The sequence below is a fragment of the Porphyromonas sp. COT-290 OH860 genome, assembly GCF_000768935.1.
Classification (GTDB): domain Bacteria; phylum Bacteroidota; class Bacteroidia; order Bacteroidales; family Porphyromonadaceae; genus Porphyromonas.
In genome coordinates this window covers 1-45,422 of the sequence record NZ_JRAR01000024.1, presented here as the reverse complement: position 1 = coordinate 45,422, position 45,422 = coordinate 1, and the positions used below count along the sequence as shown (strand labels likewise).

Here is a 45,422-nt window from a genome sequence, read left to right as displayed (position 1 = left end):
CATGTCGATACAGTTAATTACATGTTAAATATATTAATAATCAGAGATATATACAACATTTCTAGCCGAAAGGCGGCTAAATGTCGTGCAACGGTCTCACCTTACCAAACCGCAAGTTAGTAACGAATAGAGGGCATGCGCCGAAGCTCTCGCCTCGACGCATGCCCTCTATTGCTGTGTGGAGTTTGCTCTCGCCTACTTGAGCATGTTTGGGGCAAGTGCTAGCACACGTGCCATATCAGGGTTGCTCAGATACTTGGCAAACTCAATGTTGTCGGCTACGCCAGAGAGCATAGATGGGTCTAGCTTAGCAACCATCTCCAGAGCTTCGGTGGCGAGCTTCACATCGCCAGAGCGTGCACCTACGATAGCCTTGATCAGGTGTGTCGTAGCATCGGGAGTAGCGACAGCAGAGAGGGTCTTGAGTGCCTTGGCATAGTTGCCGTTGAGCAGCTGTGCTACGGCAGCATTGTTGCTGAGCGTTTCGCCGAAAGCAGTCTCTGCCTTGGCATACTCACCTTGCTTGAGGTAGAGATAGCCGAGTGCCTGACCGAGCTCTGGCACATCTGTAGCAGAAGCGATGAGAGTCGTAGCCTTGTCCGACTCACCCTTGGCTAGAGAGATAAGGCCTTGGTTCATCTTCGTCACAGAGTTATCGGCTCTCTTGGCGGCTTGGTTGAACCAAAGCTCTGCCTGATCGAGCTTACCCTGAGCAAATAGCAGAGCACCGATGTTGTTGTAAGCCTTGTAGTCCTTGGGGAAAATCTTATTGACGACTTGATAGATACTCATCTTCTCCTCAGGAGTTTTGGCGAGTGTAGCAGCATAGAGTAGCTCCTCGATGGTCAGGTGACCCGGAGCCTTGGCTACCCAGTCTTGGATCTCGGCATCACTCTTACCAATAATCTTAACGTTGGCGAGCAGACGAGAGCGACGTAGCTTAGGTAGCACGTCATCGGCAAGCTGACTGAAGACAGCCGAGATATTGCGGATCTCACGCTCACGCTGCTCTGGGTCTGGATACATAGAGAGCACACGTAGCACAAGCTCCTTATCCTGCAGGTCGCTCTGCTCGACAAGTGTCTTGAAGCCCTCCCAGTCTTGAGCTGTGTAATGAGCGTCAATGGCTACACCTGAGAGCTTCTGCTTGCGGAACTGCTGCTTGAGCGAAGCCGTCGTGTTGCGCTCACGTGCCTCACTAAGGCGTTCGTTGAGCTTAGCACCGCCGTCGGGCGATGCGTAGGCCTGTACCTCTACAGATACTTCTTGATCTGGAGCCTCCTTGGCGTTCTGCACGATGTATGCCCACTCCTCTACGTCCTGCTTGTTGATCTCACTTGAACGCACGTTGGACTGCTGGATCTGGAACATGATGTTGGCATCGTAACTCTCCTTGATGATACGCTGGAAGCCATCGGGAGCGATAACAGGGTGTACGCCACGCAGTGTAGCTAATGCCTCAGTAGCGATGATGCCACTACCGATCTTCAAGTCGGGGAGCTTGACACTCTTGCTACCGATCTTGCCGTGGAAGGTCAGATACAACTCACTCTTGGCCATCTCGCTCTTGTAGGGAACGCTGAAGTGTAGCACTACGTTACCGCCCTCCTTGTAGGACACGACGACATCGTTGCCATAGACCTTCTCTCCCTGATAGGCGTGCGTCTGCCCCCACTTCTCACCACCCTTGTAGCGTAGTACGGGCGTGATCTTGAGTGTGGCCTTCTTGGGGAAGCTCTTGGCTGGGAAAGTAATATGCACCTTAGCTGGCACCTCGCCACCACGCACCTCTAGTGGTTGGGGCTCTGCCGTAACGTGCTTGGACGTCAGCGGGCGAAACTTAGCGCCACAGCTTGATAGGACGAACGCTGCCGCACCAACGAGGGCAAGCGAACGAAGAATCGATTTTTTCGTCATTTCTAATTTGAGTTTATGTTACTGATAATTATTGCTCTGTTGTAGCCCGACTTCTACGCCATAGAGGCAAGCCAATGGCGAGGATAGCTCCTAGGAGTAGGAGGAGCTGCGCCGTGATCGAGATCCACTCGGTGATGTGTATCGACTTGGGGTCGAAAGTCATCTCTAGGCGATGTGCACCAGCGGGCACTTTCGCGGCTCTAAGGGCATAGTTGGCCCTAACGATCTCGGCAGGCTCCCCGTCGATAGTTAGCGACCAGCCATGCGGATAGTAAATCTCGGAGAAAACCAACAAACGCTCACGGTCTGTGCTTACCTCATAGCTCGCCTTATTGGGCTGATAGCTGAGTAGACGCACGGAGCTCTGCCCTGCTTGCCCAGAGCTCAGCCCGAGGGCCTTAGCCTGTTCTTGCTCTAGAATAGCTGTCGTGGCAGGATCGAAGTCATCAAGGGCAGACATCTCTGCACTAGCACTCTCGACGATACGTAGCGAGTCTACGAACCAAGCCGGACCAAGTGCCTCGTGGTTGCGTGTATAGAAGAGCCCAGCCTTCTGATCGGCAGAGATGATGTAGCGTACGTCTAGCATATTGAGCACAGCACGATTGCCTTGGCTGATCTGATGCTCGATGAGGTCTTGGTAGCGACTGAGCTTGGCAGCATGATACCCCCCGACACTGCGGTGCATATAGCTCGTCGTAGCGTCTTGGAATGTACCGACACTCGTATTGAGCACTCGGTAGTGCGGATCAGTATCCTGCGCAATGGCTCTATCTACATCGGTTACGGGCCGGGCTTGTAGCTCCACTTGTTTGAGGTCGATGAACTTGCCGTCATTGAGATAACGCTTGTCTACCAACCACAGATCCACAAACGTAATCCCGATGATTAGCCCAAGCGTTGCAGCCTTACTCAACTTACCTATACTATATATGTAGCAGACACCAAGGCTGAGCACTATGACTAGCAGGCTGCGCCAAGCATCGGCGGAGGCAATGCTCGCACGTACATACTTGAGCTGGGTGAGGACCTCCGACACAGCTGGGTTGTCGAGCAGGGCTGCACGAAACATCTCATTCTCTTGAGCGCTCAAGAAACCGAAGAAGGCACTCGGAGCTAGAGCTACGACAAGGCAGATTCCAGCGGTTAGGCTAAGCGAAGTAATCAGGGCAACACGCTCGGCCAGTACGGCCTTCGGGCGACGTATAAACTCAACAAGCGCTAGCACGGCCAGAGTGGGGATCGTAAACTCTGCTACCACGAGGATCGAAGACACCGTGCGGAACTTATTGTACAGGGGGAAGTAGTCGATAAATAGATCCGTCAGCCACATCATATTGTGCCCCCACGAGAGGGCGACGGAGAGGACAGTTCCCGCCACGAGTGCCCACTTGAGAGGGGTACGAACGATAAAGAGCCCCAGAATGAATAGGAACATCACAAAAGCACCGACATAGACAGGCCCAGAGGTGAAGGGCTGATCACCCCAATACTGGTTCATCTGCCCTACATACTGCCTAAGAGGTAGTGGCACATCTTGCATGAGCTCGGGGTTGCTCCCGATGTAACCCGTAGCCCCACCATAGGTATTAGGGATAAGGAGCGTCAGTGTCTCGGCCTTGCCATAGCTCCACTGGGTGATATAGGCCTTGTCTAGACCTCCGACACTCTTATTGGCGGCTCCGCTAGCACTTGCATTAAGCGCCGAGCCTCCACGCATAGTCTCTTGCGTGTACTCGTAGGTATGGTAGAGGTTGGAGCTATTAGCTCCGATCGAGATAAGACCTGCGGCTGCTGTAACGGCCGTAGCGATGAGGAATCGCTTGACCTGCTTCTCTCGTAGTGCCTCGACGAGGAAGGCGATAAGGATAAAAACGATCAAGAAGGCGAAGTAATAGCTCATCTGAATGTGGTTGGACATCAGCTGTAGTGTGGCGAAAAACACCGTCACTACGCCGCCGAGCAAGTAGCGACCACGGTAAGTCCAGACAATCCCCGCAATCGTTGGGGGAATGAAAGCCAGCACAGTGAGCTTCCAGATATGCCCAGCATCAATGAGTATGATGAAATAGCTAGAGAAAGCCCACATGATCGCCCCGAGCATCGCCGTCCAACGCCCCAGAGAGAGCGAACGCATAAAGACGAAGAAGCCCACCAGCATCGCAAAAAGCAGCCAACTATAGCTAGGCAATAGCGACAGAGGCCACTGCAGTGTATAGAGATCTTGGGCATGCTTGAGCGTGGAGAGTGAGGGATAGCTCGGCGAGATCTGGTACATAGGCATACCACCAAACAGGCTATTGGTCCAGTATGAGGTCTCGCCAGTAGCATCGTAGTGGTCACGCACATCTTGGGCCGTACCGCTAGCCCCAGCGACATCTTGCTGGAAGAGCTCTCGTCCCTCAAAAACCGCAGGGGAGAAGTAGACGAGCGAGATCAGTGCAAAGAGTGCAACGATTACAATGGTCGGCAGGGCAGTGCGCAGTCTGCTCTGCCAGAGAGATGATATTTTTTGCTCCACGATAACGTCTTAATTGATCAAAATTCCCCCAAAAATAGCCTAAAAACCTTGTATCTACAAGTTTATCGTCTGTATGTTAGTTCCCAGCCGTAGAGATAACTCTGGCATGGTAGCCTAAGCACCAAGTGCAGTAATCCACTATCGTCCTCTACCCATGAAGTACACCTCGGAGAAGCGCACATTCTTTTACATTTAAGTATATCAATGACGTGCTTTTTGTTTGCTGATCGGACAAATGCGAAACCTCGTATTTGCCCTCTAGCAGGCCCTAGATTGCGTTCTAGACAATTTTGGCACTTGACCCTAGACACGAGGGAATAAGCGCCTAAAAACGCCAAAGCACAACCCGTTAAATCACAGCAATATAGGGAATCGGATTAAGAAATTTGGTATCCATACAGCTTTCTTTTGGGTTTTCTTCCCATCAATCCTCTTGGATTAGTGGACACATCTCGGAGGATTAACCCACCAATTGCCTGAGATTAGTCCTTCAATTCTCCCCAAACTCTCCGATGGTCTTGACGAACGCCTCCTCAATTGGGTCAAATTTGGGCATCATCCATTCACACATCTTAACAAAAAAGCAGACAATCGATCAAGACTATATTTTGTTTCTCGGAAATAGTTGTGTACATTTGGAGGATTTGATACGAAACCACATATACCGAGAAAGACTTTATGAGAGAGAGCACTCGATATACTATAATACTATACATCGCCATTGGCCTATACCTATTACTAGGCATACCCCTATCCGCCCAGAATTGGCAGGCTGACCTATCCAACAATGGCCAACCCTCTACCCTGACTTGGCGACACGACACCGAGGCTTTCGAGATAGCCAAGGGCTGGCTATCACTCGCTGCCCCACGTGCTAGAGGGCGCAAAATCATCACGACCAACATCACCCTCGGCAAACGCATGCGCTGGCAGGGCATCGTGCGCCTAGATCAGCCAACCTCAGCCCACAACCATGCCTACATACTACTCTGCTGCTACGAGCAGGACACACCAACCCAACAGTACGACTACCTCGCTCTGAGTATAGGCGGTGGCGAACGCCGCAGCGTAGCTCTAGTAAGCCTTCGCATTCACTGGCGCTCCCACCTACAAGGCGATCAACGGCTCAAGCTGATCAACGAACAGCCACTACTAGACACCAGCGAGCTCCCCGAAGCGCTTACTCAAGGGCTTCGATACGATGTCCGCTACAGTCCCGAGGGCGTACTAGCCCTTAGACTTCTGCGCGACCAAACCGGCAGAAAGCTCTATGCCGAACAGACCGAGTGGCACATGACACCGCCGAAGAGCAATAGCCTAGGCATCATCTGTGTCTATACTGCTACTCGTCATAGGGGTATGCACTTCTCAGGCCTACGCCTTGACGACACATGGCCCTCTCAAGAGGACGATACGAGAGAGGAAGCTACACCCTCTGGCACACCAGAGCAGGCACTGATGCTTAGTGAAGTCATGGCCAATCCGAGAGCAGGAGCGCCTGAGTATATAGAGCTGTACAACCCCAACGAGTCGTCAACCTCTCTCGAGAACTATCGGCTAGGAGTAGGTAAGAGCAGAGGGCAGCTCAAGTTAGTCAGCCTAGGCGATCTCGACGAGTTACCTGCCAAATCCTACACAGCTCTGAGTGTAGCCCCAGAAGATCTCTGCCGCCACTACCCCGATGCCCCGACAGAAAGAGTTAAGGGCATCGCACTACCACGACTAAGCAATACGGGTTGTCTGATTGCGCTCTACCGAGGCGAGGAGCTGGTAGATGAGCTACTCTACACGCCAGATCTACTAGAGCGTGGCCTCAAAAGCAAGAGAGGTATTGCCCTAGAGCGGGAGCTAGGGGGCTCCAGCACAGAGCCTCGCTGGCGGTCTGCCCGTGCTAGGGCTGGCTATGCGACACCAGCTGCTCCCAACTCTCTAGAAGCAGACAACGAGCTCGAGGACAAGAGGCAAGCAGATAAGCACAAGAACATAGAAGATCTGCTCCGACTTGCCGAGGAGCAATCCAAGTGGCTACTCAGCCTACACCTCTACACGCCTACGGGAGCCGAGCTGTGGGGAGTAAGTGGCTCCACTGCTCGGCAGTGGGTGAGGCGACTTGCTCACAATCTAGGACATTTGCACGACCTCCCCACTAGACTCCAAGGTCAGCTCATACTTGTGGCACGGCTAAGCGATACCTCCGGCCAGATTAGAGAACAGATGATCCAACGCATTATCCCGATCGCTCGCCCATGATGCACACGAGTCGCCACAGACTAAAGCTATTGCTCCTCTGTACGCTCCTCTACATATCCCCTACATTAGCCCAAACGAGTAGCCAAGAGCGTACCCGTAGCTATCTGGAACAACTGCTCCAAGGGCGACTGCAAGACGGACTCATCGATGAGGCTGCCTTATCTATAGCTCTAGAACACATTGACGCACTGCTGTTGCAGCCCCTGAACATTAACCAAGCCTCTGCCGAGGACCTGGCCGACCTCTACCTGCTCTCCCCCTATCAAATCTATCAACTAATACGCTACCGAACCGATCAGGGCGGGCAAATTGCCTCACTCTATGACCTCAAAACTCTCGATGGCTGGGACGAGGCCACGCTGCATCTGCTAGCTCCATTGCTTCGGTGCGATGATGTCAGCTCGGCACATCGAGCAGTGCAAACCAGAGAGGGGCATACTACACTAGCACTGAACACCCAACATCGTCTAGATGTACAAATCCCGAAGGACTATCTAGGCTCTGGCTCTGCCGTAGCACTACGTTGGAGCTACCGCCAAGGACAGCAATTCTCTGCCTTCGCAGGAGCAGAGCAAGACTCCTACGAGCCATGGCGCTACGGGCAGCATCAAGGCTTCGACAGCTATGCCGGGCATCTATATCTAGGTCAGTGGGGTTTAGTACGCCGTGCCATACTAGGGGACTATCGGGTACATTGGGGTGAGGGGCTAGTCATAGGTCAGGGCTTCCGCCTTAGGGCACCATACTGGCAGGGAAATCGGCGATCGGTAATTCGCCCCGTAAGCTCTCTAGCCGAGAGCAACAAGAGCAGAGGCCTCGCCGTAGAGCTAGGATCCGAGCGACTACAACTCTCTCTCATCTACTCCAAGCGGAGATTAGACGGACGCATCGATGACGAGGGGCTGATCCATGGGCTCAGCGAGCAGGGACTACACCGCACACAGCAGGAATGGGAGCGACGAAGACAAATCTCCCTATTCACTTGGGGAGCAAGGATAGGCTATGTAGAGCGGAGATGGCACATAGCCCTGCAAACTGTCGCGACTTCCTTCGGGGGCTATCGTCTAGCTAGAGCAACGGGAGCAACGCACATGGAGGCACTCGAGGGGATAGGCCTACATCGCACCGCCAGCCTAAGCTACCACTGGCAGACACAATCGGCACGGCTACGCCTCCGGGGAGAAGTCGCCCGTGCAGATAGGAAAGGCTGGGCATGGGTACAGATGCTACAGTATCACTCCGCTCGCTGGGGAGAGATACAAACTGGAGCTAGGTACATCAACCCAACCTACTGGACATACCAAGGTCAGAGCCATACACACAAGCTACACCCTAATGGAGAAGCAGGACTAAGCCTTAACTACCGCACCCGAGAGCTACTTCCTCATGCTCAGATCGAGCTAGCGGCAGACTGGTACCGAGATTTGCAGACAAGCAGAGCAAGAGAGGCAAGATATGGGCGCATACTAAGCGTCGCAGTAGAGAAGCAACTCGGGCAGCTCGGGCTTAGGCTGGCTCTAGCACACAAGAGCGAGCAGAACCACAAGGGGCGGTTTCGCCTAGCCCTACATACGGCCCATGCGTATAGGAGCTTGCAGACGCAAGTGGGTATATCGCTCAGTCGTGTAGGGCAGAGCTACGGACGTATGGGCTATAGCCGTGTACGCTACAGCCCCCAACCACATGTATCTCTCTGGGCTTCTTTGGCTTTTTTCGACACAGACCATTGGGCAGCTCGGCTCTACTTGGCAGAGCCACGCCTAAACTACGAATACGGACTCTTGATGCTCTCTGGGCGAGGAGCAAGACTTTCCTTGGGTGCTCAGCTCAAATTCTCTGGGCGCTGGGCAATCGGGCTCAGAGCTGTACACCAGTCGGGACACAATCCTCTACGCCTCTTCTCGACGCATCTATCATATCGGCTATGAAGCTGGGCATTTTGCTCCCTATTAGTCCTTTTTCTACCTTTGCAGGGCCAATGAATGGCTGTGCAGAGATGCTTTGCTTAGGACAGGTTCTAGGGGTAGTAAGTATGCAAAGCAGGCTATAGTAAATACCGGTTAAGTACTACTCTGCACGATCGGGAAGCGGCGCCGAGAGAGTTGTGTCGCTACTATCGGAGCATTGCCACAATCAGGACAAAACAATGGATATATCGAAACTCAAAGAATTGCCCCTATTCAAGGGGTTGGAGCTGGAGGAAATTAGAACGCTTATTCAAGAGTCGCCAAGTCGTGTATCGTCTTATCGCATGGGTGAGATCGTAGCACGCCAAGGAGAGCGTGTACGTGCTCTGATGATCCTCACGCAGGGGCGTGTGCGCGCCCAAATGATCGGAGAAGATCAGAAGCGCCTTACGATAGACCTACTCGAAGCACCCCAACTCCTTGCTCCAGCCTTCATATACAGCACCCAGAACACCTTCCCCGTTGGGGTCGAAACGATGACAGAGAGCGAGATCTTATTCCTCGATAGAGAGTACTTCCTCGATGTAATGAAGCGCTACCCGAGTGTAATGCGTGCCTTTATGCGTGAGATTTCCGATCGGAGTGCCTTTCTAAGCCAGAAGATCAGCTTATTGAGTCTACAGAACCTCAGGGAGCGGCTGATCGGACACCTGCGTGCACACGGGCAGATCGGCACCCAAGAGGAGATGGCGATGCTACTGGGTGTGGCTCGTCCGTCGCTCGGGCGTGTCCTATCGGAGCTAATCGATGAGGGCATCGTTACCAAACGATTTGGTAAATATCAGCTTGTAAACACGCTACTCAAAAGCTAATGTCAGCAACAAAGTCGAGTGGTGCTAGGCGATCGATGTATGCAGGCATCCTATCGCTCGCTATACCCAATATCATCTCCAACATCAGCGTTCCGCTACTGTCACTAGCCGATACGGCCATCGCTGGGCGTATGCCCACACTTGAGTCAATCGGAGCAGTAGCTCTAGCCACCATGGTCGCCACCTTCTCTTTTTGGCTATGGGGTTTCTTGCGTATGGCCACCACCGGCTTCACAGCGCAGGCCTACGGTAGGGGGGACGAGCGGCGGATCTGTCGGCAGATCTGCGTAGGGAGCTCAATAGCTCTATTGGGAGGCGTGCTTATCATGCTTATTAGCCCTCTACTCTGCCAGCTCGGCCTTGCGCTCAACGATGGCTCCACAAGCCTCAATGACGAGATACTCGCCTATCTGCAAGTCGCTTATCTAGGTGCACCCGCAGCCCTGCTCTTATACGTCCTGAACGGCTGGTTTGTGGGGATACAGAATACCATTGTACCGATGATCACGACGATCATCAGCAACATCCTCAACATCGCTTTCTCATTTGCCTTGGTCAGATACTGGGGGTTAGGCGTCGAGGGCATCGCTTGGGGAACGGTTATCGCTCAGTACACAGCGGTAGCGATAATGGTCGGTATCGCTGCGCTACGCTATCGCCACTACTTCCTACATCTAGAACTGAGGGATTTCTACTCTCTGGGCGAATTAACCTCCTATCTGCATATCGCCAAGTATCTGCTACTACGCACCATCATGCTCGGGTCGATCTCGCTCTACTTCATACACGCAGGTAGCTCCTATGGCTCTGTACCCCTAGGAGGGAATACCCTGCTGATGCAGTTCTTCACCATATTTGCCTATTTCATGGACGGCTTTGCCTACGCTGGCGAGGCTCTCACGGGCAAGTATATCGGTTCCAAACGCTGGGGGGACCTAAAGGGAATGCTGCGTGCGCTCTTCGCTATCGGCTGGGGGATCGCTCCGCTGATGTCTCTAGTATTCTATTTCTTCGCCGAACCTCTGCTATATCTACTTAGTGATAAGGCAGACGTCTTAGCCTATGCACTAGAGCACCGTCTGTGGGCAGTACTAGTACCTATTGCCTCATTTGGAGCTTTCCTCTGGGACGGCATCTTCGTTGGGGCTACGACGAGCAAGCCTATGAGCCAAGCCGTGCTAATCGCATGGATCGCATTCTTCGTCACGTATTGGCTACTACACTCTACACTAGGAGTAGATGCTCTCTGGCTCGCTTTCGTCCTCTACTTGGGGGTACGCTCCCTCCTCTCTGCCTATTGGGGACGCAGGCTAGTGGGACGGCTCATAGCCCAGTAGACTGCGAGAGGCGAAGTTAATGTGTCGATCATACTAGAGTTGTCACTGCCGTTTTTGTCCTTAACTTTGCCTACAACAAATCATATCAGGACTTAGAGATTGGTAGCACAACCCAAACAGAATATCCTCCGAGATAGCCTCAAGTTATTCTCCTCAGGAGCTCTAGGGCAGATTGTCGCTCTGCTCTTACTCGTCTTCATCGGACGCCAGTACAGTGAGGAGGCTATGGGGATACTCGGCTCCTTCCTCGCATGGAGTGGGCTATTCGCCATAGGCATCATGGGGCGCTATGAACAGGCAATCGTCGTCGTCCCAAACGATCGGGAGGCTTGGGGGCTATTTCGCAGCTCCATTGAGCTAGCGATAGTCGGCACAGTAAGCCTATTCATCTTCATCTACCTCGCTAACAAATTCGCTGCCTACAACCCTCTTGGCGGGTACACTTGGTGGATGCCTCTGTATGTACTACTCTTGGCCATCTTCAGTGCAAGCAGCATGCTTACACTACGCCTAAAACGCTACGGGCATCTAGCCATCTCACAGGGGGTACGCACGGTGAGCAACAACCTACTGAAAGTGCTCTTTGGCCTGCGTGACGCATCGGCAGCGATGCTTCTACTCTCCTCCGCCTTGGCTTCGCTACTGGGACTAATACCTATTATCCGTTTTGCGAAACGCATCTGGCACGAAGCCCCCCCCCGTAAGGCCCGACTAATCGCCCTGAAGCGACATATCAACTTCCTGCGCTACAGCACTCCTCAGACGCTGATTAATACAGCACTGGCCAGTCTACTCATTCTACTTATCCCTTTCGCCTACTCAATCAGCGAAGTGGGGATCTTAACGATGAGTACGATGCTCGCACGCCGACCTCTACTCGTACTGTCGGAGAGTATCGGGCAAGTCTACTTCGAGCGCATGAGCCGCACAGTATCCATGCGAGCATCGCTATGGGGGTTAATCCGCAGGCCTATTGGTCTGATCCTAACTATTGGTCTAGTCATAGCCATAAGCCTAGCCTTCTGTATCGAACCACTTGTAGTATTATTCGTTGGGGATCGCTGGCTTGCCTCTGCCGAGGTTATTTTGTGGATGCTACCAAGCCTTATCTTTACCTTCGCCAACTCGATATTCAACGTTCTTCCCGACATTTTAGGGCGTCAGAAATCCAATCTATACGCCCAAGTATTGATGCTCCTATTTGAGCTCGTTGTTATCGTGTCAGGCTTCTGGCTTTGGGACTTCGGGACATTCATTCCTTACTATTACAGCCTAGTTTTCGTGGAGCAAGTACTCTATTTCGCATTCCTCCTAAGCCTAGCTCGTCGCTATGAATTGAATATTCAGCTCTAGCCATCCGTCTGACATCTATCTAGGCAAGGGCTTCTCCACTGAAGCTATGCCCTAAGAAAGATATGGCCAAACCAGCAACAAAAGGCATTCAATAACCATTATACCTATATATAATCAAGCATCAATCAATGGATAAGCATAAGATTGTCGTAGCAGGCCTCGGCCCCGGTGGGGCAGAAGACATTACTCCTGCTGTACTCGAGGCTGTGCGTACAGCCGATGTAGTAGTAGGCTACAAGTATTATTTCCAATTCATCGAGGCCTATCTTCGCCCCGAAACGGTCTGCATAGATAGCGGTATGAAGAAAGAGCGACAGCGTGCCGAGGAAGCCTTCCGCTACGCTCTAGAGGGGAAAGATGTCTGTGTGATTAGCTCGGGAGATGCAGGCATCTACGGCATGGCACCACTCATCTATGAGATGAAGCGTGATAAAGGCGCAGAGCATATCGAAATCGAGGTACTGCCAGGCATTAGCGCTTTCCAGAAGGCCGCTTCTCTGCTCGGCTGCCCTATCGGCCACGACCTCTGCATCATCAGTCTCTCAGATCTGATGACCCCTTGGGCTCGCATCGAACAGCGCATCACTGCCGCAGCCTCCGCCGATTTCGTCACAGCTATCTACAACCCCAAGAGCCATGGTCGCTACTGGCAACTCTACCGTCTGCTCGAAATCTTCGGGCAATACCGTTCACCTGAAACACCTATTGGTTATGTGCGTCAGGCAGGACGAGCCGAGGAACAAGTAACCCTCACCACGCTCACCGAGTTCGACCCAGAGAAAATCGACATGTTTACCGTAATTCTTATCGGCAACTCACAGAGCTACACTTGGGAAAATCACTTCATTACCCCCAGAGGTTATTACCGTGAAGAAGAAACTGAGAACGTGAAACTAGGCCAAAGCATCATGATCGAGAGTTTCCGCACGATCGCAGGCGAGCTCAAATGCCCCAATATCCCTCTCGACCACAAATGGGCACTCCTGCATGCGATCCACACCACCGCTGATTTCGAGATGGAGGATATACTCTATACAGACCAAGATGCGGTACGGAGGCTACACGAGGCGGTTGTGTCAGGTAAACTCAAGACCGTAATCACAGATGTAACAATGGTAGTATCGGGTATCCGCAAAGGGGCTCTGGAGAGGTTAGGCGTAGAGGCTAAGTGCTACTTACACGACCCTCGTGTGCCAGAGCTAGCCCAAAGGTATGGTATCACTCGCACTCAAGCAGGTATTCGTCTAGCCGTGGAGGAGCATCCCGATGCGCTATTCGCCTTTGGGAACGCCCCTACAGCCCTCATAGAGCTCTGTGACCTGATACGCAAAGGCAAGGCTAAACCAAGTGGAATCATTGCCTCACCCGTGGGATTCGTCAATGTATGCGAGTCCAAACACATGGCTATGAGCTTCCGCCATACCCCTAAGATTGTCGTTCGTGGACGCAAGGGCGGTAGCAACCTTGCGGCTACACTGGTGAACTCTATACTAACGCTCGACGATGCCGAGCAACTAAGACCCGGGCGTGATGTCTAGACAGGGGCTGAGCTTCACGGTGGTTGGCATGAGCGACGAGGTTGGCTCCCGCTTTGCCGACGAAGTGAAGCAAACAATCAAGGAACATCGTGTATTTAGTGGGGGGAAACGTCACCGAGAGCTGGTAGGACACTTACTACCCGAGCAAGCCAAGTGGATTGATGTAACAGTGCCACTAGCGGAAGTCTTCGAGCAATACAGAGCAGTAAACGAACCAATCTTCGTCTTTGCCTCGGGAGATCCGCTCTTCTTTGGTTACACAACGACACTGATGCGAGAGTTCCCCAACTTAGTAAAACGGACTTTCCCATACTTCAATTCGCTCCAGCTACTAGCCCACGCATTAACGCTTCCCTATCATGATATGCGAGTGTGCTCGCTCACGGGGAGGCCCTGGCATGAGTTCGATCGTGCACTGATCGAGCGGACCAGTAAGCTAGGCGTACTTACTGACCGTAAGAATACGCCCGAGCTCATTGCGCAGAGAATGCTCGAGTTTGGATATACTAAGTATCGAATGCACATAGGGGTTCGCCTAGGCGGAGCACGCCAAGAACTCTATACACTCAGCCTCGACGAAGCCGCAAAGCTCTCCTTTGAGCAGCCAAACTGCCTAATTATAGAGGCTACAGAACCACTTGAATACTGTGCTCCATTAGGTTTGTCTGAGGGGGACTTTCATCTACTCAACGGACGAGCCAAGATGATTACCAAAATGCCAATCAGACTACTTAGCTTGAGTGCGCTAGACTTGCACCACTGCCAGCGGCTATGGGACGTAGGCTTCTGTACGGGATCGGTATCGGTGGAGGCTAAGCTACAGTTCCCTCATCTCAAAATAACGAGTTTCGAGATCCGGCCCGAAGGAGATCTGCTGATCAGAGATAATGCACGCCGGTTCGGCACACCCGGCATTGAGTACTACATTGGAGACTTTATGCAAGCTGATATTAGCACATTGGAGGCACCAGATGCAGTCTTCATCGGCGGGCATGGGGGAAAGCTACTTGGCTTCATGCAACGCCTTACAGAGAAGATGCAGGAACAAGGACGCATCGTATTCAATTCCGTATCGTCCGACACCCTTGATCTATTCCGATCTGCCACGAAAGCGGTCGGCTGGACAATCGATCACGAAGTGCGTATTGCTCTAGATGAACATAACCCAATCACGATTCTTAGAGCCGTGCCGAAGGGATAGCACCTTATACTCTCAACGTTAAACGGGTATCAGCAATTCAGTAAGATTGCTGATACCCGTTTAATATTAGTCGTCATCCTTAGACGTTAGAACTTATACTGCAAGCGAAGCGTCAGCACATCATCTCGACGATCGGCTTCGTAACCCTTGACGGCGGAAGACACTTCATTAAAATTGAAGTCAGCATAAGCCTGCATCAACAACGAATTATTGATGTGCCACAGAAGTCCCACCCCAACTGTCCTCTGAGAGATATCTGCACTAGTCGTCTCTCCATTACCTATCTGCTCATCTGCGACAGAGGTATTGGGATCAAACCAATCGTATTTAGCCACAAGCGATAGAGGTAAAGTACCCAATTCCTGCACAAGCATAGCATAGCCACCGGCAATAGGACGGATAAACATATTAGCCTGTTCGACCTTGGACGTGTCTGGGCTCTTGTGGCTCTTCTGCGTGCTAGGCTGATCTCCCCATAGATACTCGGCTCTGAGCTGAGTCTTGCCTAGAGGTGTACTCAGAGCAAACTGGCCGTCCAGCCCCCAATACCTGCGTATGGCGAAAGCTCCTCTGTAAGCCTCAGACTCGTAGTGGACGAAGCCATGCCCTTGCATACGATAAACATGTTCAGTGGTTTGCAGGACATAGCCATGGTAGTAGGAGGCACCTATCGACCAATCTAGCAAATCGCCGATACGATCGCTCGCCGTGAGGTGCCCGATGAAATCACGCCGACTATCCCGCTCAGGATTAATCCCATTCCCAGCAAATAAACCGGCCTCTAGCTTAAACATATTCAGAAATAATTGGTCAGAAGCCTGTAGTGTCAGCATAGCACCTAAACCTCTCTCATGGGGGAAGAGAGCAGGGAAAATGAACGAACGCTCTGGGGATTCTCGTTGGGATGATGAATAAGCGATTTCGTGCCCGAAAGGACGATTAAAGAGTCCAAACTTCAGAGAGCTCTTGTTCATCTTCTTCCAAGGGCTACCGATCTGAAAGTAAGCATCCTTTATTCCTAGCTTCTTCTCCGTCATATCAAGCTGAAAAACTGACTTAGTAAGCCCCAGTTTGTACTCAATCTTTAGATGGCCACGCCTAATACCCCAGCGATTGTAGGCGTCATTCCCACTATTAGCCTCTCCCACACGAAGCTTGGCCTTAGGCTCACCCCATTGAGCTTGAGCCTGTATGTAGCCTGATATTTTGAGCTTGCCGTCTTGCTCTGTCAATTTATCTACACTCTCGGCAAGTGAGGCTGTCGTGCAGCCTAGAAGGACAAAAGTCAGTAAGGATTTATTCATTGCAGTAGTATAATATATTGATCTTACTTCGTAAGCAACTTGATCCACTGTTCCATCACAGACTCCAGTGTATATCGTTTCGAAGCGACTTTGGCCTTTACACCCATACGCTTACGCAGTTCTTCGTCTTTCATAAGTCGCAGGAGCGCTTGGCAAAAAGAATCCTTATCATGCGGCTCTATGATATATCCGTCCTCGCCATGAGTGATGATATCACGAGGGCCACACTGGCAGGCATAGGCGACTATGGGCAACCCCATCGTCTGTGCCTCCAAAAGAACCATCGGCAAACCTTCGTAGTGGGAAGTCATCACATAGAGTGAGCTTTGTAAATAAACCTGAGGCATATCTTTGGTTGGTCGCTGCAGGCAGATGTTAGGAACTGTCCCTTGGTCTATTTGGCGCTGCAGGTTCGTACGTTCTTCTCCGTCGCCATAGATATCTAGCCGCCAGTCGGGATGCTGAGGAGCAATCTGAGCCCATATTTCGATCAACTCTTCGAAGTTCTTCTGGTAGTTGTATCGCCCCGCAGCAATAATACGCTTAGCCTCACAAATAGATACTTCGTCGCTCTCAAAAGGTAGAGGGTTAGGTATCACGTGGATATTAGGCAGATCGCCCCAAAGCTGTCTATCCTCCTCAGTCAAGACGACGAAATCGTCGTAGAGCAGGACAATCTGCTCATCCTGCTTAGTATACCAGAGATCAAGCTTACGCCAGAAACCTTTACGATTGTACTGCAGGCGCTTCAGCTTGGAGAAATGATACTCTAGTATCTTGCGGCTACCATCTTCAATCCGTGGCAGGAAGGAGGATTCCAATCCGAACATAGAGATGACCACATCAGCCCGTAACTTGAACAATAAAGCTCTGAGGGCCTTCTCATGCCGCCAGCGCTTCAGTGGAAACTGTAAGATCTTCTGCCATAGGGAACCATTAGTTACCTCGTGATTTATCCCTAAATCGTGCAACTGGATCCGAGGATCCAGCGGGAAAAACACAGATCTACCCATTTGATCGGAGGTTATGATGTGCACCTCATACCCTAGGCTAACTAAATAATTAGCCTTACAAGAGAGCACACGCTCCATTCCTCCAGAATTGGCCATCGCAGGAATACAATAAACGATCTTCATCAAAGTGAAAATTTAGGTGCATATCCCATCTCTTCTTCATCATCGAAACAATAGAGAAGAGCATAAATCATGAATAAATCTGTTGAAGCTTTGTACCAAATGATAAAGGACATCCCTAGTAATACTAAGAACATGTACCTATATCGACGGTATTTCGTGATAAACACGTAGGCATTATAGACAAACAAAAGAGCAAAAACAGAGAAGCCCACAAGTCCAGAATACAGAATAAGACGGCAATACCCAATGTCGGTACCAAAATCAAACAACCCATATCGTCCCGTACCTATGATCCAGCCTTTTGTGGTCTCCGGCCATCTCCACATCGTGGCAAGGGTCTGTGTAGATCCAGTCGTCCAAACTCCCGTTTCGACCCAATTAAAAAAGCCTTCAAATCCGTATCGAAGCAACGATCGAGTATAGCTATCCGTATTGTATAGAATAACAGTCGCTGTTATGCCCAAGATCATAATAGGAGCAAAGATCTTAAACATTCGCAAACTATCTGCACTAATAGTCATTCGATACAAGCCTGTATTGAGCAGCATCACGAGTAACCCTAGAATCATTCCCGAAGAAGTAGTACGAGAAATCATATTGCCAATAACGGATATGATGATAAAAGATATCAATAACACGAGCGTACTCCTTGCTTCTTTCTTAACTTTCTCATCAAGGCTCAGGACAAAAGCAATCATTATCAGTACAATTGCAAAGCGCGTCCCTGCAGGGTCAAGAGCCGCACCAATACCATAAAGTCTGTCAATCTCCTCAAAAAACTCCTCTGATATGTAAAAAATCGAATTAACAACAGTCTTAGCAGCCTCGAACTTATCTATAATAATAGCAATGATACATTGGAGGGAGCAAACCACTGATAAGTATAGCGTGAGTAACGATATAGTTACCTTTTGATGCCTCCAACGAATGGCTTCAATAGCAGTATAAGCTGCAAACAACCAAACAAAAAACGTAGTGATATAGCTAGCGTAACTAAAATCGAAAGTATCGTTGAGTTCTACCGCCACGAGGTTACACGCTGAATAAGCCAGAGCAAAGAAGGTAGCCCCAAATAAAGACTTCGGGGTACTATAATTACGTTTGCGTAAAACCTGTAAAGACAAAATCAATACTCCAACAACAGCCATTATCATTTTTGAATTGACAAATAACGCAAAAGTAGGAGCAACTGGGAACCAGTAAAAATCTACTATAATACCGACCAATAATGTCTGTAATACTTTCAACATAAAATCTACTTTTACTTGTACAATAAGCTGTAAAGAAATCGCATAATCAAATGATAATAAAGCCACACTAGCCCCCAAAGCTTATGCTTGGCAGCCAATTGTACTAGTCGCGTACGCAATGGTAGTGTCCTATTCTGCATAATATATGTATTGGCTTCCGGGAACCAGTCTGCCCATCGTTGGTAGTCCGCCCTACAAGGGGAAATGAGCAGGGGCAACTTGAGATTGAGTTTCAAATACTCAATTTCTTTCTTCTGACTTTCGGTTCCGCAACGATCTACACACCTCGACAATGACCTAAGATTAGCATCTACCTGAGCCCAATGGGCATCCGTATAGTTAGCTGTAAGCGACCCCGAATTGGTTTTGGTGTAGTGATATAGATGTTCATCTATCATTTCTACCCTCTCCGCACGTAAGAATAGCTTCCCCATGATCATCATATCTTCTCCCATATTTTCCTGAGGAGTAAATCTTAACATTTCCCCCTGCTCGTACAAGGAGCGTCTAACAAGAAAAAGCCACAGGTTCCATTTAAGAACTCCCTCACACATCTTCGTAAAAGCCCCTACTCCGCTTAATACCTTGGGCTGAAACATCTTTCGCTTCGTCCCTTCGTAACTGAGCTGCCAGTTGCAGCCTACGATATCAGCATCCGAACTCTCGGCTCGGGCAACCATTAGCTCAATACCATTGGGTTCCAAATAATCATCTGCATCAAAGTAGTAAATATACTCTCCCGTAGCTTGTTCTAGCCCCGTATTCCGGGCCGATGCAACCCCTTGATTAAGTTGGTGCTTGACTAGCTTGATCAAATGGCCTCTCTCCTCTAACCTGTGTGCGTACTCTTCAACAAGCGATGAGGAACGGTCTGGGCTACAGTCATCGACGAAAATGACCTCCAAAGGAGAATATGTCTGGGAGAGCATGCAATCCAAACAACTGGGTAGCACCTGCTCTACCTTATACATCGGTGTTATAATAGAAACCAATGGTCTATCCATATCTTAAACATCTATTTATTATTAGCTTCTACTTCCTGTGAGTATATTCAAAGTACGAGGGATGTAGCGCTTCATAAGTCGATAGACCAACAAACATGCAATTATCGTCAGAAGCGGTATCAAGAAGTACGCAACAAGCTTACCATATCCATTGTCATAGAATAAACTTTTCGAGAACGCCCCCTTAATCCAGTTTTCTAAATATACGAGATGAGATGCATAAATAAAGAAGACGGCGGACGACATTCTCGTGCAATAAGTCATCAACCTAGGAGCATACAAGAAGATCCAGTCAAGCAATGCAATAATGCCAAACGTGCCAAACATAACTAACCCTCCAGATATGGGATAGAAGGCTATTCCCAAGATAGGGGCTACCGGCTCTCCAATCCAAAGGAGGACAGGAAGTATGGAGTACGAGGCAATAAAAATCCAACGGAAGTTTCTGATGAAAGCCAACAAACTCTGCTCATTCAGTGCAAACCATGCACCCAAACCAAAATACGAGAAAGCTGTCGTAGGCATAAGATAAGCCCAAAGATTAGGAACTATAATCTGAGATAGAATGAATATACAAAGACCTAAAAAAGGGAGCCTTTTGATAAGGTAGTAAAGTACTGGGCTGAGTAAACTAACATACATCAAGTCTCTCATGTACCAAAGAGGAAAGTCTACAGGCATAAGCATAAAGTCCGAGATAGTATTCCTCTTGAAGGCTTCTAGCTCCGCTATGCCAAAAGAGAGATCCAGTAGCTGAGAACCATAGCCCTTGATAGCCATCAAAAACACCAAAAGCAGATTCCATAATAAATATGGGATAAGAAGAGTTCTCAACCTCTTACCTAGAAGACCATAATAGACTTGCGAAGACCAGCTCTTGACTCCCTGAAAAAAGTAATACCCAGATAGCAAGAAGAAGCAAGGCACAGCAACATTACCCCAAGCATGAGATATAGCCTCCGAGACACCTCTATAGATATTCTCGTCCAACGACAGTGCTGAGTCCATAGGGGCCACAGAGAATGGTAGCACATGTATGAAAACGACCAATACAATCAAAGGGAAACGTATAGCCGTAAAAAGCCTTGATTCAATCTCCTGCAAATTATCCATAGCCTAGTACCTATTAAATAGTATCACTTGCCGGAGAAACTCCATATTCTGCCCATTGAACTTGCGAGCCCAAAGGGCGTCCGAAGCTTGTAGGCGTGGTAAATCCCTAGGACTAAAATCTCGTAGCACGTTGGCCTCCCAGCCAATATAGCGCATACAGCCTCTTGCCTCGTCCTGCTGATCATAAATATTTTGTCGATAGGGAGAATGCCACAAAGCCGTCTGTACAAAGATTTCGTCAGCGCAGAAGCTATATCGGTATAGGCTCAGGATTTCCTCTCTACGCTCTACAAGGTATTGCGCAAAAGGGAGTGTAATACTTACCCACTGAGTGCCTTTTTTAAATTCCATATCATGGTGCTTCCTAATACCTAGGGCTATCTGAAACCTCAGGGCTATGAAGCGCAGTACCCTTTTGATTTGATATAGCAGGCCTGATCCTTTGAAAGACCTCGGGAAATAGTGCCAACGACGTACCTTACGGTCTATCGAAGCCTCTCCGTCGGCTCCATGATAGTAGCCAACAAACTCTTTGCCTACATGCTGATCAAAGAAAGCATGAATGTAGTCTTGACTCTTGAGTGGCAAATCAACCCCCGAGAGAAGATGACAATAGCTATACGTTTGGCTAGAAGATACTGCTGCCTCAAAAAGAGCAAACTCTGCCTCGACGACAGAGAGGTCACCCCAACGCACATCAATGCGACACTCTAGAATTGTCAGCGTTGCGTTCTCAACCTCTAGCTTGGGGGGAGAGGTGACCTTACGATCGAAATGCACATAAATATCATTGCGCTCGTCATCTAGAGAACTAACCAACAATTGTAGTAGCTCAAATTCATGGTGGGCTAAGATCAGGTAAGCATGCTTCATCGCTTCAAAACTCTTTTAAAGTTAAGTATCGTATTGGCTATCGGACGTACTAGAGGGAGGGAAAAGAGCCTTGCCATACGCTCAAGGCGGCGATTAACTTCTATCCCTCTTTTCACCTGCTCTGGCAACCTCCAATACTGCTGCCACCATAGCTCAAAAAAGAGAGTATAGGCCCTCCACGGTTTCTCTCCGGTATAGTGTATCGTACCTCTCCTAGCAACTTCTGCCCAGTCGTGCTCTGTGTAGTAGCGCAAGAAGATTTCTTTATACGTAGGCAGTACAAACGTACGAATGCCATTGTACCGAGGGGCAAGATAGTGGACCCTCCCTTTGCAAACGATATTTAGGGCATCTTGATCAGGGAACTCCAAGTAAGGAACCCTCAATGCCTCTACAAGCCTATCGGCAATACGATCTCGGCGAAACAACTCCAAGTTCATGACCAAAAAACCTGAATTGATATACTGGCCAGCCTCGCAGCCTTGGGGCATTCTAGATATTTGCCAAGGAGTAGAAGCCTCTGCAATACCAGCTAGATAATTCTCGCCTAGGTCTAGGGTCTGATAGAGCTCGGCCAAGTCTTGGCGCACGATGATATCACAGTCCAAATAAATGGCTCGATCATACTCGGGGAGAAGATCCGCCACAACTAGCCGATAGTTTGCCGCAGCAGTGTACTTAGGATCTACATACACGCCCGAGAGCTGTTCGGTAAGTTCTAGGGTCCTAAAGCTCAGCCTACCACTCCCCCCATCAATAGCCTCTAACCTCATCATATCCTCGGGACTAAGGGGTTCACTAATCAAACAGATAACCTCATATCTGGCCTCTGCTTGAGATGCCTCTAGGGTAGAGGCGAGCATCACAGCAGCAGGCAATAAATAGTTGGGCGTGAAGGCAACGATAATAGGGATACGTGGTAGCATAAACTTATCGAATGGCAAAAGAGACTAATCTACAAGTTGCCCTGTAGATTAGTCTCAGTTTATATTTTCAGTAAGACTGTCGTGTAGTCAGAATACTCCTGCGAGTATACTTACTCAGCAATCTTGAGAAGAACGGCGCGGCTGCAACGTGGGTCATTGTAGTACATATTAGCTACACCACCCTTGCTGTCCTTACGAAGCTGGTTCTCAGATACTCCAAACTCCTTCACTAGGCAGTCATAGATAACTTCTGCACGCTTCTGCGCAAGGAACACATTGCGTTTCTTGCTACCAGTACCTTCGTCTGCGTACCCTGTAACGACATAAGTCATATTGGGGTTAGCCTTGAGCTCAGCAGCTAGGAAACCTAGGTTCACACGATCTCTGTTGCTGATTGTCCAACGGTCGATAGGGAAGGTAACAAGCAGAGGCATACCACACACGTTCTGAGGAGTAACCTCTCTGTTGAGTGCTTGCTCCAGCTGACGGCGTAGATCATCGTTGGTAAGCTGTAGCTGACCTACACGATTTCTAAGATCTGCTAGGACATTTTCATTGACACGTGTGATGGTAGTCGTGCTGCGATCCCAACCTCTCTTACCTAGGTTGTAAGACAGACCGAGAGTAGCCGTTAGCAGACCTTCGCCCCAGCGTCCGCCAACCTGCTGGTCGAAGCGGTCGTTGATGTAAGCACCACGAATATCGAGGTTCAGGTCGAGCGCAGAGCTTAGACGGAAGCGGTTGTTAAGACCTACATTGGCAGTTACCTCATTGGAGTAACCATCGTTACGGTATCCATGAACATACTCAGCAGGGTTCGAAGCCTTGTTGAGTGTACTGATCCACCCCACCCCTACATAAGGGATGAAAGAGTAAAAGCGATTCTGGTTATACCCGAAAAGCATCTGAGAGAGGTTGAGCATCACGTCTAGATGACCATGGAGGTATTCGATCTTCGTCTTATATAGATCGTAGCCACCTCCGGGCTCCTTGCCATAAACCTCCTTGGTCAGGAAGCCTCTGTAGTAGTCTAGCGCAGACTGTGAGCCAGCTTTGTGACCCGTCCAGCCAGCCACACCATGACTCTCGTAGCCATTGATACCTAGGCGAACGCCAAGACCGGGAGTAAACCACTTACCTACGTAAACCTCGAAGTTTGGAGTAACACGGTCTACAAACTTCATCTGCTTATTGTGGTCTGAGAATAGCATCTGACCACCAACGCCAGCTCCGATGAACCAATTAGACCAGAAGCGATTGGTTTCAACCTTAAACTTGTCTGCATTTCTCACCTCAGTGATGGTCACTGAGTCAGCTGACATCTTGGCAAACGACTCTCCTTGAGCATTTGCAAACTGTGTCGCAGCGAGAGCTGCAAGCACAAACACACTTTTCTTAAACATTTCTTCTTCAATATATTTTATCCAAATATTCTTCTTTCACACACACCCTAATGTCTTACATTTCCCCAACAAAAGAAGATACTAGACTATGTATTATTGTGCAAAGTTACTTTTTTTTTGCTTATGAAGCAAAAATGTAAACATATTTATACAATAATTAGGTTTCTCCGGGCTAATACAACCTGATCATCAACACAAAACAGACACAAACAAAGGATACCCCCAAGGAACGCCTTACAACTGCTTAGTAGCAACGTCACCTCTATAGCGGAAAAGAATTGCGAAAAGAATTGCAATAACTAGAGCATAGCCTGCGAAGATAAACCAGACGGGCGACCAGTCTACGGCTTGCGTTTCGGCATTCTTGTATAGATCTACGATATATCCACTGCCAAATCCTCCCAGAATAGCCCCTACGCCATTGGTCATCATCATAAATAGTCCCTGAGCAGAGCCTCGCATGCTAGGATCTACCTCCTTATCAACAAACATAGAGCCCGAAACGTTGAAAAAATCGAACGCCATACCATAAACAATCATAGAGAGGATAAGGAAAACAAATCCATCTCCGGGATTGCCAATACCAAACAGCCCAAAGCGAAGTACCCAAGCGAGCATACTCATAAGCATAACCGACTTGATGCCGAAGCGGCGAAGGAAGAAAGGAATAGAGAGAATAAACAGAGTTTCTGAGATCTGAGAGAGCGAAAGCAGGATAGTGGGGTATTTGACGGCAATACTATCGGCATAGTCCGGCTTGAAACTATCTAGAAACGGTGTGCCAAATGTATTGGTAACCTGCAACGCTGCCCCTAGAAGCATCGAGAAGATGAAGAACACAGACATATTGTAGTTCTTGAAAAGCACTAGTGCATCTAGCCCAAGAACCGAGGCTAAACTCCTCTCTGGCCCTACCTGCTTGTTTGGCGGAGATGGAGGCAGCGTAAGAGCAAACACAGCCAACGCAACCCCTAGCCCAGCAGACACATACAGCTGCATGGCAGACTGAGCCCAGCCACAGAGCCCCACGAGCCACATCGCTGCGATGAAACCGACCGTCCCCCAAACACGAATGGAGGGGAAGGTCGCCGCAATATCCATATTATTGCGCGACATCAAGCTGTAGGATATGGTATTGGTCAGAGCAATCGTAGGCATATAGAAGATATTGACTAGCAAGAAGAGCGGATAGGCCAGTGCATAGTCTGCGTTCTGCGACACCCCGATCAGGAACGCAGCACTAAGCAGATGGCAGATAGCTAGCAGCCGCTCGGCATTGACATACTTATCGGCTATAATCCCGATTACCCCCGGCATAAACAAGGAAGCAACACCCATAGTACCATAGATGGCTCCTACCTGCAGGCCCGAGTAGCCGAGCGTACCCATCATATATCCTCCCAAAGAAATTAGGTAACTCCCCCAGACGGCGAACTGCAAGAAGTTCATCACCGTCAATCTTAGTTTCAAGTTGGCTTTTTGCATTTGTCTATGATATCAATAATATAGTTCTACAATGAAACTAAGGCTATCGACAGAGTATAAGCAAACTCTGTTGATAGCCTTAGACACAAATGATGATCTACTGACTAAACTGAGAGGATACAACCTCTAGTTGGAGCTTCTCTGGTCGCTTGTCCATGCGCACAAAGCTAGGGAACAAGAACTCATTGAGTCCTATGGTCTGCACATGTTCCCCATTGCGTGTTATCTCTCTATCCACTGGCACAAGGCGCAACTCCAAATCTCGATCGACACTCCAACCAGCCTCCCTGCTATAGCGTGCATGGTGCTTGAGGTGCTCTGTCACAAGACGAGCTATGTTGGAGAAGTTATAGAAACGTGCAGAAACGCTATACCGAGAGGATAGATAGCTCGTGGCTGCTCTACTGCGCTCAGTCAACCCTTTGGCAAAAAAGGAGGTTACCGAATCCTTAGGTATGAGCAGCATATAGGAAGGCGGATTGAGCAGAAGATCTTTGGGGTTCTTTACATCAATCTGCATCTGGGCATCGGCCAAAGACCAATCGGAGCCAATGTTGATCTTGGCTTTGCCTTTGAGTAAACGAGCCATCTGCTCTTTTTTGAGCTCTATGGCTCCAATCACCCCTGCAGGCTGCTTGATATAGAAGTATTCATCGCTAGGGACTAGAAGCACATCGGAGTACGGATTGCTCAAAGCATTGATATGCCCCGTCAGCTTGGTACTAATAAAAGCCTCAGTAGCGACTGGTTTTTTCGCTTTATCCCCCTTAGCTTTCTCTCTCTCTGCCTTGTCGGGAGTGTAGGTGTAGTAAATCACCAAGGCCGTGCTCACCACCTGCAGCACATTGCCACGCCCCGTAGTTGGGGTGACCAGCAGAGAACCTAGCACATCTTTGTCGAAGCTCTCTTGAGTGTCGAATAGATAAGGCTTCTCCTTGGATAGGTCATAGATGCGCTGCCCAACCTTAGTATCAATAGGGAGGGCTATGGTCAGCACAGAGTCACGGGCCGAGTAGTGGCGCCAGAAGCTATTGCTACTGATGTTGAGGTGCTTCTCCCCGATTAGGTTCTCTGGCTTGCGATACTGCTCTAGCGCCTCTGGGGTGGTAGAGTAGGCCATAGTACCCAGCCCTTTGACCTCGTAGATCGAGAGCTTCATCTCCGAATTAACGTCCCCGATAGATCGTTCGTAGCCGAGCATCAGCTTAACCGAGTCAATCTTACCTCCTAGTGGCTCACGGGCGAACTTAAACCTCGGCGCCGTACGCAGGCGGGCGACAAACTCTCCATGGAAGTCCCCGTACAGAGGGTCGGAGATCTCTCCAAGAAGACTAGTGGTACTACCGGAGGAGTAGACCGACTCCGCCTTAACGCTGCTAGCCTCGAACTGGAGCCTATGTAGCTCACTATCTACTTTATCTCTGGGCGACTGGATAGACTCTCCTATGCGGGAGAGCTTATCCTCTTGGTCACATGCCCCCAAAACTAGGCACCCCAGCAAGAGGGCTCCTAGTTGGCTTACGAGCGACTTCATACGATCTTGTCATAAAATTCATTGTAGGCATCAGCATAGTCCTCTGTGCCTTGGTAGGGAAGGAAGGGTGTATTGGTCTTCTCAATATAGGCCATCAGCTCAGGATCAATATGCTCACTACCCTGTACGACACCATGAGCATGATGAATAGCTAGGCGCATGAGAGCCTTATAGTCAGTCTTACCCTCCATCATCGCCACCGATGGGGTTTTGATGTTGTCGAACTTCAGCTTCTCAAACAGCTCCTCAGGCATAACACACTGCTCCTCGTCATTGTAAATAGTGAAGATGAACTTGGCCTTCTTCAGGCATGGATCATCGTGGTAGACCTTCTTGAGGTAGATCATAGCGAGGGCAGTAAACCAGCCATGGCAGTGAATGAGGTCTGGGATCCAACGCAGCTTCTTGACTGTCTCGAGTGCTCCACGCACGAAGAATATGGAGCGCTCATCGTTGTCATTGGCTCCCTTATTGTCGGGTCCATAGAGAGATTTGCGCTTGAAGAAGTCATCATTGTCGATGAAGTACACCTGCATACGTGCAGAGGGGATAGAGGCCACCTTGATGATCAGAGGGTGATCATTGTTATTAATGATCATATTGATCCCCGAGAGGCGGATCACCTCGTGGAGCTGATTACGGCGCTCGTTGATCAATCCATATCGAGGCATGAAGAGCCTTACCTCATTTTTCCGCTCCTGAATGAACTGCGGCAGATTTCTCGACAGCTTCGAGATCTCTGTCTCGGGTAGATATGGAAAAATCTCCTGCGATATATACAATACTCGTTTAGACTTCATTATACTTTGTTCTTTTCTTATCCTGCTTCTCTCCTCTGTGACCGCCCAAGCGATACGCACGAGCAGAGATAGCCAAACCTACAATTAGGGTGCAAAGTTACGAAAAATCTACCACTTGCGCACCAAAGCAAGCATAGCGTCCAGGGCAACCGCATCAAAATATAAGCTACTGATTATCAATATCCATTTTTTTCTTACAACAGAGATTGAGAGCAGTTAAGTTCAAAGCTGATGTTGATAATCAATATGTTAAGTGTATAGCCAAAATTTGATGCGGTTGCCCTGGCATAGCGTCCCATAGCCACAGCTCGCTGCGACGGTTCATCACTGGCTCACTTGTAGGGCGAGATTTATATTTTCACTCACTTTTCAGATTGTTGATGGGACAACCTCAAGCACCCCTAGACTCAGAGAGCAAACTCAATATTTACCCCCTAGGAGGCGCTACACGAGGCGCTGATAGATCTAGGCTGACAGACTCCATCGGCAAAGAGATCGCTCAACCAAGAGAGTCCTCACAAAACACTAGACAACAACACCTTAATCCAGATCTCATAAAACGAAGGCCCCTGTACGCCCTATTCATCGGGAGTTTCGTCCCATCAATCTTGGCGAATCGGTGGACACATCGCTCTAGCTTAGTCCTACAATCCAAGAAAATCTTCCCAGCAATCTATCGACCTATACGAGGCGACCTCTCTCAAATCACCTTTAATCCATTTGCATTTCTTAACACAAAAGATAATATCCTGTCTACTTACTAACGTAGCACCACCCATGTAGCGTATGCACCATACTAGCAGATTCTTTTTATTTGGTGGGTAGCTGTGAGGCACTAGACTCTTGTGTATTTTCAAAAAACACTTACCTTTGCGAGCGATTTTGAGCAATTCAACACGCTTTCTTAGCTCAGTCGGTTAGAGCATCTGACTGTTAATCAGAGGGTCCTTGGTTCGAGCCCAAGAGAAAGCGCCAAACTACGAAGAGAAGCGGGTATTTCTGTACGAGGAATACCCGTCTTTTTTGTATTAGCCCCTTTTATTACTTTTGCTTCGTAGACTTTGTTATATCACATACATTCTAATGAAAGGAATCGTATTGGCCGGCGGATCGGGGACACGCCTATACCCTATTACTAAAGGGATCAGTAAGCAGCTACTACCTGTTTACGACAAACCGATGATTTACTACCCCATCTCGGTACTGATGCTCGCAGGCATCAGAGAGATTCTCATCATATCTACCCCTCACGACTTACCTTGTTTCCGACAGTTACTGGGTGACGGATCAGCTCTAGGCGTACACTTCGAGTACAGGGAGCAGCCTTCGCCAGATGGGCTAGCACAGGCCTTCTTGATCGGGAGCGACTTCGTTGGCGACGACAGTGTCTGCCTCGTGCTGGGAGATAACATCTTCTACGGCACGGGCTTCTCGGCTATGCTCAAGGAGTCTGTACGCCAAGCCGAGCAGGAGCAAATGGCTACGGTATTTGGTTACTGGGTCAATGACCCCGAGAGATATGGTGTGGCGGAGTTTGATGAGCAGGGACGCTGCCTCTCCATTGAGGAAAAACCCCAGCAACCGAAATCCAACTACGCAGTCGTGGGGCTATACTTCTACCCCAACAAGGTGCTAGAGGTAGCCAAGGACGTCAAACCCTCGGCACGAGGTGAGCTAGAGATTACATCAGTCAATCAAACCTTTCTCCAAGACAATGAACTACAAGTGCAGACCCTAGGCCGTGGCTTTGCTTGGCTCGATACTGGGACGCACGACTCGCTGATGGAGGCTACAACCTTCATCGAGGCTATCGAGAAGCGACAAGGGCTCAAGGTAGCCTGCCTCGAAGAGATTGCCTACCGCAGAGGCTGGATAGATCGGGAGCAACTCCTCAAGCTAGCGGAGCCCATGGCCAAAAACCAGTATGGGCAATACCTGACCAAGATAGCCGATGCCGAGGCTCCTAGGCAGAGCAAATAATAGCCTTAGGGCACAAAACTAGAGCACAAGACAAGAACACCGTATGGATTATAAGCGTCACATATTGGTAACGGGAGGGGCAGGCTTCATTGGCTCGCACCTTGTCCGCCTACTGGTCAATAAATATCCCGACTACCTAATCATCAACCTCGACAAGCTAACCTATGCAGGCAACCTCGCCAATCTCAAAGATGTAGAGGCTGCTACAAACTATCGCTTCGAGCTCGGAGATATCTGCGACCTAGAGCGTGTGGCTCATCTCCTAGAGGAGCATTGCATCGATGGTATCATTCATCTAGCCGCCGAGAGTCATGTAGACAGGAGCATCAAGGATCCGCTAGCCTTTGCACGAACGAACGTCATGGGTACGCTCACACTGCTACAAGCAGCCAAGACCTATTGGTCCTCTCTACCCTCGGGCTACGAGGGCAAGCGTTTCCACCACGTCTCGACAGATGAGGTCTATGGCTCTCTAGAGCTAGGCGGTGGCTTCTTCACCGAGGCTACCAGATACGACCCGCATAGCCCATACTCCGCGAGCAAGGCGAGTAGCGACCACTTCGTCCGTGCCTTTGGAGATACGTACGGTCTGCCAGTTGTGGTGACCAACTGCTCCAACAACTATGGCTCGTATCAGTTCCCCGAGAAGCTTATTCCGCTATTCATCAACAACATTCGCCAAGGCAAGCCCCTACCAGTCTACGGACGTGGCGAGAATGTCCGCGACTGGCTATACGTCGAGGATCACGCCCGAGCACTAGATGTCGTTTTTCATCAAGGGGCAAACCTACAGACCTACAACATTGGAGGCTTCAACGAGTGGCGCAATATCGACCTTATCCACGTACTAATCTCGACCGTAGATAGACTGCTAGGCAACCCCGAGGGGCATTCACTCGGGCTGATTACCTATGTCACCGACCGAGCTGGTCACGATCTGCGCTATGCGATCGACGCTACCAAGATCAAAGATGAACTAGGCTGGGAGCCCTCTCTACAGTTCGAGGAGGGGATAGAGCGAACGGTACGCTGGTATCTCGACAATCAAGAGTGGATTGACCAGATTACCACCGGCGACTACCAGCGCTACTACGCAGAGATGTATCAGCTCTAGAGCTTTTGCAAAGGAAGACACCAAGGCGGTACAGCGAAATAAAACTCTCGCTGCACCGCCTTGGTGCCTATGAATCTATCATGATGACGATACTTCTCTAGCCACTAGGAGGAGGACAATCTGCACGCTTGGCTCACAGTGGCTAATATGCTCGATTGGAACATTAAATTTGCTAACTTTGTGCGTTAAAGCGATTAAGTACGTGTATCAAATCAACCTATCAAATAAAAATAGACTGCTGGGCGTTTGGCTATGGGGGCTTCTACTGCTCCTAGGTAGCGGATGGGGGCTGTCGGCAGCCCAATCCAAATTCGTCGTAGTCATCGACGCAGGGCACGGAGGCAAAGACCCCGGAGCTGTACGCAATGGGCTCAAAGAAAAAGATATAACGCTCTCTGTAGCCCTCAAACTTGGGGAGATGATCAAGGCCAATCACCCGAAAGTCAAGGTACTCTACACAAGGGACAAAGATGTATTCGTGGGGCTGCAAGCTCGATCCGACTTTGCCAATCGGCACAAGGCTTCGCTCTTCATCAGTGTCCACGTCAATAGCGCCTCTCCCTCGGCTAGGGGAACAGAAACCTATGTATTGGGGCTCAATAAGCAAGCTAGCAACCTCGCCGTGGCAATGCGAGAAAATGAGGTGATGCTGCTTGAGGACGACTATAAGACAACGTATCGAGGCTTCAACCCCAAATCCACCGAGAGCTACATCATGTTCGATCTGATGCAGGACGCCTACATCAACAGTAGCATTGAGTTTGCCAACCTCGTAGAGCGGCAGTATAGCCGTTTGGGTAAACCCAGCCGTGGCGTGCGCCAAGCTGCTCTGTGGGTGCTCAGCCAGAGTGCTATGCCTAGCGTACTGACTGAGATAGGGTTTATCTCCAACAACTCCGACCAGAGCTACCTCAAGAGTCCCGAGGGGCATCGAGAGATCGCACGGGCTCTATCTAAGGCTTTCAGCCAATACTACAAGCGGCAGACAGCTACCCCCAAAGAGAGCAATCGCTCAGAGGAGAGTAAGAGCGAGGGCTCTGCAGACTCTACCGATACTGACGACTCTATGGCAGATAGCTCAGAGCCCACCGAGCCCAAGGAGCCTCACCACGAGGCAACTCGGGTAGAACAACCGAACAGCACAAGCCCCGAGGGGCGAAGCTACCGCATTCAGTTTATGGCTCTATCCAAGGCGATAGACACCAAGGACAAGCGCTTTGCCAAGCTAGGCAAACCAATCAGACGCATCAAGGACGGCGAGCGATATCTCTACACCTGTGGCGATACCGAGAGCCTCGCCGAGGCTCGTAAACTACGCAAGCAGATCGCCAAGCAGTACAAAGACTGCTTCATCGTGGAGTACAGATCGGGCAAGCGCATCGGACGTGTCCAGTAATCAACAGAAGATTAACTATACATCAATAGGAGCAATGAAAATCAGAAAAGAAGTCAAGATAGGGCTAATAACCCTCATGGCTCTAACCCTAGGGTACGTAGGTCTCAACTTCCTCAAAGGCATTGACTTGTTTAAGAAGGAGTCTATATTCTACACCAAATTCGACAACCTCAACGGTGTAGCCAATGCTACCCCAGTGATGATCAGTGGCTACAAGGTAGGAGCTGTGCGCAAAGTGGACTTCATCTATACACCCGGCAAGGGATATGGAGCCACCCTTACCCTAGCTCTTGACCCAAGTGTGCAAATCCCGAGAGGCAGTAAGCTCAACATCAAGAAGAATATGCTCACGGGCTCTGTCCTGACGATCGAGACTCCAGAGCCACAGCCGGGCTACTTCACAGACTTAGACACTATCCCAAGTGTGGAGGCACCAGCCGACCTAATCGATGTAGCCACAGAGAAGCTCGTCCCCGCCATGGAGGACGTCATTCCACATCTAATGGCGACACTGGAGCGCCTCAATGAGATCCTCGGCAACAAGGGAATCGACGCAACCCTCTCTGGGCTGCATGGCGCCACCACAGAGATGCAGTCTGTGGTAAACCAGCTGAGCAAGTCTATGAATCAGATGCCTCAAATCATGGGCAATGTGCTTACCGCTAGTGAGAGCATGGTAAAGATTGGGCGCAACGCAGAGCAATTCAAAATCGACTCCGTGATCCACAATGTCAATACGATGACAAGCAACCTGCGCATCCTTAGCGAGCAACTACGTAACCCCAATAGCACCGCAGGCCTACTCATCAACGATGCTCGCCTCTACAATCGCCTAGATAGTCTAGCCAACAGCGCAGACGAGCTGATGAAGGACCTCAAAGCGAACCCCAAGAGATACGTACACTTCTCGATCTTCTAGCCCCTCGTATGAAGCGCATACTCATCACAGGAGCTACGGGATTTATCGGTGGCCACTTGGTTCGCCAAGCTCAAGCCGCTGGCCTAGAGGTCTGGATAGCCCTACGCCCCGAGAGTGATAGGCAGAAAGCCGAGGCACTGGGGGCGAAGATTATAGGTTTAGATTATCGGAGCGAAGAGCAGATGCGCCGAGCCATGCAGACTGTGCCGACAGCTGGCGAGTGCCCGTGGCACTACGTCGTGCATAACGCTGGCATCACTAAGGCCAAAGACCGCAAGGAGTTTGACGAGGTCAATGCCGAGCACACGAGGCGATTGTGCTCAGCATTGGCCTCTCTGGCTAATCCGCCCGAGCGGTTTGTGCTGATGAGTAGCCTTAGTAGCTACGGTATTCCCTCGGGAAGTGAGCCCATTCGCTCAGCCGATCCTCAACGCCCCAATACGGCGTACGGCCGCAGCAAGATGCTCGCCGAGCAGTATGTAGAGCACAGCGGTCTTGCCTATACGATTCTTCTCCCTACGGGAGTATATGGCCCGGGCGATCAAGACTACCTGCTAGCGATTAAGTCGATCGCAGGCGGGCTCAACTTTATGAGCGGCCTACAGCCACAGGTCTTGACTTTCGTCTACGGCGAAGATGTCGCTCGGGCAGCACTATTCCTGCTTGCCGAACCGAAAGCGAGAAACAACCGCTACATCATCTCCGACGGGGCAACCTATACCGACGAGCAGTTTGGGCGACTAACACAGAGATTACTCGGGCGTAAGCATTGCTTGCACCTAAGGGCGCCTCTCTCTCTTCTATGGTGTATCTGCCAGGTAGGCTCACTCTGGACGAAGCTCAGTGGCCGTATGACGCCACTCAATCGGGACAAATATCCAATCCTCTCCCAGCGCTCATGGCGGTGCGATGCTAGCCCTCTACTAGAGCTTGGCTTCGTACCCAAGTATCTACTGGAGCAGGGCATAGAGGCAACGATACGGCACGCCCAAGCCACACATAGCATTTGAATGATTTGATTATGAATACAAGACAACTATACGCCCCACTTATGGGGTTCGCATTGCTTGCTCTAGGGGCATGTAGCCCAACCAAAGAGCACGTAGCCGAGCGTGATCTGCTCGTCTATGTCGATCCGTTCATCGGCACTGGTGGTCACGGACATACCTTCCCCGGGGCAACACGCCCCAATGCCATGGTACAGTTTAGCCCAGATACGCATCTGCAGGGCTGGGAGGCTAGTAGCGGCTATCACGAGAGCGACAGCTTGATCTATGCTTTCAGCCTAACTCATCTGAGCGGTACAGGTATCGGGGATCTAGGTGATGTGGCACTACTACCCTACTCGGGGGTAGATAGCCTCAAGCCTGTGGCACGATTTAGCAAAGCCAATGAGGTTGCCTCCCCCGGCTATTACTCGGTATATCTAGAGAACTTCGGTATCCAAACAGAGCTAACCTCCACCGAGCGTGTAGGACTGATGCGTCTGAAGTACGAGTTACAAGACGCCAATCGCAACCTTCTGCTCGACCTTGGGCATATCCTACAGCCCAACTGGGGGCACAAGGTACTCAAGAATGATCTGGAGATCGTCAATGACTCTACAATTAGAGGCACTTACTACACCAAGGGCTGGGCAGATCAGCATCAGATGAGCTACACCATTCATCTGAGTACCCCAGCCGATAGTATGGTGCTACACAGGAATGGAGAGGGCAGTCGAGTAGCCTATCCACTCGCACTGACCGATACGACAGATCTCAAGCTACACCTCTACCTGCCACAGGGCACAGAGCCATTGCTGGTCAAGACCGGCCTCTCGCACGTTAGCCCCGAGCAGGCAGAGAAGAACCTCGCAGCCGAGCTCCCACACTGGGACTTCGACCGCATTCGCGAGGAGAGCCGTGAGATTTGGCGAGGTGTTTTGGGCAAAATCCAGATTGAGAGCCAAGACCAATCTGTGCTCAAGAACTTCTATACGGCTATGTACCATGCCCACATTGCCCCCTTCAACTATCAAGATGTGGACGGCCACTTCCGTGGAATGGACAAGCAAGTGCACCGCAACGCCCGCCCCGAGGACGGACACTATACCGTATTCTCACTCTGGGATACCTACCGCACCCTCCACCCGCTCCTGACGATCATCGACCCCGATCGTGCGCTTCGCTATGGGCGCAGCTTGATTTCGGACTATCAAGAGGGAACAATCCTACCCCGCTGGCCACTAGCGGCAAACTATACGGGCTGTATGCCAGCCTATCACTCGGTAAGCGTACTGGCAGATCTTGTTGCCAAGGGTTTGGCATCGGGCGAAGACCTCAAGCTATGGGCAGAGGCTGGCGTGCGTAGTTCGGTCTATCGAGCCGACTTGGCCGAGAAGTTCGCCGGCACTCGTGAGCTAGACCTCATCACTCGTCACCCTCACTTCAAAGAAACGCTAGGCTTTATCCCCGCCGATTCGTTGCCCGAGTCCGTTTCGTGGGCGGTAGAGATGGCCTACGACGACTGGTGCATCGCACGCATTGCAGAGGCTGCTGGGCTAGACTCTCTCGCTCGTGAATACGACAAGCGTGGTAGATACTACCAGCGTTATTGGGATAAAAGAACCAATCTCATGCGCCCCGTGATGGCAGACGGTAGCTTCCGTACGCCTTTTAATCCCCGCTACTCGGCACACATGGAGAGCGACTACACCGAGGGGAATGCCTATCAGTGGAGCTTCTATGCCCCACACGATATGCAAGGCTTCATCAAAACTATGGGCGGCAGAGAGGTACTAGAGGCCAATCTTGATACACTCTTTACGACATCATCACGTATCGACGGAGAGAAGCAATCGGGCGACATCACTGGCCTTATTGGGCAATACGCCCACGGCAATGAGCCAAGCCACCACATCGCCTACCTCTACAACTACACCGCTAGCCCACACAAGGGGCAAGCTCTGCTAGACTCAATCATGTACACCTTCTACAAGCCTACCCCGGACGGCATCATCGGCAACGAGGACTGTGGGCAGATGTCGGCTTGGTATGTGATGAGTGCTCTTGGCTTCTACCCTGTTTGTCCGGGCCTGCCCGAGTACCAGATCGGTCGCCCCATCGTAGACGAAGCTCGTATCGCTGTGCAAGGAGGAGTCTTCACCATCAAAGTCAAGAATAATAGCAGAGCCAATAAATATGTCGCCTCGGTGAAGCTAGACGGCAAACCCCTCGGGGGGCTAACCTTGCAGCACAGTACGCTTCGTGCTGGCGGTACACTCGAGATCGAGATGACGGACAAAATCTAGCACCCGACTGATCTATGAGTAAAATCATCATCTATTCGCTCCTGCCACGTCTTTGGGGGAATGACTGCCTAGAGCCTAAACCTTGGGGCAGTTATGAAGAGAACGGTTCGGGTAAGCTCTCGGATCTAGATGAGCGAGCCCTAGCTTACATCCGCTCTCTAGGAGCCACGCATCTGTGGTGTATCGGCCTACTCGAGCATGCCACGGCAACGGCTTGGGCAGAGATCCCTGCCGATGCACCAGATATGGTCAAGGGGATTGCAGGCTCGCCCTATGCTCTGAGGGATTACTACGACATAGCACCGAGCTTGGCAGACAACATCGACAAGCGTATGCAAGAGTTCGAGGCTCTACTAGAGCGTGTACACCGCTCGGGGCTCAAGCTACTCATAGACTTTATCCCCAACCATGTGGCTCGCTCCTACCACTCGGACGCTCAACCTGCTGGCGTTGTGGATCTGGGAGCCGATGATGATACGACCAAGCACTTCGACAATCAAAACAACTTCTACTACTTCCCCGGCGAGGCACTTCATCTCCCCCAAGGAGGTAGCTGGATAGAATCGCCAGCCAAAGCCACGGGCAACGACTGCTTCTCTGCCTATCCTAGCCAAAATGACTGGTACGAAACGATCAAGCTCAACTACGGCGTAGACTATCTAGGCGGAGGGCATCAGCACTTCGACCCTATCCCCAAGACATGGCTACGAATGCTCGAGATCTTGGACTTCTGGGCTAGTAAGGGGGTAGACGGCTTCCGCTGCGATATGGCCGAGATGGTACCCGAGGCTTTCTGGGGCTGGGCTATCCCTCAGCTCAAAGAGCGGTATGGAGCTGATCTGTGTTTCTTGGCAGAGATCTATCAGCCGCACCGGTACTCAGGCTATTTGCACGCAGGCTTCGACTATCTATACGATAAGGTAGGGCTATACGATACGCTCAGGGCGATCATGCGTGGCGAATGCTCGGCTAGTGCTTTCGACACTGCGAGAGATGCCGTTGCGAGCGACCAGCCTGCCATGTGCTACTTCCTAGAGAATCACGACGAACAGCGCATTGCCTCTGACTTCTTCGCCGCTTCGCCCCTTGTCGGCATACCGGCTCTCGGTGCTTCTTTGCTCTCGGGAGGCAATCCGTACTTGCTCTACTTTGGCCAAGAACTCGGCGAGCGAGGTATGCAAGCCGAGGGCTTCAGTGGTGTAGATGGGCGTACGACGATTTTCGACTACTGGTCGCTTGGGTGTATTCAGCGCCTTAGAGCTGACTATAAGGGGGGCGAACTAACAAAAGAAGAGCGCCATGTCCTAGAGAGCTACCAGCAAATCCTAGGCATTGCCCAGAGCGAACCACTCATCGCCTCGGGCGCTTACTATGGCCTGAACTTCGCTCAGGGGGTAGGCTATGATGCCGATCGCTGCCTAAGCTACCTACGCTATGATGACGAAGCCTATCTACTCGTCGTGGCTAATTTCTCTGCAGAGGCAAAGAAGCTGAGCATCAGCCTGCCCAATTTTATCCTTGAGCATATTTCGCTCCCTAGTAATACTCCGCTGCTAGCCGAAGATCTACGCACAGGCGAGCGGAGCATTACGGCGCTGACCTCCTATGCACCGTGGCAAATCTCGGTAGAGGACTACGGCCTCGAGCTCATCAAGCTGACTAAGCTCCAAGACTAACAGCATCAATATGTAGCTGATATGAAAATCTTGATCATCGAAGACGAACCAGAGTTGCTAGAGCTGACCAAAAACGCTCTGGAGAAAGAGCGCTATGTCGTAGAGGTCGCCGCCAACTACCGTCAGGCGATGGAGAAGGTCGGCGTCTACGACTACGAATGTATTCTACTAGACATCATGCTCCCCGATGGCGATGGGCTGACACTCCTCAACGAGCTGAAGAAGATGCGCAAACGAGATAGTGTGATCATAGTGTCGGCTCGGGGCTCGGTCGAGGATAAGATACAGGGGCTAGAGCTCGGGGCAGACGACTATTTGGCCAAGCCTTTTCATCTCTCGGAGCTCATCGCTCGCATCAAAAGTGTCATTCGGCGCAAGCACAACGATGGCGAAACCTCGATTACGTTGGGCAACGTGGAGATCTTCCCCGAGAGCTTTAGTGTACAGGTAGCAGGCGAGCCCCTTGAGCTTAACCGCAAGGAGTACGATATCTTACTCTACTTCGCCAATCGCTGCGATAGGCTAATCAACAAGAGTGCTATGGCAGAGGCCATCTGGGGCGACCACATCGACCAAGTAGACAACTTCGACTTCATCTATGCTCAGATCAAGAATCTACGCAAGAAGCTCAAGGAGGCCGAGGCCGGTATTGAGATCAAATCGGTCTACGGTGTAGGCTACAAAATGACTTTGCTCTAGCACATCTGCCCGATGAAGCTCATTCACCACACCATATCTAGACTCTCCGTCGCTCTGAGCATCGTACTGGCGCTCTGGGCAGTATTCTTCTACTTCGCCATGATCAACGAAGTAACGGACGAGATCGATGACTCGCTGGAGGACTATGCCGAGCTACTCATCGTACATGCGCTCTCTGGCGAGCAGCTCCCCTCGGAGCATACCAACAGCAACAACCAGTACTACCTCTCCCCCATATCGACCGAGGAGGCTTATCGTAAGCCACACATTACCTATGCCGACTCGATGGTCTATATCCCGCTCAAGCGCGAAACCGAGCCTGCACGCATCATGACCATTATATATAAGGACGGAGCGGAGCAGTACTACGAGCTAGCGGTATTTACTCCAACGATCGAGAAACAAGACCTCATGGGAGCCATCCTCTTTTGGGTCGTCTTCCTGTATCTATCCCTACTGGTAGTGGTGATGGTGGTTACTACGATCATCTACGAACGCAACAATAAGCCACTCTATCGGCTACTCAAATGGCTTGACCAATACCAAGTGGGGCAGAGCAACGTGCCTCTTGATACGGATACCGATATCGTCGAGTTCCAGAAGCTCAACGATGCAGCTCTGCGGCAAGTCAAGCGATCGGAGGAAGTCTTCGAGGAGCAGAAGCAATTCATCGGCAACGCCTCTCACGAGATACAGACACCAGTGGCTGTAAGTATGAACCGCATCGAGACACTGATGCAAGACGAAACCCTCACAGAGGAGCAGCTGAGCGAATTGGCCAAGACACATCAAACACTGGAGTATCTGAGCAAGCTCAACAAGTCCCTACTCCTGCTCTTCCGCATCGACAATCATCAGTTTGTGGAGCGCCAACCCATTGAGCTGAACGCACTGCTCTACCGCTCGCTCGAGGACTACAAAGAGGTCTACGATCATCTACACATATCCGTGAGCGTGCAGGACAGAGGGACACTAAACCTCGTGATAAACGATGTACTAGCCTCAATCCTAATCAACAATCTACTGAAGAATAGCTTCGTACACAACGTGCCGCATGGGGCTATCCACATAGAGATCACACCCCAATCCTTGACTATACGCAATTCCTCCGAAAGTGAAGCCCTAGACCCACAAGTCGTATTCGAGCGCTTCTACCAAGGGTATAAGAAGAAAGGGTCTATCGGCCTAGGACTGGCTTTGGTTAAGTCGGTCTGCGATATGGAGCAGCTATCTATCCGCTACTACTGGCAGGATAATCTACATTGCTTCGAAATCCAAAAAGCAAAAAAAGAATAAAAATTATTATCATTTCAAATTCCTTTCAGAATTGGGTCCTAATTTTGCCCCTGTAAACTGAATTAAACAACTAAAATAAAAGGAATAAAGAAATGAGAAAGTTTTTAGGTCTAGCACTAGTTGCTATCATCGCTTGCACAGTAGCATTCGCTGGTCAAGACAGAATAATCCCCTTCGAGAACCTCCCAAAGAAAGCGCAGGTTTTCGTCAAGAAATACTTTGGCGATCAGTCCATCAGCCTCGTGAAGCAGGAAACCGAAATCCTCTCCAAGACCTACGAGATTATCTTCGCCAGTGGCGATAAAATTGAGTTCGACGGCTCAGGCCTTTGGAAGGAAGTAGACTGCCGCACAGAGCTCCCCAAGGGTATCGTGCCTGCTGGCATCGACAACTACCTAACTAGAAACCACCCAAACTTGCTCGCTCGCAAGATCGAGAGGCAACGTAGGGACCGCTATGAGGTCAAGCTCACAAACGGGCTAGAGCTGACCCTAACCTCTGGCGGACGAGTAGTCGAGGTAGACTAAGACGATAGGATAGCAATAATTCAACAACTTAACTTCATATTATCTTATGAAAAAGCAGATTCTAGTGGCTCTGCTAGCCACAGCTACGCTTGCATCCGTTGGATGCACCAAGGACGATGCAACCAACCTCATCTCAGCACCAGAGGCTACAGTACAGGGTGAGGCTGGCAAGTTGCCTACTCAGGCACGCCAATTCGTGGCCGAGTACTTCCGTGGCTACGCAGCTAGCGAAGTAAAAACGAATGCCGTAGAAACGGAGAATGGAACACTATACACTAGTATTCTAGAAAAAACCGACGATCAGCTACGTGCTACGGTTATCTTGCCTTCACGTGTCAAGATCGAGTTCGACCGCAACGGACAGTGGAGAGAAATTGAGAGCCTCATCGACGGTGCTGCTCTACCCGAAAATATTCTCGGTCTACTCCCTGCTCCAATAGTACAATACGTACAGCGCAACTATGCAGGTATCGGCATACACGAGATAGAGCGCAAGTCTTACGGCTACAAGGTAGAGCTTGTCAATGACAAGGAGCTGCTATTCGACCGCAACGGCGAGGTCCTCAGCGACAACAAGAAGGGTCAGAAGCCACAGCAGCCCCAAAACAACCAGCTAGACAACAACGTACAGTACTTCGTGCGTACGCACTTCCCATCCTACAAGGTAGCATACATCAAGAACGATCACGACAATGGCGTTGAGCGTCGCAAGGTATACATCCGTAAGAGCTATTGGCAGAGTTTCAAGCTCGTATTTGATATGCAGGGCAACTGGCTAGAAGTAGAGGGCGATGACTATGGCCGCACTCCAGTACCAGCATCTGTACTAGCTCTTCTACCACAAGGTGTGGCTGATGCACTCTCGAGAAGCTACCCCTCTGTACCAGTAACTTCGGTAGAGAAGAAGCTCTCTGGCTACAAGATCGAACTCGCTGGTGATATTGAGCTGTACTTCGACCGAGATGGCAGACTTCAGGGTATCGACGACGACTCCAATGTAGACAATCCCGGCAATAGCAATAACCCCGGTAATGGTAGCAACCCTAGCAATCCCGGCAATGACTACCCCAATGCGGGCAATCTACCACAGCTAGCTAAGAGCTTCCTCGCCCAGCACTACCCCAATGGTTATGTGAAGAAGGTTGAGCGCAAGGCTCGCCCAGATCGTGACGGCAAGATGTACGAGGTAGATCTAACGAATGGCACGGAGATCGATTTCACTGCCGATGGTCAGTGGATCAAGGTTGATGGCGATGAGCGTCCACTCCCACAGTCTGTAGTAGATCTGTTACCAAGCAATGTACGTCAGGACCTACAGCGCCGCTTCAGAGGGGCAACCATGTCAAGCATCAAGAAGACACGCTCTGGCTACAAGGTAGAGGTACTCGTACGTGGCGATGATGTAGAAGTGTACTACGATGCACGTGGCAACTTCCAGCGCATCGACGACTAAAGCAAAAAGGAATTTTACCACCTCCCCAACTAAGACGAAAAGGATTGATTATTTAGGAGGCACGGGCTTGCAACTTAGGTTGCAAGCCCGTGTTTTTTGTATCAATAAAAGGACACTAATTGTCATGAAATAGCCTTACAAAGTATCCTTCCCTATTTGACTCCCCTTCTGGAGTGTACGTGTTTGCAGACTGACTAGTCAAGTGAAAAATCCAAGACGTTACACCATAGTCGGTAGCACTTCGATAGAATCCAGTATATCCTTGGTGCTCCACTGAACCTGATGCAGGATCTTTCTCTCCTCCAAGGGCAAGAAAACGAGTAATAACTTCCTTTTGATGCATCTCCCAAAATTCCTCTTTAGAAATATCATCAAGTGTACCCACAAATGATGGGCCCAAATAACATTGCTTTATTACCACACACTTCCCTCCCCTTGTAGAGAATGGATTAGTTTCATAGCTATATCTCCATGCAGACAGTTGCTCATTCGTACTATCTTGAAAACGAAGCGCATAACACACCCCAAGCTTATTGTAAGTAGCCGGATCATATTGATCATACCCAGGGCTATTGTTATATTCCCCTTTATATATTTTCGTTTCTCCGTGCACAGTTATAACTTCATTCAATCGGGCTCTTTTTACAACTGTTCCATACTCCACCGCATGAGCGCTAGCCCCCCAATGAGTATAAAACAAAGGTGCAATGCCGGCCCACTCAGTCTGTGTGGGGAGATGATAGCTAGAGGGAATATTATTGAGATCTACAGCTTCTGCTTGAGTATAATAACCACCATCAGTATCTCTATGCTGGGTAACAAACAATTTACTACCCTTTTCTCCTAAGTTATAGTCTGCCATATATTCCAAAGCAATCTTAGGCCTATGAACACTGGCATTAACCATGTGCCATGCGTGATTCTTAACAGGCTTACTAGAAGTGAATACTTGTAAGTTCTCAACTTGACTCCCCGAAACATTACCATTGAGAGTTATTTTAGTTAATGGCAAAGGGAACTTGCCTGAAAAGAGTTTCTCTTTGGTTGAGTGCTCATGATTATGAGGCATTACCCATACTAAGAATGATGCTGCTTCCTTGTATTTGAGATTAAAGTCAAGAGCATAGGTCATGAAATGGCTATTATTTTTTTCACCCCACTTAATCTGACTAATATCCTGATTAATGGCAGGAAGAAATTTATTCCTTAAATTAAACTCTCCATCCATAGAAAATACAAACGATAGAATACTTAGGCCTGTACCCTCAACATCAACTCCCTCTCTATTATTGGTTAAGCGAACATGAAGCATACTTCCTAGTGGTTTGAAACGGACAGAAACATTTCCAGCCCCTTCTTTTGTAATTTCTATTTTGGTCCAAGGGAATGCCAAAGGTATATCCATTGCGGCACTATTACCCTTACCAATAGGTACTATCATAGACTTAAATGCAAGGGATTTGTGTTCTTTATCATAACTTCCTCCTAATATCCCCATGACATACCAGTCTTCTCCGAGAGAAAATGCGTCCCCTTCCCGTAGTTTGATATCTCCTTTAAAAAATATAGTATTTTTCTTACTTGAAACTTTCTCCCAGTTGGTCTTCACATAAACAGGAGAACCATTAACCCCTTTTTTGATAATTAGCAAAACTTCATATTGCTTTTTATCCTTCATTTCAATTAAAGGTTTACCCTCAGGAGCAAGCTCAAAATCAATATCTCGCATTTGACTGTTAAGCGCATTCAAATCTAGATTTCCTAATAAGGAAACAGTTGTTGTTTGTTTTTCTGAATAATCCTCCATATCTTTATAATTGTGAGATGTATCACACGAAAAAAATATGAGTGTCAGAATTAAAAAGAGAGAGGCTCTTATAGGCTTCATAAAAGATCTTCAATTAATTAAACATTATAGACTTTCCCCTTCTTCAAAATCATCAATATTACCCTCTATTGAAAGGGTCGTCAAAAGGTTGTTAGATGAATGAAACTCAAGCTCCCAAAGCTGAGGAGCTAAATAAAATAGCCCGTTGTTCTTAAACTTCTGTTGCATAAGAATAATTTATTAGATTCTCCATAGGGAATATAACAACTACTCAATAATCTGTTTGTAGTTTTTCTCTCCACTATGGCTAGTTTCGTTGATGATACTCCGCCCCCAGACTACCTAACTCTCAAAACTCTCATTAAAAAAAGCGTGGGGCAACTGTAAGATCACTCTACTTAGTACGGGCTCGTGAGAAGGTGGCCTCAGAACATAGAATGATACGAAACAGTGCCCCACGCCCATAAAGACGGGGAAAACCATTAAGCCACTCTTCTGTTCTTCAAATTTTCTCACGATTTGCACTAAAGAAGAATGAAGCATAACGCTCCTAAATTATGTGACAGCATGATTAAATGCTATGCTTCGCAAAATTACAAAAAGACTGCTAAACAGCAAAATACCGAATATCTATTAAAAAATACACAAACCCTGTATAATTATTCCTTATACATTATTTCATACAAAGAAATCGGTTAATAGGCTGTTAAGCTTAAGTAGATAGCAGATTGTAGCGATACAAAGAAGTTTTTCTCGGAAGACTCCAGCTTCTACTAAAATACTTGCTTTTAGGTATTACAACGTAACCACTGAAAGAGTAAATGTATTTCGAGACTGACAAAAAATCTACATCCTCATTTCACTTGCAGACTATTAGGGATAATTTGATGTGTTTGTGCCGTCTTCTTGAGCATTTCTTCCCATCAATCTTCGGCAGTTGGTGGATACATCATAGGGAATTAATCCTCCAATCCAAAGTAATCAGCCTGTTTAATCTGAGAAACTCCTCTACACAGTCTTCATAAATTACGATTTCATTCTCCAAAAACTCCGGAATAATCTCTTCGCACTCCCTAACTAAAAAGTAAACAAAGAATAATAGCGAAGCGAAGATAGGCCCGTGTTTTTTGCCCGAATAATGAAGGATACACAGCATCTAGGTGGAGAGGCTCGGCCACAGTGCCCCACGATTTCTACCCCTCCGATGCTCGCCCATTTAAGCTAACGACCTCCGACAGCAATGCTGCTCCAGCACCAAACAAAGGTAACTTGTGCGTCTATTCATCTACTTTTTAGTTAAGGAGTGTAAAGAGGTTAGTGAGAAACTTAGAGAAATAACGCAGAGGTTTATAAAGGGGAGTGAAACCCCTAAAAGAAATTGAAGGGGAGATTGACTCCGATTGGTGGACTAATTCCCTATGGAGACCGTTGCACGACATTTAGCCGCCTTTCGGCTAGAAATGTTGTATATATCTCTGATTATTAATATATTTAACATGTAATTAACTGTATCGACAT

At 49.5% G+C, this 45,422-nt stretch carries 32 protein-coding genes and 1 tRNA gene; 19 read left to right on the top strand and 14 right to left on the bottom strand.

The annotated features are described in order from the left end of the window. Positions 1-195 precede the first annotated feature (195 nt). Complete coding sequence (locus tag HQ41_RS02890; protein WP_044187662.1) at positions 196-1,917, bottom strand: lipopolysaccharide assembly protein LapB; 1,722 nt, start codon at positions 1,915-1,917, stop codon at positions 196-198. Between the two features lie 28 nt (positions 1,918-1,945). Continuing rightward, entirely contained in the window at positions 1,946-4,438 is a 2,493-nt protein-coding gene (locus HQ41_RS02885; RefSeq protein ID WP_044187660.1) for a YfhO family protein, read from the bottom strand. 678 nt (positions 4,439-5,116) lie between these two features. Between HQ41_RS02885 and HQ41_RS02880 the strand changes: the two genes are divergently transcribed. The 7 genes from HQ41_RS02880 (at position 5,117) to HQ41_RS02850 (ending at position 14,896) form a co-directional block, all read left to right on the top strand. After that, complete coding sequence (locus HQ41_RS02880; RefSeq protein ID WP_044187658.1) at positions 5,117-6,688, top strand: lamin tail domain-containing protein; 1,572 nt, start codon at positions 5,117-5,119, stop codon at positions 6,686-6,688. After that, on the top strand, positions 6,685-8,616 hold the full coding sequence (locus HQ41_RS02875; protein ID WP_044187656.1) for a helix-hairpin-helix domain-containing protein: 1,932 nt from the start codon (positions 6,685-6,687) through the stop codon (positions 8,614-8,616). The genes HQ41_RS02880 and HQ41_RS02875 overlap by 4 nt, the downstream gene beginning before the upstream one ends. A 218-nt stretch (positions 8,617-8,834) precedes the next feature. After that, positions 8,835-9,467 carry a Crp/Fnr family transcriptional regulator gene (locus HQ41_RS02870; RefSeq protein WP_044187655.1) on the top strand — a complete coding sequence of 211 codons (633 nt, stop codon included), beginning with the start codon at positions 8,835-8,837 and terminating at the stop codon, positions 9,465-9,467. Continuing rightward, positions 9,467-10,804, top strand: coding sequence for an MATE family efflux transporter (locus HQ41_RS02865; RefSeq protein WP_235316888.1), 1,338 nt, complete (start codon positions 9,467-9,469; stop codon positions 10,802-10,804). The genes HQ41_RS02870 and HQ41_RS02865 overlap by 1 nt, the downstream gene beginning before the upstream one ends. A 99-nt stretch (positions 10,805-10,903) precedes the next feature. Beyond that, positions 10,904-12,157: a lipopolysaccharide biosynthesis protein gene (locus HQ41_RS02860; RefSeq protein WP_044187651.1), complete on the top strand. Its 1,254-nt coding sequence runs from the start codon at positions 10,904-10,906 to the stop codon at positions 12,155-12,157. Between the two features lie 128 nt (positions 12,158-12,285). Continuing rightward, positions 12,286-13,695, top strand: coding sequence for a precorrin-3B C(17)-methyltransferase (cobJ, locus tag HQ41_RS02855; RefSeq protein WP_044187649.1), 1,410 nt, complete (start codon positions 12,286-12,288; stop codon positions 13,693-13,695). Continuing rightward, positions 13,688-14,896, top strand: a complete 1,209-nt coding sequence (locus tag HQ41_RS02850; RefSeq protein WP_044187647.1) for a bifunctional cobalt-precorrin-7 (C(5))-methyltransferase/cobalt-precorrin-6B (C(15))-methyltransferase — start codon at positions 13,688-13,690, stop codon at positions 14,894-14,896. The genes cobJ and HQ41_RS02850 overlap by 8 nt, the downstream gene beginning before the upstream one ends. Before the next feature lie 86 nt (positions 14,897-14,982). Here HQ41_RS02850 and HQ41_RS02845 read toward each other — a convergent pair whose 3' ends face one another. The 11 genes from HQ41_RS02845 to HQ41_RS02795 all read right to left on the bottom strand — a co-directional run bounded on the left by HQ41_RS02845 (position 14,983) and on the right by HQ41_RS02795 (position 27,724). Then, positions 14,983-16,200: a hypothetical protein gene (locus HQ41_RS02845; protein WP_044187645.1), complete on the bottom strand. Its 1,218-nt coding sequence runs from the start codon at positions 16,198-16,200 to the stop codon at positions 14,983-14,985. A gap of 23 nt (positions 16,201-16,223) precedes the next feature. Next, complete coding sequence (locus tag HQ41_RS02840) at positions 16,224-17,336, bottom strand: glycosyltransferase family 4 protein (RefSeq protein WP_044187642.1); 1,113 nt, start codon at positions 17,334-17,336, stop codon at positions 16,224-16,226. Next, entirely contained in the window at positions 17,336-18,652 is a 1,317-nt protein-coding gene (locus HQ41_RS02835; protein ID WP_152567313.1) for a hypothetical protein, read from the bottom strand. The genes HQ41_RS02840 and HQ41_RS02835 overlap by 1 nt, the downstream gene beginning before the upstream one ends. Further along, positions 18,598-19,590 (bottom strand): glycosyltransferase family 2 protein, encoded by a 993-nt coding sequence (locus HQ41_RS02830; RefSeq protein WP_044187636.1) that lies wholly within the window; start codon positions 19,588-19,590, stop codon positions 18,598-18,600. The genes HQ41_RS02835 and HQ41_RS02830 overlap by 55 nt, the downstream gene beginning before the upstream one ends. Before the next feature lie 21 nt (positions 19,591-19,611). Next, positions 19,612-20,703, bottom strand: coding sequence for an acyltransferase (locus HQ41_RS09960; RefSeq protein WP_044187633.1), 1,092 nt, complete (start codon positions 20,701-20,703; stop codon positions 19,612-19,614). A gap of 3 nt (positions 20,704-20,706) precedes the next feature. Further along, entirely contained in the window at positions 20,707-21,576 is an 870-nt protein-coding gene (locus HQ41_RS02820; RefSeq protein ID WP_044187631.1) for a beta-1,6-N-acetylglucosaminyltransferase, read from the bottom strand. After that, positions 21,573-22,502, bottom strand: coding sequence for a glycosyltransferase family 8 protein (locus tag HQ41_RS02815; protein WP_044187665.1), 930 nt, complete (start codon positions 22,500-22,502; stop codon positions 21,573-21,575). Before HQ41_RS02815 ends, HQ41_RS02820 begins: the two co-directional genes overlap by 4 nt. Positions 22,503-22,612: 110 nt before the next feature. Then, positions 22,613-23,905 carry an OmpA family protein gene (locus HQ41_RS02810; protein WP_044187628.1) on the bottom strand — a complete coding sequence of 431 codons (1,293 nt, stop codon included), beginning with the start codon at positions 23,903-23,905 and terminating at the stop codon, positions 22,613-22,615. 234 nt (positions 23,906-24,139) lie between these two features. Beyond that, on the bottom strand, positions 24,140-25,390 hold the full coding sequence (locus tag HQ41_RS02805; protein WP_044187625.1) for a nucleoside permease: 1,251 nt from the start codon (positions 25,388-25,390) through the stop codon (positions 24,140-24,142). A 97-nt stretch (positions 25,391-25,487) separates the two neighbouring features. After that, complete coding sequence (locus HQ41_RS02800) at positions 25,488-26,924, bottom strand: DUF4270 family protein (RefSeq protein ID WP_044187622.1); 1,437 nt, start codon at positions 26,922-26,924, stop codon at positions 25,488-25,490. Further along, positions 26,921-27,724: a glycogen/starch synthase gene (locus HQ41_RS02795; RefSeq protein ID WP_044187619.1), complete on the bottom strand. Its 804-nt coding sequence runs from the start codon at positions 27,722-27,724 to the stop codon at positions 26,921-26,923. Before HQ41_RS02795 ends, HQ41_RS02800 begins: the two co-directional genes overlap by 4 nt. An 898-nt stretch (positions 27,725-28,622) precedes the next feature. Here HQ41_RS02795 and HQ41_RS02790 point away from each other — a divergent pair. From HQ41_RS02790 to HQ41_RS02735, 12 genes are all read left to right on the top strand, one after another. Further along, positions 28,623-28,699: transfer RNA gene (locus tag HQ41_RS02790), tRNA-Asn, on the top strand. A gap of 108 nt (positions 28,700-28,807) precedes the next feature. Next, the gene (gene rfbA / locus HQ41_RS02785; protein ID WP_044187616.1) at positions 28,808-29,704 is read left to right on the top strand and encodes a glucose-1-phosphate thymidylyltransferase RfbA; all 897 of its coding nucleotides are present in this window, start codon (positions 28,808-28,810) and stop codon (positions 29,702-29,704) included. 43 nt (positions 29,705-29,747) lie between these two features. After that, the gene (gene rfbB / locus HQ41_RS02780) at positions 29,748-30,818 is read left to right on the top strand and encodes a dTDP-glucose 4,6-dehydratase (RefSeq protein WP_044187613.1); all 1,071 of its coding nucleotides are present in this window, start codon (positions 29,748-29,750) and stop codon (positions 30,816-30,818) included. Between the two features lie 178 nt (positions 30,819-30,996). Further along, on the top strand, positions 30,997-32,214 hold the full coding sequence (locus HQ41_RS02775) for an N-acetylmuramoyl-L-alanine amidase (protein WP_235316887.1): 1,218 nt from the start codon (positions 30,997-30,999) through the stop codon (positions 32,212-32,214). A 34-nt stretch (positions 32,215-32,248) separates the two neighbouring features. Then, positions 32,249-33,133: an MlaD family protein gene (locus HQ41_RS02770; protein WP_044187609.1), complete on the top strand. Its 885-nt coding sequence runs from the start codon at positions 32,249-32,251 to the stop codon at positions 33,131-33,133. Positions 33,134-33,141: 8 nt separating this feature from the next. Then, complete coding sequence (locus HQ41_RS02765; protein ID WP_044187606.1) at positions 33,142-34,143, top strand: NAD(P)-dependent oxidoreductase; 1,002 nt, start codon at positions 33,142-33,144, stop codon at positions 34,141-34,143. An 11-nt stretch (positions 34,144-34,154) separates the two neighbouring features. Continuing rightward, complete coding sequence (locus tag HQ41_RS02760) at positions 34,155-36,425, top strand: GH92 family glycosyl hydrolase (protein WP_052405251.1); 2,271 nt, start codon at positions 34,155-34,157, stop codon at positions 36,423-36,425. 14 nt (positions 36,426-36,439) lie between these two features. Then, positions 36,440-38,101 (top strand): alpha-amylase family protein, encoded by a 1,662-nt coding sequence (locus tag HQ41_RS02755; RefSeq protein ID WP_044187601.1) that lies wholly within the window; start codon positions 36,440-36,442, stop codon positions 38,099-38,101. A 21-nt stretch (positions 38,102-38,122) separates the two neighbouring features. Beyond that, the gene (locus HQ41_RS02750; protein WP_044187598.1) at positions 38,123-38,800 is read left to right on the top strand and encodes a response regulator transcription factor; all 678 of its coding nucleotides are present in this window, start codon (positions 38,123-38,125) and stop codon (positions 38,798-38,800) included. A 12-nt stretch (positions 38,801-38,812) separates the two neighbouring features. Continuing rightward, complete coding sequence (locus tag HQ41_RS02745) at positions 38,813-40,096, top strand: sensor histidine kinase KdpD (protein ID WP_044187595.1); 1,284 nt, start codon at positions 38,813-38,815, stop codon at positions 40,094-40,096. Positions 40,097-40,188: 92 nt separating this feature from the next. Continuing rightward, complete coding sequence (locus tag HQ41_RS02740) at positions 40,189-40,623, top strand: PepSY-like domain-containing protein (protein ID WP_044187592.1); 435 nt, start codon at positions 40,189-40,191, stop codon at positions 40,621-40,623. Positions 40,624-40,669: 46 nt separating this feature from the next. Beyond that, positions 40,670-42,076, top strand: a complete 1,407-nt coding sequence (locus HQ41_RS02735) for a PepSY-like domain-containing protein (RefSeq protein WP_044187589.1) — start codon at positions 40,670-40,672, stop codon at positions 42,074-42,076. A gap of 115 nt (positions 42,077-42,191) precedes the next feature. On the opposite strand, the gene HQ41_RS02730 is transcribed toward HQ41_RS02735, so the two are convergent. After that, a complete protein-coding gene (locus HQ41_RS02730; protein WP_235316883.1) occupies positions 42,192-43,883 on the bottom strand; it encodes a hypothetical protein in 1,692 nt (563 codons plus the stop codon). Between the last annotated feature and the right edge of the window lie 1,539 nt (positions 43,884-45,422).

Excerpts from the sequence above, each read along its gene's own strand:
- HQ41_RS02890 (WP_044187662.1), bottom strand. The coding sequence starts at position 1,917 with ATGACGAAAAAATCGATTCTTCGTTCGCTTGCCCTCGTTGGTGCGGCA.
- HQ41_RS02880 (WP_044187658.1), top strand. The coding sequence starts at position 5,117 with ATGAGAGAGAGCACTCGATATACTATAATACTATACATCGCCATTGGC.
- HQ41_RS02875 (WP_044187656.1), top strand. The coding sequence starts at position 6,685 with ATGATGCACACGAGTCGCCACAGACTAAAGCTATTGCTCCTCTGTACG.
- HQ41_RS02870 (WP_044187655.1), top strand. The coding sequence starts at position 8,835 with ATGGATATATCGAAACTCAAAGAATTGCCCCTATTCAAGGGGTTGGAG.
- HQ41_RS02865 (WP_235316888.1), top strand. The coding sequence starts at position 9,467 with ATGTCAGCAACAAAGTCGAGTGGTGCTAGGCGATCGATGTATGCAGGC.
- cobJ (WP_044187649.1), top strand. The coding sequence starts at position 12,286 with ATGGATAAGCATAAGATTGTCGTAGCAGGCCTCGGCCCCGGTGGGGCA.
- HQ41_RS02850 (WP_044187647.1), top strand. The coding sequence starts at position 13,688 with ATGTCTAGACAGGGGCTGAGCTTCACGGTGGTTGGCATGAGCGACGAG.
- HQ41_RS02845 (WP_044187645.1), bottom strand. The coding sequence starts at position 16,200 with ATGAATAAATCCTTACTGACTTTTGTCCTTCTAGGCTGCACGACAGCC.
- HQ41_RS02840 (WP_044187642.1), bottom strand. The coding sequence starts at position 17,336 with ATGAAGATCGTTTATTGTATTCCTGCGATGGCCAATTCTGGAGGAATG.
- HQ41_RS02830 (WP_044187636.1), bottom strand. The coding sequence starts at position 19,590 with ATGGATAGACCATTGGTTTCTATTATAACACCGATGTATAAGGTAGAG.
- HQ41_RS09960 (WP_044187633.1), bottom strand. The coding sequence starts at position 20,703 with ATGGATAATTTGCAGGAGATTGAATCAAGGCTTTTTACGGCTATACGT.
- HQ41_RS02820 (WP_044187631.1), bottom strand. The coding sequence starts at position 21,576 with ATGAAGCATGCTTACCTGATCTTAGCCCACCATGAATTTGAGCTACTA.
- HQ41_RS02815 (WP_044187665.1), bottom strand. The coding sequence starts at position 22,502 with ATGCTACCACGTATCCCTATTATCGTTGCCTTCACGCCCAACTATTTA.
- HQ41_RS02810 (WP_044187628.1), bottom strand. The coding sequence starts at position 23,905 with ATGTTTAAGAAAAGTGTGTTTGTGCTTGCAGCTCTCGCTGCGACACAG.
- HQ41_RS02805 (WP_044187625.1), bottom strand. The coding sequence starts at position 25,390 with ATGCAAAAAGCCAACTTGAAACTAAGATTGACGGTGATGAACTTCTTG.
- HQ41_RS02800 (WP_044187622.1), bottom strand. The coding sequence starts at position 26,924 with ATGAAGTCGCTCGTAAGCCAACTAGGAGCCCTCTTGCTGGGGTGCCTA.
- HQ41_RS02795 (WP_044187619.1), bottom strand. The coding sequence starts at position 27,724 with ATGAAGTCTAAACGAGTATTGTATATATCGCAGGAGATTTTTCCATAT.
- rfbA (WP_044187616.1), top strand. The coding sequence starts at position 28,808 with ATGAAAGGAATCGTATTGGCCGGCGGATCGGGGACACGCCTATACCCT.
- rfbB (WP_044187613.1), top strand. The coding sequence starts at position 29,748 with ATGGATTATAAGCGTCACATATTGGTAACGGGAGGGGCAGGCTTCATT.
- HQ41_RS02770 (WP_044187609.1), top strand. The coding sequence starts at position 32,249 with ATGAAAATCAGAAAAGAAGTCAAGATAGGGCTAATAACCCTCATGGCT.
- HQ41_RS02765 (WP_044187606.1), top strand. The coding sequence starts at position 33,142 with ATGAAGCGCATACTCATCACAGGAGCTACGGGATTTATCGGTGGCCAC.
- HQ41_RS02760 (WP_052405251.1), top strand. The coding sequence starts at position 34,155 with ATGAATACAAGACAACTATACGCCCCACTTATGGGGTTCGCATTGCTT.
- HQ41_RS02755 (WP_044187601.1), top strand. The coding sequence starts at position 36,440 with ATGAGTAAAATCATCATCTATTCGCTCCTGCCACGTCTTTGGGGGAAT.
- HQ41_RS02750 (WP_044187598.1), top strand. The coding sequence starts at position 38,123 with ATGAAAATCTTGATCATCGAAGACGAACCAGAGTTGCTAGAGCTGACC.
- HQ41_RS02745 (WP_044187595.1), top strand. The coding sequence starts at position 38,813 with ATGAAGCTCATTCACCACACCATATCTAGACTCTCCGTCGCTCTGAGC.
- HQ41_RS02740 (WP_044187592.1), top strand. The coding sequence starts at position 40,189 with ATGAGAAAGTTTTTAGGTCTAGCACTAGTTGCTATCATCGCTTGCACA.
- HQ41_RS02735 (WP_044187589.1), top strand. The coding sequence starts at position 40,670 with ATGAAAAAGCAGATTCTAGTGGCTCTGCTAGCCACAGCTACGCTTGCA.
- HQ41_RS02730 (WP_235316883.1), bottom strand. The coding sequence starts at position 43,883 with ATGGAGGATTATTCAGAAAAACAAACAACAACTGTTTCCTTATTAGGA.